This window comes from Streptosporangium sp. DT93 (genome assembly GCF_049844535.1).
In the GTDB taxonomy this organism is placed as follows: domain Bacteria; phylum Actinomycetota; class Actinomycetes; order Streptosporangiales; family Streptosporangiaceae; genus Streptosporangium.
Genome location: NZ_JBNCLF010000009.1, coordinates 113,861 through 171,531, shown reverse-complemented (window position 1 = coordinate 171,531; position 57,671 = coordinate 113,861). Strand labels below are relative to the sequence as shown.

44 protein-coding genes and 1 tRNA gene (1 of these 45 cut by a window edge) are annotated in these 57,671 nt (G+C 71.8%); 26 read left to right on the top strand and 19 right to left on the bottom strand.

All coding sequences use genetic code 11. The features are described from left to right. The 4 genes from ACLQ2R_RS20945 to ACLQ2R_RS20930 form a co-directional block, all read left to right on the top strand. On the top strand, positions 1–265 hold the 3' end of the coding sequence (locus ACLQ2R_RS20945) for a DUF3068 domain-containing protein (RefSeq protein WP_425961799.1). 653 nt of this gene lie to the left of the window's left edge; the window shows 265 of its 918 coding nt (coding positions 654–918); the start codon falls outside the window, past its left edge; it ends in the stop codon at positions 263–265. A gap of 332 nt (positions 266–597) precedes the next feature. Beyond that, positions 598–1,713 (top strand): NAD(P)H-dependent flavin oxidoreductase, encoded by a 1,116-nt coding sequence (locus ACLQ2R_RS20940; RefSeq protein WP_425961797.1) that lies wholly within the window; start codon positions 598–600, stop codon positions 1,711–1,713. A gap of 58 nt (positions 1,714–1,771) precedes the next feature. Further along, positions 1,772–3,583, top strand: a complete 1,812-nt coding sequence (locus tag ACLQ2R_RS20935; protein ID WP_425961795.1) for a hypothetical protein — start codon at positions 1,772–1,774, stop codon at positions 3,581–3,583. Between the two features lie 222 nt (positions 3,584–3,805). Further along, positions 3,806–4,534, top strand: coding sequence for a LysR family substrate-binding domain-containing protein (locus tag ACLQ2R_RS20930; RefSeq protein ID WP_425961794.1), 729 nt, complete (start codon positions 3,806–3,808; stop codon positions 4,532–4,534). Here the strand turns inward: ACLQ2R_RS20930 and ACLQ2R_RS20925 are convergent. From ACLQ2R_RS20925 to ACLQ2R_RS20890, 8 genes are all read right to left on the bottom strand, one after another. Next, positions 4,496–5,704: a cysteine desulfurase-like protein gene (locus ACLQ2R_RS20925; protein ID WP_425961792.1), complete on the bottom strand. Its 1,209-nt coding sequence runs from the start codon at positions 5,702–5,704 to the stop codon at positions 4,496–4,498. The two genes, ACLQ2R_RS20930 and ACLQ2R_RS20925, sit on opposite strands and share 39 nt — an antisense overlap. A gap of 92 nt (positions 5,705–5,796) precedes the next feature. Beyond that, positions 5,797–6,777, bottom strand: a complete 981-nt coding sequence (locus ACLQ2R_RS20920; RefSeq protein WP_425961790.1) for an amidohydrolase family protein — start codon at positions 6,775–6,777, stop codon at positions 5,797–5,799. Positions 6,778–6,832: 55 nt separating this feature from the next. Then, positions 6,833–7,315 carry a (2Fe-2S)-binding protein gene (locus ACLQ2R_RS20915; protein WP_425961789.1) on the bottom strand — a complete coding sequence of 161 codons (483 nt, stop codon included), beginning with the start codon at positions 7,313–7,315 and terminating at the stop codon, positions 6,833–6,835. Beyond that, positions 7,312–8,238 (bottom strand): FAD binding domain-containing protein, encoded by a 927-nt coding sequence (locus ACLQ2R_RS20910; protein ID WP_425961788.1) that lies wholly within the window; start codon positions 8,236–8,238, stop codon positions 7,312–7,314. The genes ACLQ2R_RS20915 and ACLQ2R_RS20910 overlap by 4 nt, the downstream gene beginning before the upstream one ends. After that, the gene (locus ACLQ2R_RS20905) at positions 8,235–10,607 is read right to left on the bottom strand and encodes a xanthine dehydrogenase family protein molybdopterin-binding subunit (protein WP_425961786.1); all 2,373 of its coding nucleotides are present in this window, start codon (positions 10,605–10,607) and stop codon (positions 8,235–8,237) included. The genes ACLQ2R_RS20910 and ACLQ2R_RS20905 overlap by 4 nt, the downstream gene beginning before the upstream one ends. 281 nt (positions 10,608–10,888) lie before the next feature. After that, positions 10,889–12,562, bottom strand: a complete 1,674-nt coding sequence (locus ACLQ2R_RS20900) for a TROVE domain-containing protein (RefSeq protein ID WP_425961785.1) — start codon at positions 12,560–12,562, stop codon at positions 10,889–10,891. A gap of 304 nt (positions 12,563–12,866) precedes the next feature. Further along, a tRNA-Ser gene (locus tag ACLQ2R_RS20895) sits at positions 12,867–12,926 on the bottom strand. Between the two features lie 319 nt (positions 12,927–13,245). After that, complete coding sequence (locus ACLQ2R_RS20890) at positions 13,246–15,417, bottom strand: family 16 glycoside hydrolase (protein WP_425961784.1); 2,172 nt, start codon at positions 15,415–15,417, stop codon at positions 13,246–13,248. Between the two features lie 243 nt (positions 15,418–15,660). On the opposite strand from ACLQ2R_RS20890, the gene ACLQ2R_RS20885 reads away from it, so the two are divergent. The 5 genes from ACLQ2R_RS20885 to ACLQ2R_RS20865 all read left to right on the top strand — a co-directional run bounded on the left by ACLQ2R_RS20885 (position 15,661) and on the right by ACLQ2R_RS20865 (position 21,641). Further along, positions 15,661–16,698 (top strand): LacI family DNA-binding transcriptional regulator, encoded by a 1,038-nt coding sequence (locus ACLQ2R_RS20885; RefSeq protein ID WP_425961782.1) that lies wholly within the window; start codon positions 15,661–15,663, stop codon positions 16,696–16,698. Between the two features lie 146 nt (positions 16,699–16,844). Continuing rightward, positions 16,845–18,182, top strand: coding sequence for an extracellular solute-binding protein (locus tag ACLQ2R_RS20880; protein WP_425961780.1), 1,338 nt, complete (start codon positions 16,845–16,847; stop codon positions 18,180–18,182). After that, complete coding sequence (locus ACLQ2R_RS20875; protein ID WP_425961778.1) at positions 18,182–19,159, top strand: carbohydrate ABC transporter permease; 978 nt, start codon at positions 18,182–18,184, stop codon at positions 19,157–19,159. Before ACLQ2R_RS20880 ends, ACLQ2R_RS20875 begins: the two co-directional genes overlap by 1 nt. Next, positions 19,159–20,010 (top strand): carbohydrate ABC transporter permease, encoded by an 852-nt coding sequence (locus tag ACLQ2R_RS20870; RefSeq protein WP_425961776.1) that lies wholly within the window; start codon positions 19,159–19,161, stop codon positions 20,008–20,010. Before ACLQ2R_RS20875 ends, ACLQ2R_RS20870 begins: the two co-directional genes overlap by 1 nt. A 2-nt stretch (positions 20,011–20,012) precedes the next feature. Next, entirely contained in the window at positions 20,013–21,641 is a 1,629-nt protein-coding gene (locus tag ACLQ2R_RS20865; RefSeq protein ID WP_425961774.1) for an FAD-dependent oxidoreductase, read from the top strand. Between the two features lie 58 nt (positions 21,642–21,699). Here the strand turns inward: ACLQ2R_RS20865 and ACLQ2R_RS20860 are convergent, their stop codons facing one another. Then, on the bottom strand, positions 21,700–22,515 hold the full coding sequence (locus ACLQ2R_RS20860) for a crotonase/enoyl-CoA hydratase family protein (protein WP_425961772.1): 816 nt from the start codon (positions 22,513–22,515) through the stop codon (positions 21,700–21,702). Between the two features lie 356 nt (positions 22,516–22,871). Between ACLQ2R_RS20860 and ACLQ2R_RS20855 the strand changes: the two genes are divergently transcribed. The 6 genes from ACLQ2R_RS20855 to ACLQ2R_RS20830 all read left to right on the top strand — a co-directional run bounded on the left by ACLQ2R_RS20855 (position 22,872) and on the right by ACLQ2R_RS20830 (position 30,156). After that, the gene (locus tag ACLQ2R_RS20855) at positions 22,872–24,422 is read left to right on the top strand and encodes an acyl-CoA synthetase (protein ID WP_425961770.1); all 1,551 of its coding nucleotides are present in this window, start codon (positions 22,872–22,874) and stop codon (positions 24,420–24,422) included. A 55-nt stretch (positions 24,423–24,477) separates the two neighbouring features. Beyond that, a complete protein-coding gene (locus ACLQ2R_RS20850; RefSeq protein WP_425961999.1) occupies positions 24,478–25,359 on the top strand; it encodes a Zn-ribbon domain-containing OB-fold protein in 882 nt (293 codons plus the stop codon). Further along, a complete protein-coding gene (locus tag ACLQ2R_RS20845; RefSeq protein ID WP_425961768.1) occupies positions 25,360–26,379 on the top strand; it encodes a thiolase domain-containing protein in 1,020 nt (339 codons plus the stop codon). Positions 26,380–26,524: 145 nt separating this feature from the next. Then, positions 26,525–27,682: a thiolase domain-containing protein gene (locus ACLQ2R_RS20840; protein ID WP_425961766.1), complete on the top strand. Its 1,158-nt coding sequence runs from the start codon at positions 26,525–26,527 to the stop codon at positions 27,680–27,682. Between the two features lie 18 nt (positions 27,683–27,700). Continuing rightward, positions 27,701–29,296, top strand: a complete 1,596-nt coding sequence (locus ACLQ2R_RS20835; protein WP_425961764.1) for an acyl-CoA synthetase — start codon at positions 27,701–27,703, stop codon at positions 29,294–29,296. A 308-nt stretch (positions 29,297–29,604) separates the two neighbouring features. After that, positions 29,605–30,156: a hypothetical protein gene (locus ACLQ2R_RS20830; RefSeq protein ID WP_425961763.1), complete on the top strand. Its 552-nt coding sequence runs from the start codon at positions 29,605–29,607 to the stop codon at positions 30,154–30,156. Between the two features lie 91 nt (positions 30,157–30,247). On the opposite strand, the gene ACLQ2R_RS20825 is transcribed toward ACLQ2R_RS20830, so the two are convergent. After that, positions 30,248–32,164: an Ig domain-containing protein gene (locus ACLQ2R_RS20825; RefSeq protein WP_425961761.1), complete on the bottom strand. Its 1,917-nt coding sequence runs from the start codon at positions 32,162–32,164 to the stop codon at positions 30,248–30,250. 213 nt (positions 32,165–32,377) lie between these two features. Further along, on the bottom strand, positions 32,378–33,772 hold the full coding sequence (locus ACLQ2R_RS20820; RefSeq protein WP_425961760.1) for a glycoside hydrolase family 43 protein: 1,395 nt from the start codon (positions 33,770–33,772) through the stop codon (positions 32,378–32,380). Positions 33,773–34,115: 343 nt separating this feature from the next. Here ACLQ2R_RS20820 and ACLQ2R_RS20815 point away from each other — a divergent pair, with 343 nt between their 5' ends. From ACLQ2R_RS20815 to ACLQ2R_RS20800, 4 genes are all read left to right on the top strand, one after another. Further along, positions 34,116–36,092 (top strand): glycoside hydrolase family 127 protein, encoded by a 1,977-nt coding sequence (locus tag ACLQ2R_RS20815; protein WP_425961759.1) that lies wholly within the window; start codon positions 34,116–34,118, stop codon positions 36,090–36,092. Continuing rightward, on the top strand, positions 36,089–37,459 hold the full coding sequence (locus ACLQ2R_RS20810; protein ID WP_425961758.1) for an ABC transporter substrate-binding protein: 1,371 nt from the start codon (positions 36,089–36,091) through the stop codon (positions 37,457–37,459). Before ACLQ2R_RS20815 ends, ACLQ2R_RS20810 begins: the two co-directional genes overlap by 4 nt. A 229-nt stretch (positions 37,460–37,688) precedes the next feature. Then, a complete protein-coding gene (locus ACLQ2R_RS20805; RefSeq protein WP_425961757.1) occupies positions 37,689–38,561 on the top strand; it encodes a carbohydrate ABC transporter permease in 873 nt (290 codons plus the stop codon). Next, entirely contained in the window at positions 38,558–39,541 is a 984-nt protein-coding gene (locus ACLQ2R_RS20800) for a carbohydrate ABC transporter permease (protein WP_425961756.1), read from the top strand. The genes ACLQ2R_RS20805 and ACLQ2R_RS20800 overlap by 4 nt, the downstream gene beginning before the upstream one ends. Before the next feature lie 71 nt (positions 39,542–39,612). Here the strand turns inward: ACLQ2R_RS20800 and ACLQ2R_RS20795 are convergent, their stop codons facing one another. After that, positions 39,613–40,617, bottom strand: coding sequence for a LacI family DNA-binding transcriptional regulator (locus tag ACLQ2R_RS20795; protein WP_425961755.1), 1,005 nt, complete (start codon positions 40,615–40,617; stop codon positions 39,613–39,615). Positions 40,618–40,743: 126 nt separating this feature from the next. Further along, entirely contained in the window at positions 40,744–41,775 is a 1,032-nt protein-coding gene (locus tag ACLQ2R_RS20790) for a LacI family DNA-binding transcriptional regulator (RefSeq protein WP_425961754.1), read from the bottom strand. Between the two features lie 278 nt (positions 41,776–42,053). Between ACLQ2R_RS20790 and ACLQ2R_RS20785 the strand changes: the two genes are divergently transcribed. Both ACLQ2R_RS20785 and ACLQ2R_RS20780 read left to right on the top strand, forming a co-directional pair. Further along, positions 42,054–45,362 carry a discoidin domain-containing protein gene (locus tag ACLQ2R_RS20785; RefSeq protein WP_425961753.1) on the top strand — a complete coding sequence of 1,103 codons (3,309 nt, stop codon included), beginning with the start codon at positions 42,054–42,056 and terminating at the stop codon, positions 45,360–45,362. Positions 45,363–45,647: 285 nt separating this feature from the next. Next, on the top strand, positions 45,648–47,114 hold the full coding sequence (locus ACLQ2R_RS20780; protein ID WP_425961751.1) for an aldehyde dehydrogenase (NADP(+)): 1,467 nt from the start codon (positions 45,648–45,650) through the stop codon (positions 47,112–47,114). A gap of 175 nt (positions 47,115–47,289) precedes the next feature. Here the strand turns inward: ACLQ2R_RS20780 and ACLQ2R_RS20775 are convergent, their stop codons facing one another. Continuing rightward, entirely contained in the window at positions 47,290–48,435 is a 1,146-nt protein-coding gene (locus ACLQ2R_RS20775; protein WP_425961750.1) for a helix-turn-helix domain-containing protein, read from the bottom strand. A gap of 206 nt (positions 48,436–48,641) precedes the next feature. Between ACLQ2R_RS20775 and ACLQ2R_RS20770 the strand changes: the two genes are divergently transcribed. The 3 genes from ACLQ2R_RS20770 to ACLQ2R_RS20760 all read left to right on the top strand — a co-directional run bounded on the left by ACLQ2R_RS20770 (position 48,642) and on the right by ACLQ2R_RS20760 (position 49,552). Beyond that, positions 48,642–48,998 (top strand): hypothetical protein, encoded by a 357-nt coding sequence (locus ACLQ2R_RS20770; RefSeq protein WP_425961749.1) that lies wholly within the window; start codon positions 48,642–48,644, stop codon positions 48,996–48,998. Then, on the top strand, positions 48,986–49,210 hold the full coding sequence (locus tag ACLQ2R_RS20765; RefSeq protein ID WP_425961748.1) for a hypothetical protein: 225 nt from the start codon (positions 48,986–48,988) through the stop codon (positions 49,208–49,210). The genes ACLQ2R_RS20770 and ACLQ2R_RS20765 overlap by 13 nt, the downstream gene beginning before the upstream one ends. A 153-nt stretch (positions 49,211–49,363) precedes the next feature. Next, complete coding sequence (locus tag ACLQ2R_RS20760) at positions 49,364–49,552, top strand: hypothetical protein (protein WP_425961747.1); 189 nt, start codon at positions 49,364–49,366, stop codon at positions 49,550–49,552. 89 nt (positions 49,553–49,641) lie between these two features. Here ACLQ2R_RS20760 and ACLQ2R_RS20755 read toward each other — a convergent pair whose 3' ends face one another. From ACLQ2R_RS20755 to ACLQ2R_RS20735, 5 genes are all read right to left on the bottom strand, one after another. Continuing rightward, positions 49,642–50,955 carry a pectate lyase family protein gene (locus ACLQ2R_RS20755; protein ID WP_425961746.1) on the bottom strand — a complete coding sequence of 438 codons (1,314 nt, stop codon included), beginning with the start codon at positions 50,953–50,955 and terminating at the stop codon, positions 49,642–49,644. A 126-nt stretch (positions 50,956–51,081) separates the two neighbouring features. Beyond that, positions 51,082–52,401, bottom strand: a complete 1,320-nt coding sequence (locus ACLQ2R_RS20750; protein ID WP_425961745.1) for an ABC transporter substrate-binding protein — start codon at positions 52,399–52,401, stop codon at positions 51,082–51,084. Continuing rightward, complete coding sequence (locus tag ACLQ2R_RS20745; protein ID WP_425961743.1) at positions 52,398–53,582, bottom strand: Gfo/Idh/MocA family protein; 1,185 nt, start codon at positions 53,580–53,582, stop codon at positions 52,398–52,400. Before ACLQ2R_RS20745 ends, ACLQ2R_RS20750 begins: the two co-directional genes overlap by 4 nt. A 91-nt stretch (positions 53,583–53,673) precedes the next feature. Then, positions 53,674–54,555 (bottom strand): carbohydrate ABC transporter permease, encoded by an 882-nt coding sequence (locus tag ACLQ2R_RS20740; RefSeq protein WP_425961742.1) that lies wholly within the window; start codon positions 54,553–54,555, stop codon positions 53,674–53,676. Continuing rightward, positions 54,552–55,466, bottom strand: a complete 915-nt coding sequence (locus ACLQ2R_RS20735; RefSeq protein ID WP_425961741.1) for a carbohydrate ABC transporter permease — start codon at positions 55,464–55,466, stop codon at positions 54,552–54,554. Before ACLQ2R_RS20735 ends, ACLQ2R_RS20740 begins: the two co-directional genes overlap by 4 nt. A gap of 257 nt (positions 55,467–55,723) precedes the next feature. On the opposite strand from ACLQ2R_RS20735, the gene ACLQ2R_RS20730 reads away from it, so the two are divergent. Both ACLQ2R_RS20730 and ACLQ2R_RS20725 read left to right on the top strand, forming a co-directional pair. Beyond that, entirely contained in the window at positions 55,724–56,695 is a 972-nt protein-coding gene (locus ACLQ2R_RS20730; protein ID WP_425961740.1) for a LacI family DNA-binding transcriptional regulator, read from the top strand. Then, a complete protein-coding gene (locus ACLQ2R_RS20725) occupies positions 56,692–57,663 on the top strand; it encodes an aldose epimerase family protein (RefSeq protein WP_425961739.1) in 972 nt (323 codons plus the stop codon). Before ACLQ2R_RS20730 ends, ACLQ2R_RS20725 begins: the two co-directional genes overlap by 4 nt. The last annotated feature ends 8 nt before the right edge of the window (positions 57,664–57,671 follow it).

The window sequence follows — 57,671 nt, the reverse complement described above, 5'->3', positions numbered from 1 at the left end:
CGAGCCGGCCACCGGCTCGCCGGTGCGCCAGGAGCAGCAGCGCCACGAGGTGCTCAAGACCCAGGACGGCGTCGAGCGCTCGGTGGCCTTCGTCGCCACGGCGAAGATGACCCAGCAGACCCAGAACGACCTGGTCAAGAACGCGACCGACGGCAAGAACACCATCACGCTGCTCAAGACCACGATCCCGCTGGCCCTCGTGCTGGTCGGGCTGGCCATGGTGATCGTCGGCTTCCTGCTGCTGAGGCGCCGCGCCGAGCGGTGAGAGGCGCCGAGCGGTGAGAGGCGCCGAGCGGTGAGAGGCGCCGGGACGCCCCTTGGGGCGCGGAACGCCCGGATGGGCCGGGGGCGCTCCTGACCCCCTGAGGGGCGGGCGAGAGCCCCGGGACGGACGAACGAGAACGGCGGCGGGAGGCCGCGGGCGGACGCCCGCGGCCTCCCGTTCTGCGTGCGGTCCTTCTCCGAGCCTCATGACTGGAACGCGTTCCACGTTTTTCAATGATGATTACTCACGAGTAGCTTAGGTTTCAGGACAGAAGAAAGGTTCTGCATTAGAACACGTTGCAGTTTGTTCCCGGGCGGTCGTACAGTCGCAGCATGCGGACACGTGTAACCGACATGCTCGGGATAGAGTTGCCGATCTTCGCGTTCAGCCACTGCCGTGACGTCGTCGCCGAGGTCAGCCGTGCCGGGGGGATGGGCGTGCTCGGCGCCCTCTACTTCACCCCCGAGGAGCTCGAGACGGAGCTCACCTGGATCGACGACCACGTCGACGGGAGGCCGTACGGCGTCGACGTGGTCATGCCCGCCTCCTACGCCGGCTCCGACCTGGGCGTCGACTCCCCCGAGGACCTGGTCGGGCGTCTCGCGGGGATGATCCCCCAGGGGCACCGGGAGTTCGTCGACGACCTGCTCGCCGCACACGGGGTGCCGCCGCTGTCGGCCGGCGCGGACGCCGGCCGGGTGCTGCTCGGCTGGACCGACGCCACCGCCCGCCCGCAGGTGGAGGTGGCGCTGCGCCACCCGATCGCGCTGCTCGCCAACGCCCTCGGCCCGCCCCCGGCCGACGTGGTCGAGCAGGCCCACGCCAAGGGCGTGAAGGTGGCCGCGCTCGCCTCCACCCCCCGCCACGCGATCAAGCAGGTCGAGGTCGGCGTGGACATCGTCGTGGCCCAGGGCACCGAGGCGGGCGGGCACACCGGGGAGATCTCCACGATGGTCCTCATCCCGCAGGTGGTGGACGCCGTCGACGTCCCCGTGCTGGCCGCCGGAGGCATCGGCGACGGCCGTCAGATGGCCGCGGGGCTGGCCCTGGGCGCCGAGGGCGTGTGGACGGGCTCGATCTGGCTCGCCGTCGAGGAGGCCGACACCCCCGAGATGGCCAAGCGCCGCATCCTGGAGGCCACCTCGCGCGACACCGTCCGCTCGCGGTCGTGGACCGGCAAGCCCGCCCGCCTGCTGCGGAACGAGTGGACCGACGCCTGGGAGGCGGCGGACTCGCCCGGCACGTTGCCGATGCCCCTGCAGTTCATGCTGGTCTCCGACGCGCTGCGGCGGATCGGCCGCTCGGACGCGGCCGAGCTGGCGACGTTCCCGGCCGGGCAGATCATCGGCACGATGAACCAGGTCAGATCCACCAAGGACGTCGTCTTCAGCATGATCGAGCAGTACCTGAGCGCAATGGAACGATTGGGTCGCATTACCGAGGAGTAGGTAGCTCGTCAGGGGCGCATACGTTAGGAACTCCTCAGAGCGACGAGTTTGGAGAACGATGGCGTCCCCCCAGGTCACAGATCGTGCCCCCGCGTCCCGGGCCGGTGCCCCGCGGCCCCTGACCCGGGACCCGCGGGTGCTCGCCGCCGCCCTGGTGCTCGTCGTGGCCCAGCTCGCCTGGCGGGCCACGATCCTGAGCCGGGGCGGCTTCTTCGGCGACGACCTCAACATGATCGGGCGGGCCACGGCCGAGCCGTTCGACCTGGGTTACCTGTTCGGCGTCTACTCCGCCCACGTGATGCCGGTGGGGATGATCGCCAACAAGCTGATCGTCGTCTTCGGGGCCTACGACTGGACGGTGACCGCGGCGGCGCTGCTGCTCCTGCAGCTCGCCGCCTCCCTGGCCGTGTACCGGATGCTGCGCGTGCTGTTCGGCACGCGCTGGGCGATCCTGGTGCCCTTCTCCCTGTACCTGTTCGGCCCGCTGGCGCTGCCCGCCTTCTACTGGTGGGCTGCGGCGGTCCAGGCGCTGCCGCTGCAGGTCGCCATCGCCCTGTCGGTCGCCTCGCACGTGACGTTCCTGCGCTCGGGGCGGCGGGCGGACGCGCTGGTGACCGGCCTGTGGTTCCTGTTCGGGCTCTGCTCGTTCCACCTCAAGGCCGTCTTCGCCATCCCCCTGCTGCTGGTCCTGGTGACCGTCCTGTACTTCCCGGTCAGGGAGCGCCTGCGCTCCCTGCTGACGGCCTTCGGCGCGTACGCGGCCATGGCGGGCGCGTACTCGGTCCTGTTCGTCGTGCAGCTCGACCGGCTGCACGGCCAGAACGTCGAGACGCCCTCGGCGGAGGTGGCGGGCCGGGCGGCGGCCCGGATGCTGGGCGTGACCTTCCCCGTGCTCGCCTCCGGCGGCCCGGGGAGCCGGTGGTACACGTTCTACGCGGTGCCGCCGCCGCTGATGATCGGCGCGGCCTGGACGCTCGTCGCGGCGGTCGTCGCCGTCACCCTGTTCTACCGGCGGGGGGCCTGGAAGGCGTGGCTGATCCTCGCGGTCTACCTCCCGGTGCTGATGGTGCCGATCCTGGCCGGGCGCGCGTTCGACAAGGCGCTGGGGGAGGAGGCCCGCTACCTCGCCGACGCCGTCCCGGTGCTCGTCCTGTGCCTGGCGCTGGCCACGCTCCCGCTGCTGGGCGAGGCGCGGCCGTACCGGCGCCGGATCCCGGCCAGGGGCGCGGTCCGGGCGGCCTGCGTGGCGCTGGCGGTGGCCGTCACCGCCCTGTCGGTGTACTCCGGTGAGCGGTACGTGGCCGGGACCGAGCCGGGCCGCGCCGCGATCCGCTCCTACCTCGCCTCGGTACGCGCGACGCTGGCCGCGGCCCCGCCCGGCACGGACGTCTACCCCCAGAAGACCCCCTACGACCGCTTCGGCTTCGGCTACGGCGACGAGGGCCTCAGCAACCTCACGCTCAGCCCGCTGGCCCCGCCCGAGCTGGCCGCCCTCATGCGCAACCCGCGGCCCGCCGCCGCCCCGTTCGTGCTCGACCCCACCGGCCGCCGGCTGGTCCCGGCCCGGCTCGACGGCCCGTACATCACGGCGCCCGGCGGTTGTTTCCCCCAGCGGGGCGGCGTGATCTCGCTCCCCCTCGTGCACCGGGGCGGCGTGGTCGTCCTCGGCCTCGACTACCGATCGTCCGCCCGGACGGCGGCCTACGTGCGGGTCGGCGAGCAGGAGGTCGAGGTGGTCTTCGAGCAGGGGCCGGGCAGGATCCACGTCCCGTTCACCGAGCCGGGCCGCTCGGTCCGGCTGGAGGTGCTCTCGGCCGAGGCCCAGGTCTGCGTCACCGGCGGCCTCTTCGGCGGCCCCGCCCCGGGATAGGACCGCCCCCCGGGATAGGACCGCCCCCCCGGGACAGGACCGCCCCGCCCCGGGACAGGACCGGCCCCGGCCGGACGGCGCGTCCCGCGGCACCGTGCGATTCCACGGGGGCGACCACGAGAACCGCGTCGGTACCGGGGAGGCCGCCGGGCACCGCGACCGGTCTCAGAACATGGTGTTGGTGTTCGCGGAGTGCCCGGGAACGGCCTGCACCACGTCCCAGTGCTCGACGAGGCACGCCGTGTCCTCGACGCCGTCTCCGCCGCCGAGCACCGTACCCGCAGGGCGGCACGCCGGACCCTGGTGATCACGGCGAAGCCGTGTGTGGCGACCGGCCTTCTGCGGGACATCGTGTCGGCGGCCACCGGGATACCCGGAGCCCCGCACGTCGAGGTCGCCGTCAGCGGCTACGGCGAGCAGTCCGCCATGGTCCGCGACGGCCGCGCCGACCTGGCCCTGCTGGGCTCGCCGTACGACCTGCGCGGCCTTGAGGCCGAGCCGCTCCTCGGCGAGCCGAGGGTGGCGGCGCTTCCGCGCGCCCACCCGCTCGCCGCCCGCACCGCCCTGGCCTGCCGTGATCTCGCCGGTCTGCCGATGCCGCGATGGCCGAGCGCGAACGCCGCCGAGCAGGACTACTGGGCGGGCCGCGACACCGCCCCGGGCGGCGAGCGGCCGGCCGGCCCGGCGGTCCACGACAACTCCCAGCTCCTGGAGGTCGTCGCGCTCGGCCAGGCCGTCGCCCTGATCCCCCTCTCGTTCACCGAGCGGCACCGCCGGGACGACGTCGTGTACCGCCCGGTGCGCGACGCGAGCGCGTACACGATCGCCGTCGCCTGGCGTGAGGGCCTGCGCGATCCGTGGATCGCCCGGGTGGTCCGCGCCGCCGCCGAGGTCGCGGCCGGCCGGGTGCTCCTATGCTCGTCCGGTCAGCTCGCGGACGCCCTCCAGTAGCCGGTCCACGTCGGAGGCGTCGGTGTAGGGGGCGATCCCCGCGCGGACCGCGCCGGTGTCGCCCAGACCCAGCCTCCGGGAGCACTCCAGGGCGTAGAAGTTGCTCGCCGGGGCGTTGACGCCGCGCTCGGCCAGGAACCGGTAGACCTCGGCGGGCTTGACGCCGTCGACGGAGAACAGCGTCGTGGGCGTGCGCTCGCGCGTCGCCGCGCCGTACGAGGTCACCCCGGCGATCCGGGCCAGGCCGGTGTCGAGGCGGTCGAGCATGGACCTCTCGTGCGCCTGCAACGCCGCCATGGAGGCGGCCAGCCGGTCGCGCCGGGACCCCTCGCCCGGCACGAGGCCGGCGAGGAAGTCGACCGCCGCCGTCGTCCCGGCGAGCAGCTCGTACGGCAGGGTACCCAGCTCGAAGCGCTCGGGCACCGTGTCGCCGGAGGGCAGCAGCTTGTCGGGGTGGATCGTCTCCAGCAGGACCGGATCGGCGGCGAGCACGCCCAGGTGCGGGCCGAGGAACTTGTAGGGCGAGCAGGCGTAGAAGTCGGCGCCGAGCCGGGCCAGGTCGACCGGCGCGTGCGGCGTCAGGTGGACCCCGTCGACGTAGAGCAGGGCCCCGGCCGCGTGCGTGCGCTCGGCGATCGCCGGGACGTCAGGGCGGGTGCCCAGCAGGTTCGACGCGGCCGTGACGGCCACCAGCCGGGTGCGCCCGCCGAGCAGCCCGGCGATCTCGGCGACGTCCAGCTCGCCGCGCGCGGGGTCGAAGTCGGCCCAGCGGACCGTGACGCCGCGCGCCTCGGCCGCCTGCACCCAGGGCCGGATGTTCGCGTCGTGGTCGAGCCTGGTGACCACCACCTCGTCCCCGGGACCCCAGCCCCTGGACAGTGTCCGGGCCATGTCGTAGGTGAGCTGCGTCATGCTCCGGCCGAACACGACGCCCTCCGGCCTGCCGCCCAGCAGGTCGGCCATGGCCTGGCGGGCCTCGGTCACGATCCGGTCGGCGCGCCGCTCGGCGGCGGTCTCGACGCCCCGGTTGGAGACGGCCGACCCCAGCGCGCCGGCCACGGCCCGCGCGACCGGCTCGGGGACCTGGGAGCCGCCCGGACCGTCGAAGTGCGCCGCGCCCTCGTCCAGGGCGGGAAAACAGGCCCGTACGGCCGCCACGTCGTATGTCACGGAAGTCCCCTTCGTCGCGCCCATCCTGCCAGGCACGGCTGCGGGCGGGTACCCGGCCACGTGCCCGGGTCGCGCGACCGGAACCGCCCGGGTCAGGAGCGGGGCCCCAGCCCCAGGAAGGCGCGCCCGTTCGCCTCCAGCGTCGCGGCGTCGATCCCGTTGTCCGCCGGGAAGCGGGCGGGGTCCGGCTGGGCCATGTCGAACGGGTGGTCGCTGCCGCAGACGATCCGGTCCCGCGAGGCGTGCGCCCTCAGCAGTCCCAGCACCTCCGGGTCGTGGGTGACCGTGTCGAAGTACAGCAGGGAGAACGACTCCGCGGGCGGGCGGCCGTTTCCCCGCCGTACCTCCGCCCGTATCCGCCAGCCGTGTTCCCACCGTCCGAGCAGGGCCGGTGCGCAGCCTCCGCCGTGGACGAAGCAGATCCGCAGGTCCGGCAGCGTCTCCATGACGCCGTTCAGGAGCACCGACGCCACGGCGGTGGTGGTCTCCACCGGGTTGCCGATCAGGTTGTCCAGGTAGTGGTCCTCCCATTCGGGGCGCGGCGACTGCGTCGGGTGCACCAGAACCGCGAGATCCAGCTCCGCGGCGACGCCGAGCACCTCGCGCATGACGCCCTCACCGTAGGACCGTCCCCCCACGAGCGGCGGGACGGCGACACCGGCGACGCGCTCCGCCGCCGCCAGCCGTGTCATTTCCCGCCGGGCGGCGCCCACGTCGTCCAGCCGCACCAGCCCGAGGCCCACCAGCGCCCCGCCGGCGGCCGACACGACCTCGGCGAGCCGGTCGTTGTAGGAGGCGACGTAGTCGTCCGCCTCGGCCGGCGCGTGGACGGGGAAGGCGAAGGGCGGCGCCGAGATGACGCGGACACCGAGGCCGGCTCTCGCGGTGTCAGCGAGGAGCGCGTCGACGTCGCTCATCGCCGCCGCCGGGAACGACAACGGAAGATCGCCGAGGAAGAGCTCGCCGTCGCGGTCGTTCATGCCCGCCGGGGTCCCGGGCGGAAGGGCGAACAGTTCTCGCGGCAGCCAGTGCGCGTGGACGTCGACGATCCCCGCGTGGATGTCACCTTTCATGGCCGTCCTCTCCTTCTCGCTCGCCGCCTTGCCGGCCGCTCTCGCGCGGGTCGCCTCAGGACGGGGTCCGCGGCCACTCGCTCGCGGCGCGCTCGATCGCGCGCCGGATGGGTTCGTAGCCGGTGCACCGGCAGATGTTGGAGCCGACCAGGGCGGCGACGCGCTCCGGATCGCCGCCGGCGGCGGGGTCGGACTCCAGCGCCCCGGCGGCCACCATCAGGAAGCCCGGCGTGCAGAAACCGCACTGCAGGGCGTGCTCGGCGGAGAAGGCCCGCTGCAGCGGGTGGGGCTCGCCGCCGGGGCCGGACAACCCCTCGACGGTACGTACCGAGCCGCCGTCGCACTGCACGGCCAGCATGAGGCACGACCGGACGGCCTCGCCGTCGACCAGCACCGTGCAGGCTCCGCAGACACCGTGCTCGCACCCCAGATGCGTGCCCGTGAGGCGGCAGTCCTCGCGCAGCACGTCGGCCAGCACGCGCCGGGGCTCCACATCGAGCGAACGTTCCTCGCCGTTCACCGTGACGGTGATCCTCATCCGTGACCTCCCTCGAACGTGCCGGTCCGCGACAGCCGATCCCTCGCCGCCTCGCACAAGGTCCTGCCGACCAGGACGGCGACGGCCTGGCGCCGGTACTCCACGTCGGCGTACGGCTCGGGCAGGGGAGCGGCGTCCTGCTCGGCGGCGGCGCGGCCCGCGCGGGCGAACGGGTGCTCGCCGGGCACCCGGCGTCCGGCCGGGGGCGTGATCTCGGCGCCGATCAGCGCCCGCTCGGCGGCGCGGGCCCGTACCGGCCGGTCGGCACAGTTGACGAGCCCGATCCTCGCCTCGGTGATCACCCCGTCGGGCGCGGTGAGCGTCGCCGCCACGGCCACCTGGGCGAAGCAGAAGTGCGTGCGCCGGTGCTCGACGAAACCGACGCCGGTGTCGTCGGCGAGCAGCGGGAACCGTACGGCGGTGATGAGCTCGTCCGGCGTGCGCGCGGTCAGGAAGGGCCCGAGGAAGTAGTCGCGAGCCGCGATCTCGCGTGGACCGCGGGCTCCGTGCACCTCGATGACGGCGTCCAGGGCAAGGGCGAGGGCGCACCATTCCGCCGCCGGGTGCGCCCAGGCGAGGCTGCCCACCAGGGTGCCGCGGGAGCGGATGGGCGGGTGGGCGACGTTGACGACGGCGCGGGCGAACAGCGTGCCGAGCGGGCCCGGCACGGCCCCCTCCCGCTCGAAGACGACGTGCCGGACCAGGGCGCCGACCCGCAGCGTGCCGTCGCCGGCGCTCATGCGGTCGAGCTCGGCGACACGGTTGATGTCGATCACCAGTTCCGGGCGGATGCGCTGCAGGCGCATCTCCAGGAGGAGGCTCTGGCCACCGGCGAGGATCCGGGCGTCCCGCCCGGAACCGAGCGCGTCGACGACCTCGCGCACCGTGCGCGGGACGACGTAGTCGAAGGCGGCGGGTTTCATCGGGCCTCCCGCGCGAACCTCGGGGCGCGAGCCGCTCGCCACACCACGTCCGGGGTGAGCGGCATCTGCAGCAGGTCCGGGTCCTCCACCCGCAGCGCGTCGGCCACCGCGTTGACGATCGCGGCGGGAGTGCCGATGCAGCCCGACTCTCCCGCCCCCTTGACGCCCAGCGGCGTGTGGGGGCTCGGCGTGCGGGTGTCCTTGAGGTCGATGGGCGGGATCTCGGCGAACGTCGGCAACAGGTAGTCCAGCAGTGCGTCGGCGAGCAGGGGCACGCCGTTCTCGCCGAAGGGGATGCCCTCGTACAGCGCCTGGCCGATGCCCTGCACGGCGGACCCGAAAGCCTGCCCGCGCACGATGGCGGGGTTGAGCACCACCCCGCAGTCGTCCACCGCCACCACCCGCAGCACGTGTACGGTGCCGAGTTCCGGATCGACCTCCGCGACCGCCGCGTGGGCGCCGAACGGGAACGCCATGCCCGCCTCGAACCGCTCGTCCACCCGCATCGGCCCCGTCGCCCTCACCAGTTCGGCCAGGTCCATCGCCGCCGGGCCGCCGTGCGCGGTGCTCCCGGCGCTCCCGGCGCTCCCGGCGCTCCCGGCGCTCCCGGTGCTTCCTGTGCTCACGGTGCCGGCGGACCACGCCACCTCCTCCGGCGGCACCTCCCACAGGGCCGCCGCCCGCGACCGCGCCTCCTCGACCAGGAGCGTGGCGGCGTGCCACAGTGTCGCGCCGGCCACCTGCGCGGACCGGCTGGCGAAGGAGCCCACCCCTTCTGGCTGCTCATCGGTGTCGCCCTCGGCCAGCCGGACCCGCGCCACGTCGATGCCGAGGGTCTCGGCGACCAGGGCGGGGAAGACCGTCTCGTGGCCCTGGCCGCTGGAGGCCGTGCCGCAGCGGGCGGTGACCGTGCCGTCCTCGTGGGCCTCGACACCGCCGAACTCGTGCAGCCCCTTCGGTTCGCCACCGGAGCGCTCCACGTAGCAGGACAGGCCGATGCCCAGGGGGAGGGCGTCCGGGTCCGCCCGGCGGCGGGCCTGCTCGGCCCGCCATTCGTCGTAGCCGAGGGTCTCCAGCGCCAGGTCGAGCGCGGCGGCGTAGTTCCCGCTGTCGTAGCGCCGCCCGGTGGGCGTCTCGTACGGGAAGTCCCCGGGCGGGACGAAGTTGCGCCGCCGCAGTTCCGCCGGGTCCATCCCCAGCCGGCGGGCCAGCGTGTCCATCGACCGCTCCAGCGCGATCGCCGCCTCGGGGCGCCCCGCGCCCCGGTTGGGGTAGGTCATCATCGTGTTGGTGAGCACCGAGCGGACGGTGGCGTGCACCCGCGGGGTGGTGTACGGGCCGGTCGCCATCCAGGCGGTCTGCATGGGCAGCCCGGCCCCGAGATGGGGGTAGGCGCCGATGTCGGCGTCGATGTCCAGCTCGTACGCGAGCAGGTTCCCGCCGGCGTCGGCGGCGAGCCTGACCCTCTGGTCCTGGCCCCGGCCCCGGGTGGCGACCATCATGGACTCCAGCCTGTCCTCGATCCAACGGACGGGACGCCCGAGCCTCACCGCGAGGAAGGCGACCGCGACGAACTCCGGGACCGTCGCGCTCTTCGACCCGAACGCGCCCCCGGTGTCCGGCACCACCACGCGCACCCGCCCGGCCGCCGGGCCCAGCAGCGCGGCCAGTTCCCGGCGCAACCGGTGCGGCATCTGGTGGCCCGACCACACCGTCAGCAGGTCCCCCTCGGGCACGGCGAGGATCGTCCGGCATTCCATGGGGGTGGGCATCAGCAGTTGCTGGCGGTACCGGCCCTCCACCACGACCGCCGCGTCCCGCCACACCGACTCCTCGATCGGCTTCCCCGCCTCCCCCCGCAGGACGATGTTGCTCAGGCCGTCGAACAGGCGGACGGAGTCCTGCGCGGCGTCGGACGGCGTCACCACCGCGGGCAGCGGATCGATCCGGAAGACGACCGCGGCGGCCCCGTCCTCGGCGCGGTAGCGGTCCTCGCCCAGGACCACCGCCAGCGCCTCGCCCGGGTAGCGCACCCGGTCCCTCACCAGCGCCGGCCACTCCCGCCCGGCCACGGCCTCCTCGGAGGAGAGCTGGGCGAGCAGCACGTACGGAACCGGAGGCAGGTCCTGCAGTTCGGCGGCCGACTGCGCGCACGGCGGCATCTCCGACAGGTCCGCGGCGGACCAGGCTCCCACCACTCCCGGCACCTCGCGGGCGGCGGAGCAGTCGACCCCGCGCAGTACGCCGTGCGCGACGCCGCTTCTGACGAACACGGCGTCCAGGCATCCCGGCACGTGCATGTCGGCGACGTAGCGGCCCGCACCGGTGAGCAGCCGTTCGTCCTCGCGCCGTGACCATCGCTCCGCCATCGGAACCTCCGCGCCGTGCATGCCGTCACATGGATCGTCGATTTCCCGTGGGATGCGTGGGGGCGACGGACATCCGTGGCCGACCACCGCGTGGCGGGCGGCGTGAGTCGTCCGGGCGTCTCGGGTGCGCGAACGAGGTGTACCGAATCAACGGTACATACGGATACGGCGAGTTTTAGTGTCCTTGAAAAGCACTTTGAGATGATTTTCCGGAGTTTCGATGGCCGGTGCCCCCGCCCCCGTACGGCGGCGGACCGGTCGAGGACCGGTCCGCCGCCCCGTCAGCGGCCGCGGACGAAGGCGTTCACCAGCGACGGCAGCGACGCGTCCAGGCCCGCCATGTTCAGCACGCCCGCGTCCTTCGGGTCGCCGATCGAGTGCCCGGTCGCGGTCATCGAGGTGACCACGACGCGTGCCTCCGGGTTGACCGCCTTGCGGTAGGCGGCCAGCGCCTGGCTCGGGTGGGAGCGGCCCGCCCAGGTCTCGTTGTCGGTGAACACCACGACGCCGTCCACGCGCAGCCTCTTGCGGAGTGCCCAGTCGAACGGCAGCGACAGGTCGGTGCCGCCCCCCGAGGGCCTCCAGGAGGCGATCTCGCGCAGGTTCGTCCGCGCGCTCACCCGGGAGGCGTGCACGGCGGTGTCGACGTCGATGACGTGCACGTTCCCCCTCTCGATGCGGGCCAGCATGAGCGCCATGGCGCAGCCCACCTCGTACGGCGAGCCGATCTCCGACCCGCCCACGGTGAGCCGGCCGCCCCAGGTGCCGCTCATCGACCCCGAGGAGTCCACCGCGACCAGCAGCCGCCTCCCGGACGGCTCGACCGCGCCGAAGGAGAGCTCGTAGGTCTCCTCCAGCGCGTCCAGGACCGCCGGGACGGGCCGCCACGTCCGGGCCTCGGCGCGCGGGTTCGGCCGGGAGGCGCCGGAGCCGTAGACGCGCAGGGCCAGCCAGGCGTCCATCGGGTGGATCCGCGCCCGGACGAGCGCCTCGGCGTCGGTGAGGCGCGCGACCGCGCGGCGGGTGGCGTCTCCCAGGGGCGCGAGCGTGCCGAGAGCGGTCATCCGCGCGAGGTTGCGGATGAGCGCGGTCAGGCCGACCGTGTCCACCAGCGCGTCCCAGACCTCGGGCTCGCGCAGCATCGCGTCCGGCAGGAACTCCCACGGCACCCGCAGCTCCGACACGACCCGCACGGCCTCGGACGGTGTGGTGACCGCCCTGGCGGTGAGGAACCTGTCGACCGCGGGCAGCGCCTCGCGGGCCGCGTCGTCGCCGACGTTGCCCGCGATCCAGCCGAACAGCGCCCGGTGCGCGGGCGTGGCGGCCGCGGGGTGGGCGATGCGCAGCACGTCCCGCAGCGTGAGCGGCTCCCCTGCGGGGGTCCTGCGCTGCATCGCCTTGCACGCCCGGAACGCCACCGCGTCCGGCTCGTCGCGCAGGAACCAGCTCGCCAGGGTCGTCCGCAGCGCCCGGCCCACGACCAGGGCGGAGCCGTTGCGGCTCGCCTTGCCGCCGAGGCCCTTGAGGTAGCCGACGAACATCGCCAGGTGGTCGGTGGTCCGCACGACGTGCGGGAACGCGCCCTTGACGGCCTGGCGGGTGGCCGGGTCGCCGCGGGCGAACGCCGCGGCGAGCGCGAAGACGGCCGGGCGGGGCTTGGGCGCGCGGGGCGGCCGGGCGGTGGAGACGTCCAGGATCACGCGGACGGCGCGGGGGCCGTCCTCGGCGATCGCCCGGAACAGCGCCTCGGCGTTGCCGGCCGTCAGCCGGTCCTCGCCCACGTAGTAGGTGCCCCCCTCGGTGCCGAGGATCAGGAAGTCCTCCAGCCTCTCCCAGACGTCCTTGGCGAAGACGTAGCCGCCGGCGTCGTTGCGGACCTGGTCGCGGCGGCCGGGGATGCGCCGCATCTGTGACGTCGCGATCATGGAGATCCTCGCGAGTGGATCACGTGCCATGGCGCCTCTCCTCTACTGGCTCGACCCGCCGGGGGGCGGATGCGGGGGGCGGCCCGCCGGGGTGCGGGCACGCGAAAGGGGAGGGCGGATGTGGTGACGAGCGCCGGGCTTTTCCAATTGCTCTGCCGTCTGAGCTACACCGTGGCCGGGCCACGGTGGCGGGACTCGAACCCGCGACCCATTGATCACATAACCGACGTTCTTCGACCCGCCCTCCCCTTTCGATCGGTCCTGCCGGTGGTACGGATATGGGGGTTCCGACCGGCATAGGTGTCCTGGGCCGCTGGACGACGGATCCACGGGGCGGATCCGGCGGGATTCGAACCCGCGTCACCCGCTTGGAAGGCGGTAACCGACCGGATTCGACCCGTACCATCGGCAGGACCGACCGGCTCACCGGGCCGGGAGAAGACACGGATGTGGCGACCCCGGCCGGCTTCGAGATCCGAGGATCTCGTCAGGAATCGAACCTGTTGAACCGATGACCGACCAGGTTCGACCCGCGCCCTCTCCGAGCCCGACGAACCACGTGAAACGCTACAGAGCCATTCGGGACCGCGCACCCGCATTTCCGGCGGGACGAGCGCCGGAGCGGGCGCCGACCCCGGGTGCACCCGTGCACCCGAGGCAGGCCGTGTCGTCCGTGTCGTCCGTGTCGTCCGCGCTGCCCTGTACCGGGGGGCCTACGGCGTCGTGACCCTCAGGTCGTCGAGGGTGGCGGTGCTGGAGTGCATCCGGATGCCGACCTTGCCGGACGACGGCCCGGTGGTGGCGCCGGACCAGGTGAGCACCTGGGCGCCGTCGACGAAACCGCCGACGGTCGAGCCGGACACGGTCGCCTTCAGCGTGCGGAACGCGCCGGAGGTGACCGGGAGGGAGGCGGAGGCGACCAGGGTGAGCGTGCCGCCGCTCTTCCTGTACAGGTCGGCGGTGTCGGTGCCGTCGTTGAGCCGGAACAGGTAGAAGTCGGCCGTGCCGGCGTACCGGAAGACCAGGCCCGCGTTGGCGCCCGCGTTGTTCAGCCGCACCCGGCCCTGGACGGTGTAGTCGGTCCAGGTGGCCGAACCGGTGACGGCGAGGCTCTCGGCGGCGGCGGTGGAGGTCTGAGAGTACGCGCCGCCGCCGGCCGACCACGTCCCGCCGGAGGTCGTCCAGCCCGCCGCGTCGCCGTCGCCGAAGTCGTCCGACAGCAGGACGGTGGCGGGGACGGCGGCCGACTCGTGCGCCCCCCGGTCGGGGGCGCCCTGGTAGAGCGCGGTCCCGAAGAAGTCCCGGCCTCCGGACGGGGAGACCGCGACGCCGCTGTCGATCGCGGGGGAGTCCGGCCGGAGCCTGTAGGCGCCCGCGGAGGCCAGCCCGGTCGCGCCGCCCGGCGTCACGAACCGCGGGTCGGCGATGATCTCGTTCGGGTCGTTCGGCTGGGAGGCGTTGGTACCCCAGTAGAGGTTGTGGTCGTAGGTGACGCTGCCGCTGACGCTGTAGGCGCCGCCCGCCTGGTTCACGAAGATGTTGCCGACGTAGGCCACCTGGCCGGTCGACGTCCCGGTCATCTGGCCGCTCTGCCCGGCCGAGCGGTAGAAGACGTTGTTGTGGACCTTGAGGTCTCCCGAGCCGTTGACCAGGTGGAACACCCCGACGCTGCGGTCGAGGTCGTTCTGGGAGATGTTGTAGCGGAAGACGTTGTCGTCGGTCTGGTCCATGACGAGCAGCGTGCCGCCCTCGTTGTCCTGGCTGTAGTTGTACTGGTAGACGCTGCGGTAGACCCTCTGGTCGAAGTCCCAGGGCTGGCCGTCGCCGTCGAGCCTGCGGGTGCGGAACGCCTGGTTGAACTGGAAGACCGCGTCGGTCGTGGCGTACATCCACTGCGCGGCGACGACCGCGATGTCGTCGAGGTACGGCAGGGCCGAGGTGGTGGACTCGCCGATCCGGTCGGTGGTGTTGTGCTCGACGAGCGGGGCCAGCCCGGACCGGACGAGGATCCCGTCGCGGTGGATCCGGGTGACGGTGTTGCCGCGGATCACCAGGTCGCGGAAGGCGTCCATGTCGTGCGCCCACGTGGTGTTGAGCAGCGCGTCGGTCATGGTCTGGATGCCGGTGTCGGCGACGTTGTCGACGGTGTTGCCCTCGATGAGCACGTCCGTCCAGGTGCTCTCGGGGCCGGTGGCGGTCCCGCGGGCGTGGAGGTTGATCCCGCCGGTCCGCCGGTCGGTGCCGAACACGTCGTGGACGTACATGTTCCTGATGTGGATGTGGGCGAGGTCCCCGGCGCCGGTGCCCTCGCCGACGACGAGGACCCCGCTGCGCCGCCGGTCGGTGGGCTGCTGCCCACTGGTGATCTCCAGATCGCCGATCTCCCAGTACGAGACGTTCCTCAGCCGCACCCCGAAGCCCTCGCCGCCGACGGCCGTGTCGGCGAAGTCGACGACGGGTCTCGCGCCGGTGCCGTAGCGGCCCAGGACGATCGGCGATCCGGCCGTGCCCGAGCCGCGCAGGTCGAGGTACTGACCCGTCCAGACGCCGCCGGACCTGAGCAGGACGCGGTCGCCCGGGGCGAAGGTCTGGGCGTTGACCCTGCCGAGCGTCTTCCAGGCCGTCGAGGCCGAGGTCCCGGCGGCGGCGTCGGAGCCGGCGGCCGCGTCGACGTGGTAGGTGGTCCCGGCCAGGACGGCGCGGGAGGTGCCGGCCGCGAGCGGGGAGACCCCGGCCAGGACGGCGCGGGAGGTCCCGGTCGTGGCCGGGGAGGTCCCGGTCCTGCCGGTCGGGGAAGCGGTCGCGGACGCGACCTGGGGCGGGAGGAGGGGCAGGAGGAGTGCGGTGACGAGTGCCAGGACGGCCGAGGCGCCGGGAAGCCCCACGCTGATACCTCTGATTCGTATTAGTAATAGGTGACCTGCGGAAACATCTTCTCCCCCGATTCGTATCGGGAAGATAGTCCGCGGGCTTCCGGAGCGTCAAGGGCGGGTTTCCCGGAGGTTTCGAGGTTCTTTCGGCGAAGGTGTTGACAAGACCCCGTCCGGCTTGCAACGGTTTCGCCAATACGAATCAGCCATCACCCCTCCATGGCTGCCACATCGTTACTGATACGAATTAGGAGAGTGATGGAAGGACAGCGGCGCCGGGCCCGCCAGGCCGACGTTGCCAAGCTCGCGGGCGTCTCCCAGGCCACGGTCTCGGCGGTCGTCAACGGCCGGGGCCCGGAGACCGGGATCCCCGAGCAGACCGTCCAGCGCGTCCTGGAGGCGGTGCGTCAGCTCGGTTACGCCGCCAACCCGGCGGCCCGCAGCCTGCGCGGGAAGCGCAACCGGCTGCTCGGCGTCCACACCTTCGAATCGATCTTCCCGGTCGACCAGCTCGACTTCTACCACGAGTTCCTGGTCGGCATCGAGCAGCAGGCCGTCGCCGACGGCTACGACCTGGTGCTGTTCGCCTCCACCGAGGATCCCGACGGCCGCCGCCGGATCTACAGCGACGGGATGAACCGGCTCGCCCTCGCGGACGGCAGCGTGCTGCTCGGTGTCGAGCCCGGCTCCACCGAGCTGGCACGGCTCGCCGCCGAGGGGTACCCCTTCGTCCACATAGGGCGCAGGACCGTGCCCGGCACCGAGATCGCCTGGGTCGGCGCCGACTACGCCAGCGCCACCAGGGAGGTCGTCGGCAGGCTCGCCGCGCTGGGCCACCGGCGCGTCGCCTACGTCACCGGGCCGGACCGGATGGAGGTCTTCCTCGACAAGGAGGCCGGCTACCGGGCCGGCTGCGCCGACGCGGGACTGCCCGAGCTGATGTACGTCATGTCGCAGCTCGACCCGGCCTGGGTCGACGCCGCGCACGCCGGCGGCGTCACCGCCGTCCTGGCCGAGAACGAGCCGCTGGCCAGGCAGCTCGTCGCCGCACTGGGGGAGCGCGGCCTGGCCGCTCCCGCGGACATGTCGGTGGTCGTCCTGGTGACGATGACCGAGAGCGGCTGGAGCAGCCTGCGGATCCCCCGCAACGAGATGGGCCGGGGCGCGGTGAAGATGCTCACCCGCATCCTGGCCGGCACCGGAAACCCCGGGGACCCCGGGGGCCCCGGGGAGCACCACCACCTGCTGCCCTGCGGCCTGCCCGACGACCACATGATCGGCCCGCCCAGATCATGACCGCGACCGAACGCGTCACCCTCCGGCGGCCACCCGACCGGCCCGCCCGGACCACGACCACGAACGAACACCCCGGCCCCCGGCGGTCCAGCGCCGGGAGCCGGCCCTTCCCCCCTCAGAATCACCCTCCGAAACGGGAGCATCTCATGATCACAAACCGGTGGACGGCCGTCAACGGGCGTGGACTCCTCGCCGCCGCGACCGCCGCGGGCGTCCTTCTCGCCGCGACGGCCTGCGGGACGGGCGGCGACGGCGGCACGACGGGCGCGGGAGCGGGGGGCGGCGACGCGAACCCCACGCTGACCGTCTGGTTCCCCGGCAACTCCGCCCCGGAGATCGAGCTCGTCACCAAGAAGCTGGTGCCGGAGTTCGAGGCCGCCAACAAGGCGAAGGTCCAGGTGACCTTCGTCGACTGGGCCCAGATCTCGCCCAAGCTCAACGCCGGCTTCGCGGGCAACAGCGCCCCCGACATGTTCGGCCACGGCCCGGCCGCCGCCGCCGGTTTCGCCGCGGCCAAGCGGATCGAGCCGCTCGACGACCGGATCGCCGCCCTGCCCGCCGAGGACAGGACCGACCTGGAGCCCTACCTGGCCGGCGGCCAGGTGGACGGCGCGCAGTACCTGATCCCGCTGGGTGGCAACGGCGTCCTCGTCGCCTACCGCAAGGACCTGCTGTCGGCGGCCGGCGTCACCGAGCCGACCACCTGGGCCCAGGCCGCCGAGGCGGCGGGCAAGCTGACCGTCCGCGAGGGTGGAACGATCCAGCGGGCCGGGCTGATGCTCCAGTCCGCCAAGATCCAGCGGGTGCAGAGCTTCCAGGGCCTGATCGGCTCCGAGGGCGGCACGCTGCTGTCGCAGGACGGCCGGCAGGTCACCTGGAACTCGCCCGAGGGCGTGAAGGCGCTGGAGTACTTCGCCGGCCTCTACAGCGGTGACGCCAAGGTCAGCGACCAGCTCGGCCGCGACTTCGCCAACCAGCCCGCCGGGCAGAACCCGCTCGCCACCGGCAAGGCGGCGATGGTCTCCGCGACCGCCGGGCAGGTGCTCCAGATGGTCAAGGCCGTGCCCGGCCTCGCCTCGAAGATCGGGGTGCTGCCCCCGCTGAAGGCCGCGGACGCCAAGACCTTCGGCGGGGCGACCACCGGCCTGTTCGTCAACGCCGACTCGGCGAAGAAGGACCTGGCCTGGAAGTTCGCGGAGTTCATGGTCTCCAAGGGCGTGAACGAGCGCTACGCCGAGGCCGTCGGCGGGCTGCCGGTGCGAGCCTCGGCCGCCCAGGGCGCCTACGTCACCGGGCAGCCGCTGCTGAAGCCGTTCATCGACGCCGCCCCCGCCTACCAGGGCAGCCCGAACGTCCCGGCCTGGGTGCAGGTCCGTGACGTGCTCGACAAGCACCTGGAGGAGGCGCTGGCCGGGAAGGCGACCGCGAAGAAGGCCCTGGACGACGCGGCGGCCGAGGCCGGGCCGCTCCTCGCGGCCCAGTGATGGCGGTCCTCACCCGGAACGGCGAGGACCGGAACGGCGGGGGCCGGCCCACGGCCGTGCCACGGGCCGGGCTGCGGCCACGGGCCGGGCTCCGGCGCCGGGGTCCCGGCGGGGGGCCGACCGGCCGCCGCAGGCTCGTCGGGGTCGTCTTCACGGCCCCGGTCCTGGTCTACCTGGCCGTCTTCCAGCTCTTCCCGGTGCTGTACGGGTTCTACCTGAGCTTCACCGGCTACAGCCCGCTCGACCGCGGCGCGCCCCGGCCGGTCGGCCTCGGCAACTACACGGCGCTGCTCGGCTCGGAGGACTTCCTGAAGTCCCTGCGGGTGACCGTCCAGTTCGTCGCGGAGGTGCTGCCGTTCGCGGTCGGCATCGCGCTCGGCCTGGCGCTGCTGGCCAACCGGAGGATCCCCGGCATCGGGCTGCTGCGGGCCGGGCTGTTCCTGCCCCGCATCGTCCCGCTGACGGCGGTCAGCCTGGTGTGGCTGTGGATGTACTCCCCGGACGGCTGGTTCAACGACCTCGCCGGCTCCCTGGGCCTGGCTCCCCGCGACTGGCTCCTCGACGAGGACAGCGCCCTGCACTCGGTCGCGGTCATGCGGGTGTGGAAGGCCCTCGGCGGCAACATGGTGCTGTTCCTGGCCGGGCTCCAGGCGATCCCGGGCGTCCTGTACGAGGCCGCGAAGATGGACGGCGCGGGTGCCTGGGCGCGGTTCCGGCACGTGACGCTGCCGGGCCTGCGGCCGGTCATGGTCTACGTGATCACGATCAACATCGTCTACCTGTCGCAGTCGTTCGCCGAGATCTTCATCCTCACCGGCGGCGGGCCGCTGGGCTCGACCACGACCACCAACTACCTGATCTACCAGGAGGCGTTCCAGAACAACCGGTTCGGCTCCGCCAGCGCCATGGCCTTCGTGCTGTTCGCGGCGATCTTCGCCTTCGCGCTCGTCGCGATGCGCGGGAACGGGAGGAAGTGATGCGCAGGCCGGGGTCGGTGATCGCGCTGGTCATCGCCACGCTGCTGGTGCTCGTCCCGTTCTGGTGGATGGTCTCGATCGCCTTCAAGCCCGAGTCCGAGGTGTTCTCGGCCGAGCCGAGGCTGCTGCCGGGCGACCCCGTCCTCGACAACTTCTCCGTCGCCCTGGACGCGGGCAACCTCGCCGCCGCGATGACGAACTCGCTGGTCGTCGCCCTGCTGGTCGTCGTCGCCAACTGCGTGTTCGCGCTGCTGGCCGGGTACGCCTTCGCCAAGCTGCCCTACCGGGGAAGCAACGCGATCTTCATGACGATCGTCGCGACCACGATGGTGCCGGTGGCGGTGACCGTCATCCCGCTGTTCCTGATCGCCAAGGGCATCCCGCTGGCGGGCGGGAACGACCTGCTCGGGCAGGGCGGCTCCGGGCTGCTCGACTCGCTGGCGGGACTGACCCTGCCGCACCTGATCGGGCCGCTCAACGTCTTCCTGGCCCGGCAGTACTTCATGGGGCTCCCCGACGAGCTGGGCGAGGCCGCCCGGGTCGACGGCGCGAGCGAGTTCAGGCTCTTCTGGCGGATCTACCTGCCGCTGGCCAGGCCGCTGGTCGCGACCGTCGCGGTGTTCGCCTTCACCGCCGTCTGGGACGACTTCCTGTGGCCGCTCGTCATCACGAGCTCACCGGAGACCCAGACCGTCCAGCTCGCCCTGAGCCAGTTCCTGACCGGCGGGAACGTCGCCTACGGGCCCGCCATGGCCGGCTCGGTGCTGGTGCTGCTGCCGGTCCTGGCCGTCTTCGTCCTCAACCAACGCAGTTTCGTCGCCGGCCTGTCCGAGGGCGGCGTGAAGGGATGATCATGCAGGAGACGCACGCGCCGGTGCTGGTGGTCGGCGGAGGCCTCGGCGGTGTCGCCGCGGCGCTGACCGCCGCGCGACTCGGCCGGCGGGTGGTGCTCACCGAGGAGACCGACTGGCTGGGCGGCCAGCTCACCAGCCAGGCGGTCCCGCCGGACGAGAACCCGTGGATCGAGTCTCGCTACGCCTCGCCGAGCTACCGCAGGCTGCGCGAGGGCATCCGCGGCCACTACCGCCGCAACTACCCGCTGCGCCCCTCGGTGGCCGCGCAGCGCCTGCTCAACCCGGGGCTGGGCGTGGTCAGCGGTCTGTGCCACGAGCCGCGGGCGGCGCTGGCCGTCATCGAGGAGATGCTCGCGCCGTACCGGACCGCGGGGCTGGTCACCGTCCTGCTGCGGCACGTGCCCGTGGCGGCCGAGGTGACGGGCGACCGGGTCGACGCGGTCACCTTCGCCCGGCCCGACGGGACCCAGGTGGTCGTGACGGCCGACTACGTCGTGGACGCCACCGATCTGGGCGACCTGCTCCCGCTGGCCGGGGTCGAGCACGTGGTGGGCGCCGAGGGCGTCGCCGACACCGGGGAGCCGCACGCCGCGCCCGTGGCCGACCCCCTCGACCAGCAGGCCGTGAGCTGGTGCTTCCCGCTGGAGTACCGGCCGGGCGAGGACCACACGATCGACCGCCCGGCGGGGTACGCCCACTGGAGTACCCACCGGCCCCCGTTCTGGCCGGGACCGCAGCTGTCGTGGACGGACGTGGAGCCGATCGACCTGTCGGTGCGCTCGCGCGGCCTGTTCCACGACGACGGGCACGTCCCCGGCAGGCACGACCTGTGGCACTACCGCCGGATCGTGGCCGCCGAGCAGTACGAGCCCGGCCTCGTCTCCCACGACGTCACCCTGGTGAACTGGCCGCAGATCGACTACTGGGACCGGCCGCTGATCGGTCCGGGCGCGGACCGGCAGGCCGCGCTGGCCGGCGCCCGCGACCTGTCGCTGTCGTTCCTGTACTGGATGCAGACCGAGGCCGGATACCCGGGCCTGCGGCTGCGTCCCGACCTCGTCGGCACCGACGACGGCCTGGCCAAGTCGGTGTACGTGCGCGAGTCGCGGCGGATCAGGGCCGAGTTCACCGTGCTGGAGCAGCACGTCGGGGTCCAGGCGCGCGGTGGGCTCGCGGGGTCCTCCTCAGGATCGCTCGCCGGCTCTGAGGTGTTCGACGACGCGGTGGGGCTCGGCTCGTACCGGATCGACCTGCACCCGGGCACGTCGGGCCGCACCTACGTCGACGTGGACTGCTACCCCTTCCAGATCCCGCTCGGCGCGCTGCTGCCGCAGCGGGTCGACAACCTGCTGCCCGCGAACAAGAACATCGGCACCACCCACGTCACCAACGGCTGCTACCGGCTCCACCCGGTGGAGTGGAGCATCGGCGAGGCCGTGGGCGCGCTGGTGGCCCAGGCCCTCGGCACCGGCCTGCCGCCGCGCAAGATCCGCTCCGATCCGGCCAGGCTCGCCGACTTCCGGCGGACGCTCACCGCCACCCTCGGCATCAGCCTGGCCTGGCCGGAGGAGATCAGGACCACCCCGTGCGGCCGGCAGCCCGCCGTCCCCCAGCTCGTGGAGGACTGACGCGACCGCACCGGCCGGGCGTCGGCGGCCGGGGGCGGTCGCACCGGTGGTCGCGGGGTCACTCGCCCCGGTAGACGGCCGGGCGCTTCTCGCGGAAGGCGCGCGAGCCCTCCTTGGCGTCCTGCGAGCCGATCACCGGCCAGCCCAGGCCGTCGGAGACCTTCAGGGCCTCGGCCTCGGCCATGCCCAGGGTCTCGCGGTAGGTGCGCAGGATGGCCTGGACGGCGAGCGGGCCGCACTCGGCGACCTGCCCGGCGATCTCCAGGGCCGCGGTCAGCGCCTGGCCGTCGGGGACGACCCGGTTCACCAGGCCCATGCCCAGCGCCTCGGCGGCGGTGACGGCCCGGCCGGTCAGCAGGATGTCCATGGCGAAGGCGTAGGGGATCTGGCGGGGGAGGCGGACGGCCGAGCCGCCCATCGGGAACAGCGCGCGCCGCGCCTCGAACAGCCCGAGCGTCGCCGACTCGGCGACCACCCGCAGGTCGGTGCCGACCAGCAGCTCGGTTCCCCCGGCCACGGCGTACCCCTCGACCGCGCAGACGATCGGCTTGGACGGCAGCGCCTCGGGGTCGCGGAGCAGGCCCTTCCAGTGGAAGTCCGGGATGGCCGCGGCCCGCTCCCTGACCCGGGGGTCCTCCGAGGGCGTGCCCATGGCCTTGAGGTCGGCGCCCGCGCAGAACGTCCCGCCCGCGCCGGTCAGCACGGCGACGCGGACCCCGGGCTCGGCCGAGACGTACGCCCAGGCGTCGGCCAGGCCGACCAGCATGTCCGTGGAGAGGGCGTTCCTCGCCTCCGGCCGGTCCAGGGTGACGACGACCACGTGGCCGTCACGCTCGATCCGGCAGTGCGGGGTGCTGATCGTCAGAAGTTCCACGGGACGGCCTCCGGTCGTTAACCAAGCACTTGTTCGGCAATCCTGGGTCGCCCGCCGCCCGCGCCACCAGGCCGCCCCGTCGCGTCCGGCCCCGTCTCCGTCCCGGTCCGCGACACCCCGCGATCCCCGATCCCTCACGCCTTCCGCGGGGCCCGGAGGCGTGAAAGGGTCGAGGCCGGAACCGGGTCCGGACACTCTTATCAAGCGCTTGCTCGGTGTGACTCGCGGGGTTAGTCTGCCCATGCGTACAAGAACACATTCTTGTTCTATCTTTCCCGTCCCACCAGTCTTTGAAGCTAAAAAGAGAACGTGATTCACTCCGGTGGGACGGGGCCTTTCGACAGAGAGGACGGCCGATGGGCACCCTCGGTTTCTGGAGACTGGCCCAGGCGGACCCCACCTGGGTGGCCGCGGTGGACCCGGACGGCACCGAACACCGCGCCGGTGACCTCCTGGCCCGCGCCAACCGGCTCGTCCACGGCCTGCGGGACCTCGGCCTGCGAACGGGCGACGGCGTGTGCGGGCTCGTGCCCAACGGCTCCGACGGGCTCGTCCTCTACCTGGCCGCCCTCCAGGCCGGGTGGTACTACACCCCGGTCAACTGGCACCTCACCGGCCCCGAGATCGGCTACATCGTCGCCGACAGTGAGGCCAGGGCCTTCTTCGTGGACGAGCGTCACGCCGGGGAGGGCATGCGCGGCGCCGCCGCGTCCGGCATCGACCCCGGCCGCGTCTTCGCGTTCGGCGCGGTGGAGGGGGCGCGGCCGGTCTCCGAGCTCACCGAGGGGCGGCCCGGCACCCTCCCCGCCGACCGCACCGCGGGCGCCACCATGCACTACACCTCCGGCACCACCGGCAGGCCCAAGGGGGTACGCCGCGCGCTCAGCGGCCTCGACCCCGACGACGCCGCCGAGCTGATGACGTTCCTGCTCTCCCTGTTCGGCGTCACCCCGGGCGGCGGGAACGCCCACCTGGTCACCTCGCCGAACTACCACACCGCGGTCACCCAGTTCGGCGGGACGGCCCTGCACATGGGGCACACCCTCGTCTACATGGACAGGTGGGACGCCGAGGAGACGCTGCGGCTCTGCGAGAGGTACCGCGTCACCAGCTCCCACATGGTCCCCACCCACTTCAAGCGCCTGCTCTCCCTCCCCGCCGAGACGCGGGCGAAGTACGACCTGTCCTCGCTCCGGTGGATGATCCACGCCGCGGCCCCCTGCCCGGTCCCGGTGAAGTGGGCGATGCTCGAATGGTGGGGCGACTGCATCTACGAGTACTACGCCGCGACCGAGGGCGGCGGCACCATCGCCACCCCCGAGGGCTGGAGGAGTCACCCCGGCACGGTCGGCACCGCCTGGCCGATCAGCGAGCTGCTCATCGTGGACGAGGACCTGGAGCCCGTCCCGGCCGGGACCCCCGGCACCGTCTACATGAAGATGGCGGGCGTCGCCTTCGAGTACAAGGGCGACCCGGCCAAGACGGCGGCGAACCGGTTGCGCGACCACTTCACCGTCGGCGACATCGGCTACCTCGACGAGGACGGCTTCCTCTTCCTCTGCGACCGCAAGGCCGACATGATCATCTCGGGCGGGGCCAACATCTACCCGGCCGAGATCGAGAACGAGCTGATGGTCCATCCCAAGATCGCGGACGTGGCCGTATTCGGCATCCCCGACGACGAGTGGGGCGAGCAGATCAAGGCCGTGGTCGAGCCCGCCGCCGGGGTGGCCCCCTCGCCCGAGCTGGCCGCCGAGCTGATCGAGTCGCTCAGGGGCCGCCTGGCGAGGATGAAGTGGCCCCGCTCCGTCGACTTCATCGCGGAGATGCCCCGCGAGCCCAACGGCAAGCTCCTCAAACGCAAGCTGCGTGACCCGTACTGGGAGGGACACGAACGTGCCATCTAGCGAGACCGCCGGGCATCCCGGCGACGGCGGGGACGGCGGCCGGGACGGCGGCGCGCTGCGGGCGACGCACGTGCTGGAGTTCCCCGGCGGCTACACCCGCACCACCGGGCCGGTGATCGGGCGCTTCCTGACCGAGCTGCGCGACGGGCGCCTCGTCGGGGTCCGCACCGCCGCCGGGCGGACGCTGGTGCCCCCGCTGGAGTACGACCCCGACACCGGCGAGCCGGTCACCGGCGAGTACGTCGAGGTCGGCCCCGCCGGAACCGTGGAGAGCTGGGCGTGGGTGAGCACCCCGCGCGGGGGACACCCGCTGGACCGGCCGTTCGCCTGGGCGCTGATCCGGCTGGACGGCGCCGACACCGCGCTGGTGCACGCGGTCGACGCGGGCGACGTCAAGGCGATGCGCCCGGGGCTGCGGGTCCGCCCCCGCTGGCGGGCCGGGCGCACCGGTCACATCACCGACATCGAGAGCTTCGTCCCCGAGGTCACCCGGATCGTCTCCGAGGTCCGCGTCGAGTACACCCTCACCCCGGGCCGGGCGCTGACCCGCTTCCTGGAGGGCGTCGCCCAGGGCGTGCTCATCGGCTGCCGGTGCGGCACCTGCGGGAAGGTCTACGTGCCCTACCGGCTCTCCTGCCCCGAGTGCGGCGTCGCGATCACCGAGGAGAGGGTGGTGCCCGACACCGGCACGATCACCACCTTCGCCATCAACAACCTGCCCGACCCGCGCGCGCCCGAGGTGCCGTTCGTCTCGGCGTACATCCAGCTGGACGGCACCGACATCCCGATGATCGCGCTGGTCGGCGGGGTCCCGGCGCACGAGGTGCGCCAGGGCATGCGCGTGCGGGCCGTGTGGGTGCCCGAGGAGGAACGGACGATGTCCATGTCGAACATCACGTGGTTCACCCCCACGGGCGAGCCGGACGTGGAGCTGTAGATGCGCGACATAGCGATCGTGGCGTTCGCGCAGACCCGGCACAGCGCCGTCGACGAGGGGCAGGGCGAGTCCGAGCTGATCCTGCCGCCGCTGGAGGAGGTCAGGGCCGCCACCGGGCTGCGCACGTTCGGCTTCACCTGCTCGGGGTCGTGCGACTACCTGGCGGGAGCGCCGTTCTCCTTCGTCTCCGCGCTGGACGCGCTCGGCGCCTGGCCGCCGATCTCCGAGAGCCACGTCGAGATGGACGCGGCCTGGGCCCTGTACGAGGCGTGGGTCAGGCTCCAGCACGGCGACATCGACACGGCCCTGGTCTACGGCTTCGGCAAGTCCTCCCAGGGCGACCTGCGGGAGATCATGACGCTCCAGCTCGACCCGTACTACCTGGCCCCGCTCGGCCTGGACCAGGTCTCCTTCGCGGCGCTGCAGGCGTCGGCGGTGGGGGCCGACCGGGCCGAGCTGGACGAGATCGTGCGTCGCAGCCGCGCCGACGGCCGGGCCAACCCGCGCGCCCTGGACCTGCCGGACCCGGCGGGGGAGGGGTTCGAGGTCGAGCCGCTGCGGCCGTACGACATCGCGCCGATCACCGACGGCGCCGCCGCGGTGGTGCTGGCGGCGGGGGACGCGGCCAGGGAGCTCGCCGAGCGGCCCGCCTGGATCACCGGGATCGCGCACCGGATCGAGCCGCACTACCTGGGCATGCGCGACCTGGCCCGGTCGGTCTCGGCGGCCAGCGCGGCACGGGCCGCGGGGGTCGGCAAGGGCGGCGTCGACGTGGCCGAGCTGCACGCGCAGTTCAGCCACGAGGAGGTCGTGCTGCGCCGGGCGCTGGAGCTGCCCGAGGGCACCCGGATCAACCCGAGCGGCGGCCCGCTGGCCGCCAACCCGGTCATGGCCACCGGCCTGATCAGGCTCGGCGAGGCGGCCGGGCGCATCCTGGACGGCAGCGCCGGCCGCGTCGTCGGGCACGCCACGGCCGGTCCCTGCCTGCAGCAGAACCTCGTCGCCGTGATGGAGGCGTAGCCGATGCGTCCGGTGGAGCCGGTGAGGCAGGGGCGACGCGGTCCGGGCGGTCCGGGTGCCCTGGGCGTCCTGGGTGGCTCGGGAGGTCAGGGCGGCTCGGGAGGTCAGGGCGGCGGGGGAAGCGAACGAGGAACGGTGAGCGACCATGAGCAGTGGTGACCCCTGCGCCGTCATCGGCGTCGGCCAGACCCGCTACACGACCAAGCGGCACGACGTCTCCATCGCCGGACTGGTCCGCGAGGCCGCTCAGCGCGCGCTGGAGGACGCGGACCTGACCTGGAAGGACATCGACGCGGTCGTCATCGGCAAGGCGCCCGACCTGTTCGAGGGCGTGATGATGCCCGAGGCGTACCTGGCCGACGCGCTGGGCGCCGCGGGCAAGCCGATGATGCGGGTGCACACCGCGGGCTCGGTCGGCGGCTCCACCGCCCTCGTCGGGGCCTCGCTGATCCAGGGCGGCGTGCACGACCGGGTGCTGGTGGTGGCGTTCGAGAAGCAGTCGGAGTCCAACGCGACCTGGGCCCTGTCGACGCACCTGCCGTTCAGCGCCTCGCTGGTCGTCGGCGCGGGCGGCTACTTCGCCCCGCACATCCGCGAGTACATCCGCCGCTCCGGCGCCCCCGGGCACGTCGGCCACCTGGTGGCCGTCAAGGACCGGCTCAACGCGCTGAGGAACCCGTACGCGCACCTGAGGATCCCCGGGATCGACCTGAGAATGGTCGAGTCGACCCCGATGCTCTGGGAGCCGATCCGCTACCTCGACACCTGCCCGTCCTCCGACGGGGCCTGCGCGATGGTGCTGTCGGCGGCGGACAAGCTCACCGGCAGCACCCCCGCCTGGGTGCTGGGCACCGCGATGCGCTCCGAGCCGATCTTCCGCGCGGGCCGCGACACCGTGAACCCGCAGGGCGGCAAGGACTGCGCGGCCGACGTCTACCGGCAGGCCGGGATCACCGACCCGCGCCGGGAGATCGACGTCGCGGAGGTGTACGTGCCCTTCTCCTGGTACGAGCCGATGTGGCTGGAGAACCTCGGCTTCGCCCCCGAGGGGGAGGGCTGGAAGCTCACCGAGTCCGGGGCCACCGCCCTGGACGGGGACATCCCGTGGAACCCCTCGGGCGGCGTGCTGTCGAGCAACCCGATCGGCGCCTCGGGGCTGATCCGGTTCGCCGAGGCCGCGCTCCAGGTCCGGGGGATGGCGGGGGAGCACCAGGTGGACGGCGCCCGGCGGGCCCTCGGGCACGCCTACGGGGGCGGCGCGCAGTTCTTCGCGATGTGGATGGTCGGCAGCGACAGACCCTGATCCCCCAGGAGGGGCGCGATGGAGTTCAACCACGCGGACATGTTCGAAGGACTCGCCGACGCGATCGGGGATCGCGTGGCGGTCGTCTGCGGCGACGACCGCCTGACCTACGCCGAGCTGGACGCGCACGCCAACCGGCTCGCGCACTTCCTCGAGGACCGCGGCGTCCGCGCCGGGCAGCACGTGGGCGTGCACCTGTACAACGGCGCCGAGTACGTCACGGCGGTGCTGGCGGCGCTCAAGCTCCGGGCCGTGCCGGTCAACGTCAACTACCGCTACGTCGAGGCCGAGCTGCTCTACCTCTACCGCGACTCCGACATCGTGGCGCTGCTGTACGACGTGGAGTTCCAGGACCGGGTGGCGGCCGTGGTGCCGGAGGTGCCCGCCCTGGAGCACCTGGTCGCGGTGGGCGGGCCCGCCACGATCGAGGGCGCCGTGCGCTACGAGGAGGCGCTGGCGGATCAGCCGGAGACGCGCGGCTTCCCGGCGCGTTCCGGCGACGACCTCTACATCATCTACACCGGCGGCACCACCGGCATGCCCAAGGGCGTGATGTGGCGGTGCGAGGACCTGTTCTTCGCCTTCGGCGGCGGCAACCCCTACGGCGAGCCGCGCGCCACACCGCGGGAGGTGATCGACGCGGCCGTCGCCGCCGGATCGATGACGATGATGGCCGCCGCGCCCCTGATGCACGGCGCCGCCCAGATGGCCACGTTCATCACCTGGTGGATGGGCGGCACCATGGTGTACGTGCGGAAGTTCGACGCGGCGGAGGTGCTGCGGACGATCGAGCGGGAGAAGGTCCTGACGGTCAACATGACCGGCGACGCCATGGCCCGCCCGCTGGCCGACGAGATCGCGACCGGCGCCTACGACCTGTCGTCGCTGTTCGTGCTCAGCTCCACCGGTGCGATCCTCACCGGCTCGGTACGCGCCCGCCTGGAGGAACTCCTCCCCGGCCGGATGATCATCGACAGCTTCGGCTCCACCGAGTCCGGCTACACCGCCTCGGCGGTCCCCGGCTCCTCCCCGGAGTCCGGGCTGCGCTACCAGGCCAACCCCAACGCGAACCTGGCCGTGCTCGACGGGTCGCTGGAGCCGGTCGTGCCGGGCTCGGACGAGCTGGGCGTCGTCGCCAGGACCGGCCGCATCGCGTCCGGCTACTACAGGGACGAGGTCAAGACGGCCCGCACCTTCGTGACCGACCGGCACGGCACGCGCTGGCTGCTCACCGGCGACCTGGCCAAGGTCGAGAAGGACGGCACCATCGCGATCTTCGGCCGGGGGGCGGCCTGCATCAACACCGGCGCGGAGAAGGTCTTCCCCGAGGAGGTCGAGGCGGTCCTCAAGGGGCACCCGGAGGTCTTCGACGCGGTGGTGACCGGCATCCCGGACGAGCGGTGGGGCAGCCGGGTGGCGGCGGTGATCGAACCGCGTCCCGGTACGGCCCCGACGGCCGAGGAGCTCCGGGCCCACTGCCGGGAGAAGATCTCCGGCTACAAGGTGCCCCGGACGTTCGTCTTCGTCGAGCAGATGGTCCGCTCCCCCGCGGGCAAGGCCGACTACCGCTGGGCCAGGGAGACCGCCGAGGCCGCCGAGTCGGCCCCGGCCTGACCCCGCGCGGCGGGGCGGCCGGGAGGCTCGGGGCGGGGGCCGGATGATCGGATCGGGCGCGTGAACCGTGCGGGCGCCCGATCCGTTCCGAGGATGTGATCCGACTACTGCTGGCCGCCGTACTGCTTCTGCTGACGGGGTGCTCCGGGAGCGCCGGGGATACCGTGAGCGGCGCGACCGTCGAGCCTTCCACGCCCGCCGGGACCACCGCGACCCCGGGAACCCCGGCGAGTCCGGGAAGTCCGTCGTCCGGGGTGGTGGTGCGCTTCCACAGATGCCTCGGGATGACGTGCGACGGGGGTGACGCGATGAGCGTCACCTCCGACGGCCGGGCCATGGCGCTGCGGGAGGGGGAGCTGGTCGCCGTCCCGCTGCCGGAGGCCGAACTGCGCGAGCTGCGGGCCGGGCTCGCCGCCGCCCTGACCGGGCGGGAGGGCACCCTCGACCGCACCGGGGGCGCCACCGACCAGCCCTTCGCCGTCGTCACCGTCGTGGACGCCTCCGGGAAGTCCCACGAGACCCGGCTGGAGGGGTCACCGCTGGCGGAGGACGCCGGCATCGTCGCCGCGATCGACCGCCTCGCCGCGCTGACCGGCCGGATCCGCTCCACCGGCACCCCCGACCGCAGCGGGCCGATCACGGTGACCATGTACGAGGACCCGAACACCCCGGCCGGCCGCCGGGCGGCCTGGCCCGGGGACGTCCCCGTGCCGATCACGTCCGGGAACCACGGCGTCCGGGAGTACGGGGGAGAGCAGGCGAAGGCGGTGCGGGCGGCCCTGGGCGGCCCCGGGGACGACGTGACGGTGCGGGCCGGGGACAGGACGCTGATCGCTCGCTGGGAAGCCGTGCTCCCCTGATCCGCGCCGTCCCCGGCCCGCGTCCTCCGGCCCGCCTCATCCGGGCCGGAGGAAGGCCGGATCGGCTCGCCTCGTCCGATCCGGCCGCCGGTCAGCCGAAGGCCCTCACCTCCAGCAGCCCGACCGCGTCGGGATCACCGTTCAGCACGACCCGGAGCCGGGTGGTGCTCACCTGGCCGAAGGTGACCCGGTTGAACGCGTCGGCGTTCACGGCGTAGCCGCTCGGGCTCGGCACGTCGACGTAGGCGCTGCCGTTCCAGTACTGCAGTTTCCACGACGCCGGCAGGTCGATGCCCTGGCCGTCGTCGAAGAAGTAGACCTCCGCCGACCTCAGCGTCTGCGCCGACGACCAGGTGAGCTCGGCCCACTGCGTGCCGGTCTCGGGCCAGGTGCCCCAGCGCGGGTTGACGGTGTCGTTGGAGGAGGGCGGGACGACGCCGTCGTTGATCGCGGCCACGCTCTCCCAGGAGGAGGTGTAGGAGGCCGACGGGGTCGCGGCCGGGGCCAGGTTCTGCTCCGCGCCCGCTCCGAGGGTGAAGGTCCTGGTCACCGGGGTGCTCTGCCGGTCGTAGTCGCGCAGCTGCACGGTGAAGGTCGCCGGGGCCGTCGAGGTCGTGGTCCCGGTGATGGCGCCGGTGAAACGGTTCAGGGTGAGCCCCGGGGGCAGGCTCCCGCCGGTGATCCTCCAGTCGTAGAAGGGCACGCCGCCCTTGGCGGCCAGCGTCTGCTGGTAGGCCTGGCCGGCGACGGGCCGGGGCAGGGCGGTGGTGACGATCGACGGCGGCAGGAACGGGGTGAGGTTGCGGTTGATCCGCCACCCGGCGTTCTCGGCCACGAGCAGGGCGAGCTTGGTCAGCATCCAGCGGCGGGTGGGGAACATGTGCGTCCAGCCGCCGCTCTGCCCGCTGAGCCGGTCCCAGTACGGCTGGGTGCCGGGGATGTGGTAGCCGGACTCCAGCGGGACGGCGCGGCCCTGGTAGGCGATGACGTCCTGGTCGTTGGCGCCCCCGGACTGCTCGTAGGCGCGCATGCCGGCCCAGTCGCTGTGGTAGGCGACGGCGTGGCCGTACTCGTGCATGACCAGGCCGTGGACGTCCAGCACCGAGCCCTGGATCTCCGTCTTGTACCAGTCCTCGTCGGCCAGCGAGGTGAAGAGCTGCTTGCCCGCCTCGTCGTACTCGAAGATCATCGCGGTCGAACGGTGCAGCGGGCCGGGGAGCTGCTGCCCCTGCCGGGTGAGGTACTTGCCGTTGCGCGCGGGGTAGCCGGTGGAGTACGGGCTCTGGATGCCGCGGAAGAACACGTACATGCCGTTGTAGGCCCGGTCGTTGGTGACGTTGATCATGTTCTGCCACTCGTTGCCGGGCAGGTGGTTGGTCTCCGCCCCGGCCGCGACCGTGTCGAACGGCGCCATGTCGAAGAAGCGGAACCAGTCCTTCACCGCCTCCTCGGCGGCGGTGCGGAAGGCCGGCTGCGAGAAGTACCCGGTGATGTTGTCGTAGCGGTAGTCGAAGGTGAGGGGGACGGTGGGCTGCAGCGCGGTCTTCTCGTCCTGCTGCACCCTGATCGGCATGGACTGGGTGTACACCTGCCTGCCGGCGTCGGTGGTGGTGAGCCGGAGCGTGTACAGCTCGTCCTGGCCGGGGGCCCGCTTGGAGTGGATGGCCAGCCGGAAGACCTTCTGCTCCGAGGCGTTCGCGAACGTCAGCCGCTTGGTGGCGCCGGTGGCGGTGAGCTGGCTGGGCAGGTCCATCATCAGGCGCGAGGTGCCCTCGGCCTTGAGGTCGACGGTGACGGGGTAGGTCACGCCCTCCGGCGGGCGGACGGTGAGCTCGACGTAGGGGTTGGCCAGGTATCCCTGCCAGTCGACGAGCTGGACCCCGTGGTCGTTGATCGTCCTGCCGAACATGTCGACGACCATGGCGGTGGGGGCGGCGTGCGCGGCGGGCGTGGGCACGGCGACCAGGGCGGATGCGAGGAGCAGGAGAGAGACGAACAGGCGTTTCATAACATACGACCTCAATTCTTCGGTGCCGGGAATGACGGTCCCTCGCCGCGGCGGCGACGGCCCTTGGCCGGGGGGTGGCGCCGGGGTCCCGGCCCGCGCGGGGCGGGCCGGGGTCCGGCGGGGGCGCGGCGAAGGGCGGCGCGGGGCGGCGGCGAGGGACGACGAGGGGCGGCCGCGGGTGACGCGGTGACGCGGTGACGCGGGTGACGCGGTCTAGGAGAAGACCTGCCACTCCAGGACGCCCGTGGAGAGGGCGGGCCTGGAGGTGATGCTCATCCGCAGCCGGGTGGTGCTGACCTGGTTGAACGTGGTCGTGTTGAAGGTGTTGGCCGCGGTCCCGCAGGACGACTGGCCCGGCACGTTCACGTAGGCGCTGCCGTTCCAGTACTGCACCTGGCAGGAGGCCGGCAGGTCGATGCCCTGGTTGTCGTCGAACCAGTAGGTCTTGACCGATCTGACGTTCTGGGCGGTGGGCCAGCGGTACTCGATCCACTCGGTGCCCTGGTGGTCCCAGTTGCCGTAGGCGCCGCGGCTGCGGTCGGCCGAACCGGCCGGGGTGTAGCCGTCGTTGACGGCACCCAGCGTCTCCCAGGGGGAGACGTAGGAGGTGGACGGCGTGGCGTTGACGGCGAGGTTTGCCGGACCGGTGGGGCCGGTGGTCTGGACGACCTTCTGCATGGTGCCGTCGGCGTTGAAGTACAGCTTGTCCAGGGTGACCGACCTGCGGAAGTTGCCGCCGCCGGGGGCCCCGGCGTTGTGGTACACCATGTACCACTGGCCCTTGTACTCGATGATCGCCGGGTGGTTCGTGGTGGAGGTGACCTGGTCGAGCACGACGCCGCGGTGGGTCCAGGGGCCCATGGGGCCGGAGGCGGTGGCGTAGCGGATGCAGGCGTAGCCGGGGGCCGAGCAGCCGGAGTCGTTGGCGGCGTAGGCCAGGTAGTAGACGCCGTTGCGCTTGAACATCCAGGGGGCCTCCCAGAAGTTGCTCACGCCGGACGGGGTGACGACCGATCCGTTGATCGAGGTCATGTCGGCGTTGAGCCGGGCGGCGCGCAGCCCGTAGTAGGAGCCCCAGTACATGTAGACCTGGCCGTCGTCGTCGGTGAAGACGGTGGGGTCGATGTTGAGCGGGGAGGAGTTGGGGGTGGAGTCGCTGATGAGCGGCCCGCCCTTGGCGTCGGTGAACGGGCCGGTCGGGCTGTCGCCGACCGCGACGCCGATGTTCATCCAGCCGGGGCCGTTGCCGTTGATCGACACGTACCAGTAGTACTTGCCGTTGGCGCCGCGCTCGACCTCGCCGGCCCACGCGTCGCCGCCGGCCCAGGAGAAGTTCGACAGCGACAGCTTGGCGCCCTGGTCGCTGAAGGTGGTCGCGTCGTTCGAGCTGTAGACGTGCCAGTCGCGCATGACGAAGTTGGTCCCGCCGACCGGCGCCTCGTCGTGCCCGGTGTAGAGGTACAGGTTGTCCCCGACGACCAGCGCGGCGGGGTCGGCGGTGTAGATGGAGGTGGTGATGGGCGCGGCGGCGCCGGCGGAACCGCCGGCGGTCATGACGAGGGAGAGCCCGAGGGCCGCGGCGATGATCGCCGACCAGCGTCGTCTCATGGGTGAACGCTCCTGGGGGGTCTGAGCGGAGATCCGAGCGGGGGCTGAGCGAGGGGACTGTTAGCGCTAACAGCACGTGCCGGGGAGAGAGGTGAGGCGCGTGTCGCGCGACGCTTACTTTTGGTTGAGCCGAGTGTTGGCGAAAACCGATACCCCGTCAAGGGCCACTTTCCGCTGCGCCGATGCCACTGGAAAGTAACCGCAGCTAGACGCGGTACAAGGGTGCTGAAAAGGTTTTCAGTGACGTGTACATACAGGGCCGGGACGGGCAGGTCTTGACGGGTGGTGTGTGACATCTTACGGTCCCTGAGGAAAACCTATTCCTGATTTTTCCGGGAGTGCGATGGCTGACTTTCGTGATCAGATCCGCGGTCCGGTGGTCCCCCCGGCGGGCGCGCGGAGGCCGCTCGGCGTCGGCGACGTCGAGATCGGCGGAGGACCCTTCGGGCGGTGGCAGCGGATCAACCGCGAGGCCGGCATCGCGCTCGGCCGGGAGAGGATGGAGAGCTCCGGCGTCCTGTCCAACCTGAGATGGGCCGCGGGGGAGGGGGAGGGGCCGTACCGGGGCTACCGCTTCCAGGACTCGGACCTGTACAAGCTGCTGGAGGCCGTCGCCTGGGAGCACGGCCGCGAACCGGCCGGGTCCTACCGGGCGTTCGTCGCCGAGTCCGCCGCCCTGCTGGCCAGGGCGCAGCGCGCGGACGGCTACCTCAACTCGCACTACCAGACGGTGAAGCCGGACAGGGTCTTCGCCGAGCTGGAGTACAGCCACGAGATGTACTGCGCCGGGCACCTCTTCCAGGCCGCGGTGGCCGCCGTCAGGACCGGCTGCGGCGAGGGTGCGGGCACCCCGGGGCCGGGTGGCGAGGAGCCGGGGGACCAGGAGCCGGGCGGGGAGCTGCTCGCCGTGGCGCGCCGCCTGGCCGACCACCTCGTGGACGTCTTCCTGACCGGCGGCCACGGCGGCATCGACGGGCACGCCGAGGTCGAGACGGCCCTGGTCGAGCTGTACCGCCTCACCGGCCACCGGCCCTACCTGGAGCTCGCCTCCCGGCTGGTCGACGGCCGGGGCAAGGGGCTGATCGCCGACGTCGGCACCGGGCCGCTCTACGCGCAGGACCACCTGCCCGTACGGGAGGCCGGCACCCCGGTCGGCCACGCCGTGCGGCAGCTCTACCTCGACGCCGGTGTCGTCGACGTCGCCGTCGAGACGGGCGACGCGTCGCTGCTGGAGTCCTCGGTGCGCCGCTGGGAGGACATGGTGGCCACCAAGACCTCGATCACCGGCGGGCACGGCTCGCGGCACGACGGCGAGGCGTTCGGCGAACGCTACGAGCTGCCGCCGGACCGCGCCTACAACGAGAGCTGCGCGGCCGTCGCGAGCATCCACTGGAGCTGGCGGCTGTTCCTCGCCACCGGGCAGGGCCGCTACACCGACCTGATCGAACGCACGCTGTACAACGCCTTCGCCGCCTCCACCTCCGCCGACGGCACCCGGTTCTTCTACGTCAACCCGCTGCAGCGCAGGACCGACCTCGTCGAGGACGCCTACCTGGGCAGGCGCCGGGAGTGGTTCGCGTGCGCCTGCTGCCCGCCGAACATCATGCGGCTGGTCTCCTCGCTGGGCCACTACGTGGCCACGGCCGACGACGACGGGCTGTCGGTCCACCAGTACGTGCCCGGCCTGATCCGCGCCGGCGCGATCACCCTGGCCGTCGAGACCGGCTACCCCTGGGACGGCCGGGTCGTCTTCACCGTCCGCGAGGCACCCGGCACCGCCCGGACGCTGCGGCTGCGGATCCCCGCGTGGAGCGCGGCGGGCGACCTGACCCCCGGCCCGGACGGCTACGCCGCCATCCGGCGGGCGTGGCGGCCGGGCGACACCTTCACCCTGGACCTGGACATGTCCCCCCGGCTGGTCCACCCGCACCGCAGGATCGACGCGCTGCGCGGGTGCGTGGCCGTGGAGCGGGGGCCGCTCGTCTACTGCTTCGAGCAGGCCGACCAGGACACCGACGTCGAGGACCTGGCGCTGGAGCCGGGCACGGCGCTGCGCGTCGTCGACAGGCCCGACCGGCCCGACCTGGCCGGGGTCGGCAGGACCGTGCTGATCGAGGCGGACGCCGTGCGCCTCCCGCCCGCGCCGGCCGCCGGCCTGCCGTACTTCACGACCCCGGCCGGCCTTCACACCGACCCCTCCACCGACCTTTCGACCGGCACGAGAACGACCGCCACGGCGATCCCCTACCACCAGTGGGACAACCGGGACGGCGGCGCCATGCGGGTCTGGATCCCCCTCGCGCAAGGACGTACACCATGAGACGACGGGACCTGTTCAGGATGGGCGGCCTGGCCGCCCTCGGCACCGCCGCCGCGGCCTGCGGCGCGGGCGGCGGGGACGGGAGGGCGGGAAGGGCGTCGCTGCAGTTCATGTACTGGGGCTCGGCGTTCGAGCAGAAGGCCGTCGCCTCGATGCTCAGGGAGTTCGAGAAGAAGAAGCCCGGCGTGAAGGTCTCCGCGCTGTTCACCCCCGACGAGTACGACGTGAAGCTCAACACCCTGGTCGCGGGGAACCGGATGCCCGACGTCGGCTACGTGCCGATGGCGATGTCGTTCCGCCTCGGCGAGCAGGGGAAACTGCTCAACCTCTTCCCGTACCTGACGAAGTACCCCCAGCTCGCGGGCTATCTCTCCGACGCCTACCTGTGGTCCGGGCAGGACACGCTGCACGGCGTCGCGACCGCCAACGAGATCGAACTGCTCTGGTACAGCAGATCGGCGATCGCGGAGGCCGGGGTCGAGACGCCCCCGGCCCTGGCGGCGAGCGCCTGGACCTGGGACCGGCTGGTCGAGAACGCCTACAGACTGACCGTGGACCAGAACGGGAAACACCCCGACGAGTCCGGGTTCGACCCCCGGCGGATCAGGCGGTTCGGGTTCTCCTGCAGCCTGACCTACCCCGCCGCCTGGTACGGGTTCCTGCGCAGCAACGGCGGGGACTTCGCCGACGAGACCGGCCGCACCTGCCTGCTCGACCGCCCCGAGGCGATCGAGGTCTTCCAGAACCTCCAGGACCTGATCTACAAGCACCGCGTCTCCCCCGGCCCGGGGCAGCTCGCGGCCACCGGCGACGACGTGCCCGGCACGAGCATCCTGCTGAAGACCAAGCGGGTGGCGATGGTCGTCGACGGGCACTGGAGCCTGCTCGACATGAACGAGAGCAAGGTGGACTACGGCATCGGCGTGCTGCCGGTGTACGAGCGGCCGTACACCACCGCGCAGGTCGCCGGGGCCTCCGCCGTGTTCGCCGGCACGAAGCACGTGGAGGAGGCGGTCGAGCTGTTCGCCTTCCACATCGACCCCCGCTACGTCGACCTGTACGCGCGGGGCCTGTGGATGCCCCAGGAGCGCAGGTACTACGAGGACCAGGCGGCCGTCGACTCCTGGATCAAGAACGACTCCCACCCGCCGGAGTTCCGCACCGCGGTCGTCGACTACGCCCGCGACCACGGCGTGCCGGCCTTCGGCAACCAGATCAAGGACATGACCGTCATCGGCTCCGACGTGCTCACCCCGGCACTGCAGGAGATCGAGAGCGGCAAACGCCCGGCGGCGGAGATCCTCAGGGAGGCCGCGCCGAAGATCACGGCCAGGCTGCGCGGCCGGCACCACACCCAGGGACTGTGAGATGCCCGCCCAGCCCGACATGCCCGCCCAGCCCGACCCACTCGTTCAGCCCGGCACGTCCGCTCAGCCCGGCACGTCCGCTCAGCCCGGCACGTCCGGCCGATGGCTCTCCGGTCAACGGCTCCCCGGCCGATGGCTCTCCGGTCAACGGCTCCCCGGCCGATGGCTCTCCGGTCAACGGCTCCCCGGTCAACGGCTCCCCGGTCGGCGGCTTTCCGGTCAGCGGCGCATGGAGCGGCGCTGGGGCGTGCTCATGGCCGTGCCCGCGATCCTCGGCTTCGCGATCTTCACGGCCGGGCCGATGGTGGCCTCGTTCGCCTTCAGCCTGACCGACTGGCAGATCGGCGGCACCCCGTCCTTCGTGGGCGTGGACAACTACGCCGCGCTGGCCGGTGACGAGCTGTTCTGGAGGTCGCTGAGCGTCACGACGTACTACACCCTCGGCGCCGTGCCGCTGGGGCTGATCGTCGCCTTCGCCGTCGCGCTGCTGCTCAACCGGCGGGTGCGCGGGCTCTCGCTCTGGCGGACCGTCTTCTACCTGCCGACGCTGGTGCCCGCGATCGCGAACGTGGTCCTGTGGATCTGGATCTTCAACCCCGACTTCGGCCTGCTCAACTCCCTGCTGCGCGAGGCCGGACTGCCCGCCGGGCAGTGGATCTACGACGAGGCGACCGCGATCCCCTCGCTCGTCGTCATGAGCACCTGGGGGTTCGGCAACACCATGGTGATCTTCCTCGCGGGCCTGCAGGGGGTGCCCCGGCACCTGTACGAGGCGGTCTCCATCGACGGCGGCGGGCCCCTGCGGCGCTTCTGGCACGTGACCCTGCCCATGATGACCCCCACCATCTTCTACAACCTCGTCGTCGGGGTGGTCGGCACCTTCCAGGTCTTCAACCAGGCGTACGTGATGACCGAGGGCGGCCCCGACCACTCCACCCTCTTCTACGTCTACTACCTGTTCCGCAAGGCGTTCATCGAGAGCGAGATGGGGTACGCGAGCGCGCTGGCCTGGGTGCTCTTCATGATCATCATGGTGCTCACCTTCCTGATGTTCCACAACGCCCGCCGCTGGGTGTACTACGAGATGGCGGGCGCCCGATGACCGCGACCGGCGCCCCGCGCCGCCCCCGCCCCAGCCGGGACGGCACCCCCGGCACTCCCGGCGGCCCCGGTACCCCCGGGGTTCCCGGCACACCCGGAGCTCCCGGCGCCCCGCGCGCCCGGACCGGTGCCGCCCCGACGCGCCGTCCCCGGCGGTACCGCAGGATGCTGGTCTACCTGGCCCTGACCGCCGGGGCACTGCCGACCCTGCTGCCGTTCGTGTGGCTGGTGCGCAGCTCGCTCATGCAGGACTCCCAGATGTTCACAGCGCCCCCCGAGTGGATCCCCTCGCCCTTCCAGTGGTCCAACTTCACCGAGGCGCTCACCGCCCAGCCGTTCGCCCTCTACTTCCTCAACACGGTGATCATCGCCGTCGTCAGCGTGCTCGGCACCGTCGTCACCTGCTCGATCGCCGCCTTCAGCTTCTCGCGGCTGCGCTGGCGGGGACGCGACGTGGTCTTCGCCGTCCTGCTCAGCGCGGTGATGCTGCCGTACGCGGTGACGCTCATCCCCACGTTCGTCATGTGGCAGGAGCTCGGCGCGCTCGACACGTTCGTCCCGCTCACCGTGCCGAGCTGGTTCGCCGGGGCCGGGGGAGGGGTGTTCAACGTGTTCCTGCTGCGGCAGTTCTTCCTGACCATCCCCTTCGAGCTGGACGAGGCCGCCTACATCGACGGGGCCTCGCCCGGACGGGTGCTGTGGACCGTCGTCCTGCCGCTGTCGCGGCCCGCGATCGTCGTGGTGACCATCTTCACCTTCATCGGCACCTGGAACGACTTCCTCGGGCCGCTGCTCTACCTCAACGACGAGAGCAGGTACACGCTCTCGCTCGGCCTGGCCTCCTTCCAGAGCGTCTACATCACCCAGTGGGGCTACCTGATGGCCGCCTCGGCCGCGGTGATCGCCCCGATCATCGCGCTCTTCTTCTTCCTCCAGCGCTACTTCATCGAGGGGGTCACACTCACCGGCATCAAGAACTGACGGCCCTCGGGCCGCTTCGGACCGCCCTGAGTCGCTTCGGGCCGCCCTGAGTGAGGCCGCCCCGGGCCGTCTCAGACCGTGGAGTCGCGGATGACCAGGCGGCAGGGCATCCGGTGCACGCCCGGGGTGGCCCGGCCGTCGATCGCGGCGAACAGGTGCTGGGCCGCCGTACGGCCCAGGGCCTCCAGGTTCATGTCGACCGTGGTGAGCGGGGGCCTGGTCTCGGTGGACAGGACCTCCCAGTTGTCGTAGCCGACGACCGCGAGGTCCTCGGGCACCCGGCGGCCCCGCTCGCGGGCGGTCTCCATCAGCCCGGCCGCTATCTGGTCGCTGCCGCACACCACCGCGTCGACCTCGGGGTCGGCCCGCAGGATCACGTCCGCGGCCTGGCGCCCCCAGCGCTGCGACCACGCGCCGTACATCACCTGGCCGCCGGACAGCGGCAGGCCCGCCTCCTCCAGCGCGGCGGTCACCCCGGCGGCGCGCTCGCGGGCCGCCTGGTAGTGGGTCGGGCCGGTGACGTGGGCGATCCTGCGCCGCCCGAGGGTCAGCAGGTGCCGTACGGCCTGCGCGGCGCCGTCCACGTCGTCGGGGACGAACGACACGTCCGCCGGGTCCGCCGACGGCGCGTACGCGTAGACCACCGGTATCGGCAGGTCGCGGCCGACCGACGGACGGGGGTCGGTGCTCTCGCCCACCACGATCAGGCCGTCGACGCGGCGGGTGAGCAGCGTCCGGACGTGGTGCTGCTCGCGGATGGCGTCGCCGCGCGCGTCGCAGAGCAGCACCGCCATCTCACCCGCGCCGAAGGCGTCCTCGGCGCCGAGCAGCACGGGGATGCCGAACCGGCCCACGCTGTCGCCGGTGAGCAGGCCCACGGTGCGGGTCTGCCCCGACAGCAGGCCCCTGGCCAGCGCGTTGGGACGGAAGGAGAGCTCCTCGGCGGCGCGGAAGACGCGCTCGCGGGTCTCCGCGCGCACCTGCCCGCGCCCGTTGAGCGCCTTGGAGGCCGTCGCGATGGACACCCCCGCGCGGGTGGCCACGTCGGTGATCGTGGCGTGTCGTTGGGGAGCCATCTGAGAGAAAACCTTTTCTACTGGGGGACGTACACCCCCGTCGAAGATAGTCGCCGACCTGCCCCTGAGCAAGCCCGTCCACGGGCCTGACAAGGGCATATGGGTTCCGGCCCGGATGAAATCCTTTTACGACCCGGCGCGATCCCGCGGGCCGGTCGACGCGCGGACCACCAGCCGTCCCGGAGCGCGCACGACGCCGGAGGCGCGGTGCCCGTCCAGGGCGGCGGACAGGTACCGTACCGCGGTGGCGCCGAGCCGTTCCAGGCCGGGGTCGACGGTGGTCAGCGGCGGCTGGCAGTCGGCGGCCAGCGCCGTCCAGTTGTCGTAGCCCACGACCGCGACGTCCCCGGGGATCGTCCGGCCGAGCTGCGCCAGGGCCTGGCAGGCGCCGTCGGCGATCTGGTCGTTGCCGCAGAAGATCGCGTCCACCCGGGGTTCGGCGGTGAGCAGCGCGCGCGTGGCGGAGCGTCCCCAGCGGCGCGACCACTCGCCGTGCAGCGGCCCGCCGCCGGCCAGGCCGAGTCCGTGGTCGTCCAGCACGCCGCGCAGGGCGGCCAGCCGGTCGCGCGTGGCGCGGTAGGACTCCGGGCCGGTGATGTGCCCGATGCGGCGGCGGCTCAGCGACAGCAGGTGCTCGGCGGCCAGGCGCGCGCCGCCCGCGTCGTCGGCCAGGAGAGACAGGTCCGCCGGGTCGTCGGACTCGCCGTAGACGTAGACCACCGGCACCCCGGCGTCGCGGGTCAGCGACGGGCGCACGTCGTTGTCCTCGCCCACGATGACGAACCCGTCGACCTGCCCGGCCGTCAGGGAGCGCAGGTAGTGCTCGCGGCGGCGGGGGTCGCCGCGCGCGTCGCAGAGCACCGCGGACATGCCCTCGCCGCCCAGCGACCTCTCCACGCCGAGGAGCACCTGCATCGAGAAGCGCCCGTCGCGCTCGTCGGTGAGCAGGCCGACGGTGCGCGCGCGGGCGGCGGCGGGCGGGCCCGGGGCCGCGGCGGCACGGAAGGACAGCTCGGCCGCGGCGCGCCGTACCCGGGACCTGGTCGCGTCGGCGACCTCGGACCGGTTGTTGAGGGCCTTGGAGGCCGTCGCCACGGACACCCCGGCCCGCCTGGCCACGTCGGTCAGGGTCACCGCTCCGGAACGACGTCGACCCACCGAAATCCTTTCAAGGCCGTCGCAACCGTGTGCGGGTTTCGTACACGCGCGGCTCAGCCTATGACGGACCCCCCATCCCGATCAACGATCTGCGACCGTTCTCCGTTATCAAAATTTAACGTTGCCGAAAACCTTTTCGGGGTCGATCGTGAACTAAGGCGCGGTCCCCCGCCGCGCCTGCCGTTCCACCACCCGTCACACCGCCACCGCGCCGCCCGACGGCGCCAGCCCTCTCTCCGGACCCCAAAAGGGTCCAGCACCCCCCAAGGACGTGACGCATGCCGACATCAGCCCGCTTCAGACGACGATCAGTGACCGTGGCGGCGACGCTCTGCCTCGCGGTGAGCTCGCTGACGGTCCTCGCCCAGGAGGCGTCCGCGGACCAGCCCATCGGGTACCCGACCTTCTCCGGCCCGGCCGTCCCGGCGCCGCCGGTCGGCTACACAGGCGGCAACATGATGCAGGCGATCTACGACTCCGAGAGCTCCGGGACGAACTTCTGGATCGACCGGCTGCTCGCCCGGCCCGGCAGCGACCCCTCCGACGCCGACGGCGGCATCCTGATGACCCGCGGCCGGGCGTTCTTCATGAAGACCCACACCCCGGGCACGCTGGGGTTCGCCGGAAAGGCCGCCTACATCGAGAGCATCAACGACCAGAGCGCGTTCACCGTGACGGTCACGCCGGGCTCCCTCAGCGAGCAGGTGAGCCAGCGCTGGCAGGCGCCCAGCCACTACAGGAGCGTGCACACCGGCAGCGGCATCCGGGTCGAGCAGACCAAGTTCGTCACCCAGAACAACGTCGCGGTGGCCAACCTCTCGATCGTCAACACCGGCTCGGCCTCCACCACCGTGCAGCTCCGCGCCGCCTCGCCGTACGCCACCTCCGGCAGCGGCAACGAGCTGACCGGCACGGTGAACTCGTTCAAGAACCTGACCACGATCTACCCGCGCCTGTCGGGTGACGGCTTCACCGCCTCCGGCGGGGCGCTCACCCGGTCGATCACCGTCGCGGCCGGGGCCACCGCCACCGCCAAGGTCGTCATGGGGTTCGTCACCAACGAGATCCCCGAGTCGCTGAGCGAGTACACCACCTACAAGGGCTACAGCAACGCCACCGCGTTCGCCACGCACGTGCGCGCCTACAACCTGTGGTGGGCGCAGAACATCCCCTACTTCGACGCGCCGGAGCCGGCCATCAAGAAGAACTACTACTACCGCTGGTGGCTGATGAGGTTCAACACCCTCGACGCGAACCTGCCCGGCCAGACGTACCAGTTCCCGACCTCGATCGAGGGCGTGCTCGGCTACAACAACGCGATCGCGCTGACCCAGCCGATGCACATCGACGACCTGAAGTACCTGCGCACCCCGCTGTACGCCTACGGCGACTGGCTCTCGGTCGGACAGACCTCCAAGGGCGGCCGGTTCATGGACAACCCCGGCGACCCGGACAACTGGTCCAACAGCTACACGCAGTACATCGGCGAGGCGGCCTGGAAGAGCTACCAGATCCACGGCGGCCAGCCCGCCATCGCGGCGAGCCTCGCCAAGTACGCCGAGGGCGACGCCAAGGGCCAGCTCAGCTACTACGACCGCGACAACAACGGCCTGATCGAGTACGACTGGGGCGCGCTGACCGGCAACGACGCCGACGCGGTCTCCTTCCACTGGCGCGCGGGCAACCTCGACCGCACCGAGTCCGCCTACGTCTACAGCGGGGCCCTGGCCGCCGCCCAGGCCTACGAGACGATCGGCAACACCGCCAAGGCCACCGAGATGCGCGCCCTGGCCACCCGGGTGCAGAACGCGGTCGTCAACGTGCTGTGGAACCCCACCGCCAAGGTGCTGCAGCACCGGCACGTGGCCACCAACGCGCTCAACCCCTGGAAGGAGATCAACAACTTCTACCCGTACGCGGTGGGCCTGATGCCCAACACGGCCACCTACCGCGAGGCGCTGCGCCTGTACGCCGACCCCGCCGAGTACCCGATCTTCCCCTTCTACACCGCCAACCAGCGCGACAAGGCCGCGGCGGCGGCGGCCGGCAACCCCGGCAGCAACAACTTCTCCACCATCAACTCCACCGTGCAGTTCCGGCTCTACTCCTCGGCGCTGCGCAACTACCCCAGCCCCTACATCTCCAACGAGGACTACAAGAAGCTCCTGTACTGGAACGCCTGGGCGCAGTACGTCGGCGGCAACACCCAGTGGCCGGACGCCAACGAGTTCTGGGCCAACTGGAACGGCTCGTCCATCACCTACCGGTCGTGGATCCACCACAACATCCTCGGCAGCAGCAACTGGACGCTGATCGAGGACGTGGCCGGGCTGCGTCCCCGCAACGACGGCAAGGTGCAGCTCTCGCCGATCAACATCGGCTGGTCGCACTTCGCGGTCAACAACATCCGCTACCGCAACGCCGACCTGTCGATCGTCTGGGACGACCCGGCCGACGGCGTGACCCGCTACCCGGGGGTGCCCCAGGGCTACTCGATCTTCGTCAACGGGACCCGGGCCGCGACCGTCAACCAGCTCGTGCCCTTCGTGTGGGACCCGGCCACCGGCGGGGTCACCTTCAGCGGCACCACCGGCACCGTGGCGTACAACGTCGCGGTCCCCGGGATGCAGGCGCCCCAGCAGGTCGTCCACTCCGAGGCGCGCGTGGTCGACGCGCTCGCCAAGGCCGGGGTCGACCTGAGCGCGAACCTGACCAACCTCGCCCAGGGCGTCGCCGTGTCGGCCTCGCACACCGCCTCGGGCACCAGCACCGGCGCGGCCGTGGACGGCTACCCGACCAACGAGCCCTTCTGGGGCGCGGGCGGCTCGCCCAACGCCCAGGACTGGTACGAGGTGAACCTCGGCAGCTCCAGGACCGTCGACGAGGTCAGGCTCTACTTCAAGGACAGCCGCCCGGCGAGCGGCACCTACCGGGCGCCGTCGTCGTACCAGGTCCAGTACCTCAACGGTTCCACCTGGACGAACGTCGCCTCGCAGGTCAAGACGCCCGCCACCCCGCAGGGCAACTACAACCTGGTCCGGTTCACGGCCGTCAACGCCCAGCGGGTCAGGGTGCTGATGACCAACGCCTCCGGAGCCAAGAGCGGCCTCACCGAGATCAAGATCTACAACCGGGGCGGGACCCAGCCGCCGCCCACCGGCAACCTGGCGACGTCGGCGACGCCCTCGGCCTCCCACACCTCGGCGTGGGAGTCGGTCGCCGCGCTCAACGACGGGATCGACCCGTCCTCCTCCAACGAGACGGTCAACCCGCGCTGGGGCACCTGGCCCGAACAGGGCGAGCAGTGGGCCCAGCTGACCTGGCCGTCGGCGGTATCGGTCAACCGGGCGCAGGTGTACTTCTTCGACGACGGCCAGGGCATCGACCTTCCGGCGTCGTGGAAGCTGCAGTCCTGGAACGGCACGGCCTACGTGGACGTGCCCGGCGCGAGCGGCTATCCCGTGGTCGCCGACCAGTACAACACCGTGACCTTCCCCGCGGTGAGCACGACCCGGCTGCGCGCGGTGCTGCAGAGCGCCTCCGGGGCCTCCGTCGGACTCCTGGAGGTCAAGGCGTTCGCGCCGTAGCGACCGCCCGACGATCGGCGCCGGCCCCATGAGGGTCGTCCGCCGGGCGGAGGGGACCACGAGTCCCCTCCGCCTCCCGTTCTCCCGGCCGCGTCCCCCTGCCTCTCCGGCGGGGGGACGCGGTCGTCGTTATCCGGTGATTCGCGAGGTCTGCGGGGTAGGCGGAATGATGCAGGCAGAACGCCTCGGGCAGGTCGGCGAGGTGGCCGCTGTTACGGAAAGCGCTTACCGTAGGAGGGTGGTCCCCGCGGGGCGTCAGAGGCTCCATTGAGGAAAGGCTCCATCTTGATCCACTCAGTTGACCCCAGAACCGGCGAGTCCGCCGGAGATCCCTTCCCCCCGACCCCGGACGCCGAGGTGGACGCCGTCGTCGAGGCGGCCCGCGCCGCCGGCCCCGCCTGGCGTTCCGCCGACCGGGCCCCCGTGCTGGAGGCGGTCGCGGCGGCGCTGGAGGCGAACGTCGAGGAGCTCTGGCGGGCGGCCGACGCCGAGACCGCGCTCGGCGAGACCCGGCTGCGCGGCGAGGTCGGGCGCGCCGCCGGCCAGTTCCGGCTCTTCGCCCAGGTTCTGCGGGACGGCGGTCACGTCGAGGCGGTGATCGACCACGCGACGGCCCAGCCTCCCGTCCCGGACCTGCGCCGGATGAACCACCCCCTGCCCGGCGTGGTCGGCGTCTTCGCCGCGAGCAACTTCCCGTTCGCCTTCTCGGTCGCGGGCGGCGACACCGCCTCGGCGCTGGCCGCCGGATGCCCGGTCGTGGTCAAGGCCCACGACGGCCACCCGCGCACCTCGGAGCTGTCGTGGCGGGTCATCAGGGACGCCCTGCCCGACCCGGCCCTGCTCGGCCTGGTCGGCGGGCTCGACGCCGGCAAGCGGCTGGCCGGGCACCCGTCGGTGTCGGCCGTCGGCTTCACCGGCTCCATCCCGGGCGGCAAGGCCATCCAGGCGCTGATCGCCGAACGCCCCGACCCCATCCCGTTCTACGGCGAGCTGGGCAGCGTCAACCCGGTCGTGGTGCTGCCGTCGGCGGCCCGCGACGGCCTGGCGCAGGGCTTCGCCGCCTCGCTGACCCTGGGCACCGGCCAGTTCTGCACCAACCCCGGGCTGGTGTTCGTGCCCGACGACGCCGAGCTGCTGGCGTCCATCGCCGACGCGGTCTCCGCCACCGAGGGCGGGCCGATGCTCACCGAGCGGATGCAGGGCGGCTTCCTGCACGGGCTGGCCAGGCTGGGCAAGCTCTCCTCGTTGGCCCAGGGCAGGCCGGGGGAGGGGGCGTTCGCGGTGACGCCTCAGGTGTTCGTCACCGACCTGGCGACGTTCGCCGGGGACCCGCACGGCATCGCCGAGGAGTGCTTCGGCCCGGCCGCCGTCGTGGTGGTCTACACCGACCCGGCCGAGCTTCCCGCCGTCCTGGAGCGGCTGGACGGCTCGCTGACCGCGACGATCCACGCCACCGACCCGGCCGAGGCGCGCGCCAGCTCCGAGGTGCTGCTGCGGAAGGCGGGACGGCTGATCTGGAACGGCTGGCCGACCGGTGTCGCGGTCCGCTGGGCCATGCACCACGGCGGCCCCTGGCCCGCCAGCACCGCCGCCGCCCACACCTCGGTCGGCGCCGCCGCGCTCCGCAGGTGGCTCGTCCCCACCGCCTACCAGGACTGGCCCGCCGAGCTGCTCCCGCCCGAGCTACGCGACGACAACCCGCTGGGCATCCCCCGCCGGGTCGACGGGGTCCTCGTCGAGGGCCGCGCCTGACGACCGTCCGTCCCCTCACGCGGGAGAGGGCCTGCACCCGTCCCTCTCCCGCGCGGCGCACGCCACCGGAAGCGGTCGTCGACACGGCGATCCCCCCTGGGCAGAACCGGCTCGGCGACGCGTCGTGACCGCTCGCGGGATCGCGAAAGAACAGGCGGCACCATGAAGCCCGTCGTCACGCGGCGGGCTGTGGACTTTCGGGGGAGACCATGGACAGCAGGTGTTCGCGCGCCTGCCGTATCTCCGGGGTGGAGTTCCATGGGAAGGACGCCCTGAGTATTTCGTGCACCCGTTTGTCAACCCTCGCCGAGGCGACGAACGGAAGTGCTCGCGCCAGTTCGTTCATCCGATCGGCCGCGAAGGACGGATCGGAAGCCCTTATCGCCGTCTGTACCTGCCGTCCCAGATACTGCGCTCGGAAAAGTGGCGACCACTGCCCGATCGTGCCCGCTGCCTCGTCCAGAAGTGTTCCGGCTTCCCGGTATTCGCGAAGGTGACTCAGCCCTATGCCGACGTCACCCGCCAGGGCGGCTTGCCCGAAGGGAGAAAGCCCTCCGACGTCGAGCGCACGATCGAGCGCATCCCTGGATGCCTTTCTCTGCTCCGGTACGAGCGCAAGGGAACGCCCGAGCCTCATGTTCAAGGACGCTCGCAGGCTACCGGTGATGCCCGGAACCTGAAGTCCCCGCTGAGCGTAGGTCACCCCTCGTGCATGGTCACCCCGATAGAGACCGACTCGGCTCAGGCTGTCGTACGCGCGGGCCTGGCTCGTGAAGTCCTGGGCCCGGAGTGCGAGGTCGAGTGCGATCCCGCCGGTCCGGTCGGCCTGGGAAAGTCTCCCCGCGTCGTACAGGACGAGGGTGACCTGGTACATGAGTTCGGAGATCGCTTTTTGCAAGGGCCGTTCGACGGCCTCCTTCAATATTCGATCGACGTGCCGCATGTGGCTTGACGCGCGCGACATGAGGGGAATTCCGCCGAGCTCGTACCGGCTGCGAGCGAGCGACGCGGCCAATGCGTTCACATAGTCGGCGTCCTGGTAGGGATTCGCGCCTGCGGAAGGGACGAAGACAACGGATGCGGCGGCTGCCAGAAATTCCCTGCGTTCCACGGACTCCTCCACTTTGGGAGATATGCGTATTTCCCAGCCCACACGTGCCAATAGGTTGACGGCTTTGGCCATGCCGGTGTCCTTGTGACCTCGCGACACCTCGGAGACCCATGCCTGGGAAACGCCCAGCTCACGGGCGAGATCGGTCTGGGTCCACCCTCGTTGCTCCATGATCGCTTTAAGGGCCTCTGGGAAAGTCCGCACCTCCACCGAATGAGCGTATCGCCGTGAGCGATCTCCCCCTAGTACTTCCATCGCTGCGAGCGATGCCCTTGCTGGTGCTCTCGGAAACGGGCCGGAACCATGAGGGGCCCAAAGAGCGCGCGCCTGTGAGAGGAAGGACGGGTGTTATGAGAGTGACGCACGACGAATCAGAGGGGCGGAGCGAAAATCGACGTAGTGACGATTCCGGTGAGATGATCAGCGACGCCGCGGTGGAAAGACAGGACAGGGCTCTGGCCGTCGTGCAACGACTTCTCGCCGAACACGGCATCCGTGCCCACCGTCACAACACGATCAGCCTCCGACTCTACGGTAACCATGCCGACTTCCCCGCCTGGCCCAACCGACCCGATTACCGTACGTGGGTGAGGCGATATCCACCGGAACTCACGGTGGTCGACGCTCGGGGCCGACGCGATATGACGGTGACCATGGGGCCGCGCTCGGGGTGCTATCTGGTGTTCATCCCCAATGATTCCGATCTGCAGGCTGTCGGGCAGGAGGAACCGGAAAAGGTGGTCGCCCTGATCCTGGCCGCTTGGAGGGCGTGATCGTGTACGGCTGGGTCATCCTGGGGGAGGCGGCCACGAAGCGGGTCAACGGCCAAGAGATCATCATCACCGCCGGGAGGTCGGGTGACCTCGGAGCGGCCATCAGGGCCTGGGAGGACGGCGAACGTCACCGGATGTCGTACGAACTGGGAAACCTCGGCCGCCTGGTCAACGACGCGCTGGACCGGCTACGGCAGGCCAGGGACGTCTGATGCGGAGGTCGGGCGGGTCACTCCTGTCGTTGGCCACATCGTCCGGTGGCAAGGAAAGTGTGATCGGCCGGAAAGGCGGTGCCAGTGTTGAGGAGTGATTCTTCCGACGGCGTGTACGTGCTCGAATCTCTCGAATATGTACCTTCATCAGAGATGCCCGATATCGAGCTGTTCAGAGATCGCCGCGAGATCAAGTCCCTGCTGGAGACCATGCGAGATTCCCTCAGGCATCGCACGAAAGAAAAGATCTCCCAGGCGATAGCCCAAGCGGTCGCCGAGGTCGAGAAGGCCCGGTCGGCAGACGAACCAGAGGCATCGCAAGGTCATCGCCGAAGCGCGTAACGCGTCCGGCCCGAGTTGCGGCAACGGCCGGCGCCCCCCGGGGGCAGTCGGGGGGCGCCGGGTTCGGAGTGCGGATCTCAGGCGGGTCCCTAGCGGGCCTCGCCGACGCCCGCGTGGCGGGAGACCTCGCGGCGCACCGACTCGGCCGGGTCGATCCCGGTGTGCAGGACGGGGGTCCAGCCCGCGTCCGCGCCGAGGTCGACGTCGTTGGCCGCGTTGTGGACGGCGACGAGGTCGATCGGGACGACGGGCCCTCCCACCCGGAGCACGTTGCCCCGGGCGGTCAGGGAGGTGCCGCCCCAGTTGTAGACGAGGTCCGCCGGGTCCACCGCCCGGCCCAGCCGGAAGAAGTTGTTCTCGGCGAAGATCTGCGACCCGACGCCCACGCCGAGCGCGTACTGGAAGTCCTCGGCGTCGGGGATCTCGTAGTAGTTGTTGTAGACGTGCACCTGGCCGAAGCGCACGCGCGGGAGCCGCTGGAGCACGTTCTCGAAGTGGTTGTGGTGGATGGTGACGTTCAGCTTGCCCGTGTCGTTGGCCGGGTTGTTGGTCGAGCCGATCAGCATCGTCTTGTCGTGGCCGGAGAAGCGGTTCCAGGACGCGGTGACGAAGGTGGAGGCGTTGGTGATGTCGAGCTGCCCGTCGTGCACCTGGTACGGCCTGCCGAAGTGAAGCGGCTGGGCGGAGTCGGGGTTGTCGCCGTCGGTGAAGGTGTTGTGGTCGACCCACACGTGCGTGGAGCCGGTCACCGTGATGTTGTCGTAGAGGGAGTTCCAGTTGCCCTCGGCGCCGTCGGTCGGATCCCACTTCGGGAAGCAGTCGGCGGTGTCCTCGAACGTGATGTTGCGGATGATGACGCTGTCGGCCTTGTCGACGTGCAGGTTGACGCCGCGGATGCGGGCGTTCCCGCCCAGGCCGACGAGGGTGGTGCCGGAGCGGACCTTGAGCTTGATGTCGGCGGTCTGCCGGGCCGCCGAGGCGACCCGGGCCGCCTCCATCGGGCCGGAGGGCACGGTGGCCCTGCCCCACACCGCCGGGTCGTACGCGGCGAGGTAGCCCTCCAGCGTGTAGCCGCCGGTGACGTAGTCGGCGCAGGTGCTCTCGGGGGCGACCGTCCCCTTCACGTAGACGATCGAGGGGGTGGGGGCGGCGAGCGCGGTGGCCAGCTCGGTGCGGGTGGAGACGACGTGCACGTTCGAGGCGGGCGCGGCGGCGCCCCCGGTGGTGCCGGTGCCCTCGGACGCCCAGCCGTCGCCGGCGGGCAGGGTCTGGCGGCCGAGGTCCTTGCCGCCCCCCGGGGGGCCGGCCGCGGGGGCCGCCGGGCCGGTGGCGGACGCGGACGCGGCCGGGGCGGCCAGCACCGCCAGGGAGAGCAGGGCGGTGAGCGCGACGGCTCGTTTCATGGTGGTTCCTCCACGGGTCAGGCGGGGAGAGGGAAGGCTCCGCGAGGTTCTGAGGCCTTCCGGGTGGTGGGAGACGGGCACGCCCTGGTCAGGGCAGGACGCGCCCGCCTCCGGTCTGTGTGCGGCTCAGCCGCCGTTGCGCTGCTTGTACGACGCCTGCGCCTCGGTGAGCCTGGCCGCGAACGCGTCCAGGAAGTCCTTGGCGGGCAGGGTGCCCTGAAGGACCTTCTGGAACTCGGGCTCCATGTCGGTCTTGGTGATCGCGTTGAACTCCGGCAGGTGGTACGGCATCTGCACGACCCTCGTCGCCGGGTCGTTGAGGATCGTGAGCGCGGTGGAGATGTGCTGCAGGCCGGAGATCCAGGGCTCCTCGCCGACCTCGATGTTGGCGGGAAGGACGCCGGTCTTCTCCGACCAGTAGCTGTTCATCTGCTTGGAGGCGACGAACTCGGCGAACCTGTACGCCGCGTCCTTGTTCCTGCCGGTGGCGAACAGGCCGATGCCCGAGACCGGGTTGGAGAGGATCGAGTGGGCCCCGGAGGTGGAGGTGGGCACGGCCAGCGCGGCCACCTTGTCCACGCCGAGGGTCTTGGCGTGGTCCTGGTAGGAGCCGAGGTTGTGCTGCATGATGCCGATGTTGCCGCCGTCGAACTGGGCGACCATCTTCGTGTAGTCGTTGCCGATGTCGGCCTCGGGCGTGACCTTCTTGTACAGGCCGGCCAGCCGGGTGAGGGCGGCCACGTTCCTGGGGTCGTTGACGGTCGCCCTGCCGGAGGCGTCGAAGATCTCGGTGATGCCGGACTGGCCGTACACCACCTCCAGCATCTGCGCGATCGAGCCGGCGCCGCCGCGGATGGTGAAGCCGTAGCGGTTGTTCGCGGTGTCGGTCAGCCTCTCGGTGGCGGCGAAGAACTCGTCCCAGGTCCTGGGGGGCTTGATCCCGGCCTCCTTGAACCAGTCGGTCCGGTACCAGAAGACGCCCATGTTGGTCGACATGGGGATCATGTAGGTCTTGCCGTCCGGCACGGTGCCCTTGACCGTGGAGAGCACCTGCTCGTTCAGCTTGCCGTTCAGCGCGCCGGAGGTCAGCCGCTCGTCGAGGGGCTCCAGCGCCTTCTGCGCCACCAGGCCGGCGAGCGCCGCGGTGGAGACGCCGCCCACGTCGGGCAGGCCGCCGCCGGCGATGGCGGTGTCGTACTTCTGCTGGGCCTGGGCGATCGGGATGCCGACGTAGGCGACCTCCACGCCGGGGTTGGCCTTGTTGTACTCGGCGATGATGTGCTTCCACACCGGGGTGCGCGCGGGACCCCCGTTGTCGTCCCAGAAGACCAGCGTGGTCTTCCCACCGGCGGACGGTAAGGGCTCGTCCGAGCCGCAGGCGGCGAGACCGGCGCCCAGGGTCACAACCACGGCCACGATCGCCAGACGCCTGGAGCGTTCGATCATTGCTCTTCACCTCTCCTCGTCGTGTCCCCCGACATGGTGTGACCGTACGGCTCGGCGCCCGTGGCCGGAAGGGCGCCGGCCGTGCTCTCCGGCCCGGGGAAGGGCCTGGTCCAGGGAACACGGAGTTCCGAGTAGAGCGCGAGCCGCTCCGCGCTCGCCGCCGTGACCTCGGCGATCCGGGGCAGCACCCGCCGTTCGGCGCCCACCTCCTGGAACACGTCCGGGATCGCCCGAGGGGGAGGCGCCAGCCGCACCGCCTCCACGACGCGCATGAAGCCGTCGGTCCGCTCCAGCGGCACCAGCAGCTCCGTGCCGTCGCGCAGGTGCGCCACGAGGTTCTCCAGCAGGCCGGTCCTGGGGTACACGGCCGAGGTCCCGCCGGACTCGACGCGGTCCTCGGTGTAGGTGAGCCTGATCCGCCCCCGCTCGCCGTGCACGATCAGGTACGGCTCGTGCCGCCGGTCCGCGCAGAGCGAGACCGCGACCGTCACCGTGGTGTGGTCGTCCATCCGCAGCCGCACGCACGAGGTGTCGTCCGACTCGACGGCGTTGGCCCGGTAGAGCTCGACCTCGATCTCCTCGATCCCGGCTCCGGAGACGGCCAGCGCGGTCGCGGTCGCGTGCGCGAGCGGGTTGGTGAGGGCGCCGTCGACCACCGGCACGCCGCCGACCTCGCGCCGCCCGGCCCAGGGGACCCGGTCGTAGTAGGAGTAGGGCCGCTCCCAGGCGCCGGCCGCGCCGATGCCGACGACGGGGCCGATCGCCCCCTCGGCGATCATCCTGCGGACCGCGGGGATCGCCTCCGAGCCCAGGCTCTGGAAGCCGACCTGGCAGGCGAGCCCGGCTCGGCGGGCCGCCGCCCCGATCCTGCGGTAGTCCGCGTACGTGGCGGCGGGCGGCTTCTCCAGCAGCAGGTGCGTGCCGGCGCCCAGCGCCCTCTCCGCCAGGTCGGCGTGGGTGTGGATGGGCGTGCACAGGATCGTCACCTCGGCGCCGGTGCTCTCGATCAGGCCGGTCAGGTCGCCGGAGAACGCCGTCCCGGCGGGCAGGTCGTCGACCGGCCGGACGTCGCACACCCCGGCCAGCTCCACCAGCCCGGTCCCGGCCAGGCGCCGGACGTTCCTCAGGTGCGACGAGCCGTGCCCGTGCGCCCCGGCCAGTACCACGCGGACCGGTTCCATCACGTCTCCCATCGCTGCCCGGGCCTCACATGTCCCCCGCCTCCGTGACGGGTGGCGGGCACCGTCCGGCGGGACCGCCCGGCGGGGGGCGTCATCCCTTCACCGCCCCGGCCGACAGACCCTGCACCAGGTAGCGCTGGATCACCGCGAAGACCAGCACCACCGGCACGGCGGCCACGACGCCGCCCGCGGCCAGGGCGCCGAAGTCGACGCTGAACTCGCCCAGCGTGTACGCCAGGCCGACCGGCACCGTGAACTTCTCCTGCTCGCTGATGAACATCAGCGCGAACAGGAAGTTGTTCCAGCTGTGGATGAAGGCGAACGAGCCGACCGCGACCAGCGCCGGGCGCAGCAGCGGCAGCACGACCGCGAGGAAGCCGCGCAGCCGGCCGCACCCGTCGACCCAGGCGGCCTGCTCCAGCTCCACCGGGACGTTCCTGATGAAGCCGCTGATGAGGATGAGCGAGAGCGGGAGCTGGAAGACGCTCTCGGCGATCACCAGGCTCCACAGCGAGTTGACCAGGCCGAGGGTACGGAAGATCTCGAAGAGCGGGATCAGCATCATCGCGCCGGGGATGAACTGCGTGCAGAGCATCGCGATCATGAACAGTCTCCGGCCGCGGAACGCGTACCTGGCCAGGGCGTAGCCGCCGGCCAGGGCGACGACCGTGGTCGTCACCAGCGAGGCGACGCCGACCATCAGGCTGTTCTTGAAGAAGATCGCGAAGCTCATGTCATTCCAGACCGTCGCGAAGTTCTCGAACGTGATCGGCCAGGGCAGCAGCGAGGTCGATCCCCGCGGGCGGAACGCGAACACCAGCATCCAGTAGAAGGGCACCAGCGTGAACACCAGGTACAGCCCCAGGGGGACCCAGATCTCCCACCGGCGCCCCCGCCGCGCGTCCTTCCGCCCGGTCCGCGGCGCGGGGGCGGGCGGGGCCAGGCGCGGTCGTCCGGCCGTCTGGAGGGTCATGACGTCGCTCCGAACCTGCTCAGCCGCAGGTAGGCGATCGAGAAGAAGGTGAGGATCAGGAACGCGGCGGTCGTCAGCGCGGAGCCGTACCCGAAGTCGTGGGACTGCACGGCCTTGGCGGCCACGTACAGCGGCAGCGTGGTGGTCGCGTGCGCGGGGCCGCCGCCGGTCAGCGTGTAGAGCAGGTCGACGTTGTTGAACTCCCACACGCAGCGCAGCAGCGTGGACAGGATGATGGCGTCCTTGAGGTGGGGGAGCGTGATGTGCGCGAACCTGCGCAGGCGCGAGGCCCCGTCCACCGAGGCCGCCTCGTAGAGTTCCCTGGAGATGCTCTGCAGGTCGGCAAGGAGCAGGATCGCGAAGAACGGGACCCCGCGCCAGAGCTCGGCGAGCACCGCGGCCCAGAAGACCGTGTCGGGGTCGGCCAGCGGCGCGGCCCCGTAGCGCATGAGTCCCAGGTCGGCGAGGTAGCGCGACAGACCGGTCGTCGGGTTGTAGAGCAGGATCCAGATACCGGTGGTGAGCACCCCGGAGACGGCCCAGGGGGAGAAGACGGTCGCGCGGGCCAGCCCGCGGCCGACGAAGCTCTCGTTGACGATCAGCGCCAGGGCCAGGCCGAGGACCAGTTGCAGGGCGACCTCGACGCCGACCCATCTGGCGCTGAAGCCGAGGCTCTGCCAGAACAGCGGGTCCTCGAACAGGAGACTGCGGAAGTTGTCCAGACCCGCGAAGCCGTTGTCCCACGGTGTGGTGACGTTGTAGTGCTGGAGGCTGTAGTAGACGACACTGGCCATGGGGTAGACGAGAAAGCCCAGCATCGCGACCACCGCGGGGGCGATCAGCAGGTAGGGGGTCCTGGCGGCGCGGCCCGAACGGCGGCGCGTGCGCCGCTCCGCCGTGGTGATCGCCATGGCCGGCAACTCCTTCCAGGTCGGCTCAGAGGCTGCAACCGGTTGCATGAAACATTGCGGACATCTCCTGGCAACGTCAAGGGCTCAATTTGGTAAACAAGGTCTTATCTGCATATTTTTCGATATTTGTAAATTTCAGCGGGCCGGGGGGAGGGCGACACGGCGGGAAAACCGTGAGATGGGAACGTTGACAGTGATACAACCGCTTGCACTAATGTTCTGCAGGGCCCGTACACGGGCCGTGACGGAGGAGTGCGGTGGCAGCGACGATCAGGGACGTGGCGCGGGCGTCGGGAGTGCACGTCTCGACCGTCTCCCGCACCTTCTCCGCGCCGCACCTGGTGAACACCGAGACCCGCAACCGCGTCCTGGCCGTCGCCGAGGATCTCGGTTACCGGCCCAACCGCGCGGCGCGCGCGCTCACCACCGGCAGGACCCACAACATCGGCCTCATCGTCGCCGACATCTCCAACCCCTTCTTCCCGCCGCTGATCAAAGCCGCCCAGGCACACGCCAGGGCGCGTGACTACCACGTGTTCGTGGCCGACACCGACGAGGACCCGCAGGTCGAGGAGGAGCTTATCCAGACCCTCGCCAAGCAGGTGGACGGGGTGCTGCTCTGCAGTCCCCGCCTGTCCAACCGGGTGATAGAACGCCTGCACGCCGACGTGCCGTTCGTGGTGGTCAACCGGCGGGTGAAGGGCATGCCGACGATACTGATGGACATCGGCCAGGGCGCCCGGCACGCGATCGAGCACCTGGCCGGGCTCGGCCACCGCAGGATCGCGCTGCTGTCCGGCCCCACCGGCTCGTGGACCAGCGGTGAGATGTGCGGCGCCGCGACCGCCGCCGAGGGTGTCGAGGTCGTGATCCTCGGCCCGAACGCGCCCACCGAGCGCGGCGGCCTCGCCGCCGCCGCCGAGGTGCTCGCCTCGGGGGTCACCGGCGTGCTCGCCTACAACGACCTGGTCGCCATAGGACTCATCGAGGGCCTGTACGAACGGGGCGTGCGCGTCCCCGGCGAGATCAGCGTGGTCGGCGTCGACGACATCGTGTCCGGCCGGCTGAACCGCCCCAAACTCACCACCGTGGCCATGCCCACGGCCGCCGCCGGGCGGATGGCCGTCGACCTGCTGCTGCACTCCTTCGGCGACGGCGCCACGCCCACCCTGGCCACCCTGGAGACCAGCCTGGTCGTCCGCGAATCCACCGGAGAGGCCCCAAAATGAATGTCGGAACGACCCCGTCGGGTGAGCCGGTCGAGCGGCACGTGCTGTCGAAGGGGCGCCTGCGCGCCTCGATCCTCAGCTACGGCGCGATCCTGCAGACCCTGGAGGTCTCCGGGACCAACGTGGTCCTCGGCTACCCCGACCTCGCCGACTACTTCACGCGCAGCCGCTACTTCGGCGCCGTGGTCGGCCGGTACGGCAACCGCATCGCGGGCGGGCGCTTCACCCTCGACGGCCGCTCCTACGAGCTGCCGGTCAACAACGGCCCCAACAGCCTGCACGGCGGGACGTACGGCTTCGACAGGCGCGTCTGGCAGGTCGCCGACGTCTCCGGCACGTCGGTGACGCTGCGCCACGTCAGCCCCGACGGCGAGGAGGGCTACCCCGGCACGCTCGACGCCTCGGTCACCTACACGGTGGACGAGGACGCCGTCCGGATGGACTACCGGGCGGTCACCGACGCGCCGACCGTGCTGAACCTGACCAACCACTCCTACTTCAACCTCGCCGGGGGCGGCGACGTGCTGGGGCACGTGGTCCGCCTGGACGCCGACCACTACCTGCCGGTGGACGACACGCTCATCCCGACCGGGGAGCTCGCCCCGGTCGCCGGCACCCCGTTCGACTTCACCGTGCCGCACCGCATCGGCGAGCGGATCGACGACCCGGCGCTGGGGAACGGCTACGACCACTGCTACGTGCTGCGCGCCGACCGTGGGAGCGGTGCCTCCATCGAGGTCGTCGAGCCGACCGGCGGGCTGGTCATGACGGTCACCACCACCGAGCCCGGCGTGCAGTTCTACACCGGCAACATGCTGGACGGCGTCGCCACCGCCTACGGCAGGCACGCGGGCCTGTGCCTGGAGACCCAGCACTTCCCCGACTCGCCCAACCGGCCGGACTTCCCCTCGGTGGTGCTGCGCCCCGGCGAGGAGTTCACCTCCTCGACCACCTACCGCTTCTCCTGACCCGGAGA

Bases quoted from the DNA above. Each gene is read 5' to 3' on its own strand.
- ACLQ2R_RS20760 (WP_425961747.1), top strand. From the start codon at position 49,364: ATGCCCGATATCGAGCTGTTCAGAGATCGCCGCGAGATCAAGTCCCTG.
- ACLQ2R_RS20725 (WP_425961739.1), top strand. From the start codon at position 56,692: ATGAATGTCGGAACGACCCCGTCGGGTGAGCCGGTCGAGCGGCACGTG.
- ACLQ2R_RS20745 (WP_425961743.1), bottom strand. From the start codon at position 53,582: ATGGAACCGGTCCGCGTGGTACTGGCCGGGGCGCACGGGCACGGCTCG.
- ACLQ2R_RS20740 (WP_425961742.1), bottom strand. From the start codon at position 54,555: ATGACCCTCCAGACGGCCGGACGACCGCGCCTGGCCCCGCCCGCCCCC.
- ACLQ2R_RS20880 (WP_425961780.1), top strand. From the start codon at position 16,845: ATGATCACAAACCGGTGGACGGCCGTCAACGGGCGTGGACTCCTCGCC.
- ACLQ2R_RS20795 (WP_425961755.1), bottom strand. From the start codon at position 40,617: ATGGCTCCCCAACGACACGCCACGATCACCGACGTGGCCACCCGCGCG.
- ACLQ2R_RS20920 (WP_425961790.1), bottom strand. From the start codon at position 6,777: ATGAAAGGTGACATCCACGCGGGGATCGTCGACGTCCACGCGCACTGG.
- ACLQ2R_RS20935 (WP_425961795.1), top strand. From the start codon at position 1,772: ATGGCGTCCCCCCAGGTCACAGATCGTGCCCCCGCGTCCCGGGCCGGT.
- ACLQ2R_RS20800 (WP_425961756.1), top strand. From the start codon at position 38,558: ATGACCGCGACCGGCGCCCCGCGCCGCCCCCGCCCCAGCCGGGACGGC.
- ACLQ2R_RS20870 (WP_425961776.1), top strand. From the start codon at position 19,159: ATGCGCAGGCCGGGGTCGGTGATCGCGCTGGTCATCGCCACGCTGCTG.
- ACLQ2R_RS20755 (WP_425961746.1), bottom strand. From the start codon at position 50,955: ATGAAACGAGCCGTCGCGCTCACCGCCCTGCTCTCCCTGGCGGTGCTG.
- ACLQ2R_RS20865 (WP_425961774.1), top strand. From the start codon at position 20,013: ATGCAGGAGACGCACGCGCCGGTGCTGGTGGTCGGCGGAGGCCTCGGC.
- ACLQ2R_RS20825 (WP_425961761.1), bottom strand. From the start codon at position 32,164: ATGAAACGCCTGTTCGTCTCTCTCCTGCTCCTCGCATCCGCCCTGGTC.
- ACLQ2R_RS20820 (WP_425961760.1), bottom strand. From the start codon at position 33,772: ATGAGACGACGCTGGTCGGCGATCATCGCCGCGGCCCTCGGGCTCTCC.
- ACLQ2R_RS20815 (WP_425961759.1), top strand. From the start codon at position 34,116: ATGGCTGACTTTCGTGATCAGATCCGCGGTCCGGTGGTCCCCCCGGCG.
- ACLQ2R_RS20785 (WP_425961753.1), top strand. From the start codon at position 42,054: ATGCCGACATCAGCCCGCTTCAGACGACGATCAGTGACCGTGGCGGCG.
- ACLQ2R_RS20735 (WP_425961741.1), bottom strand. From the start codon at position 55,466: ATGGCGATCACCACGGCGGAGCGGCGCACGCGCCGCCGTTCGGGCCGC.
- ACLQ2R_RS20805 (WP_425961757.1), top strand. From the start codon at position 37,689: ATGGAGCGGCGCTGGGGCGTGCTCATGGCCGTGCCCGCGATCCTCGGC.
- ACLQ2R_RS20840 (WP_425961766.1), top strand. From the start codon at position 26,525: ATGAGCAGTGGTGACCCCTGCGCCGTCATCGGCGTCGGCCAGACCCGC.
- ACLQ2R_RS20940 (WP_425961797.1), top strand. From the start codon at position 598: ATGCGGACACGTGTAACCGACATGCTCGGGATAGAGTTGCCGATCTTC.
- ACLQ2R_RS20845 (WP_425961768.1), top strand. From the start codon at position 25,360: ATGCGCGACATAGCGATCGTGGCGTTCGCGCAGACCCGGCACAGCGCC.
- ACLQ2R_RS20915 (WP_425961789.1), bottom strand. From the start codon at position 7,315: ATGAGGATCACCGTCACGGTGAACGGCGAGGAACGTTCGCTCGATGTG.
- ACLQ2R_RS20910 (WP_425961788.1), bottom strand. From the start codon at position 8,238: ATGAAACCCGCCGCCTTCGACTACGTCGTCCCGCGCACGGTGCGCGAG.
- ACLQ2R_RS20750 (WP_425961745.1), bottom strand. From the start codon at position 52,401: ATGATCGAACGCTCCAGGCGTCTGGCGATCGTGGCCGTGGTTGTGACC.
- ACLQ2R_RS20835 (WP_425961764.1), top strand. From the start codon at position 27,701: ATGGAGTTCAACCACGCGGACATGTTCGAAGGACTCGCCGACGCGATC.
- ACLQ2R_RS20875 (WP_425961778.1), top strand. From the start codon at position 18,182: ATGGCGGTCCTCACCCGGAACGGCGAGGACCGGAACGGCGGGGGCCGG.
- ACLQ2R_RS20855 (WP_425961770.1), top strand. From the start codon at position 22,872: ATGGGCACCCTCGGTTTCTGGAGACTGGCCCAGGCGGACCCCACCTGG.
- ACLQ2R_RS20905 (WP_425961786.1), bottom strand. From the start codon at position 10,607: ATGGCGGAGCGATGGTCACGGCGCGAGGACGAACGGCTGCTCACCGGT.
- ACLQ2R_RS20810 (WP_425961758.1), top strand. From the start codon at position 36,089: ATGAGACGACGGGACCTGTTCAGGATGGGCGGCCTGGCCGCCCTCGGC.
- ACLQ2R_RS20830 (WP_425961763.1), top strand. From the start codon at position 29,605: ATGAGCGTCACCTCCGACGGCCGGGCCATGGCGCTGCGGGAGGGGGAG.
- ACLQ2R_RS20770 (WP_425961749.1), top strand. From the start codon at position 48,642: ATGATCAGCGACGCCGCGGTGGAAAGACAGGACAGGGCTCTGGCCGTC.
- ACLQ2R_RS20885 (WP_425961782.1), top strand. From the start codon at position 15,661: ATGGAAGGACAGCGGCGCCGGGCCCGCCAGGCCGACGTTGCCAAGCTC.
- ACLQ2R_RS20900 (WP_425961785.1), bottom strand. From the start codon at position 12,562: ATGGCACGTGATCCACTCGCGAGGATCTCCATGATCGCGACGTCACAG.